This is a genomic window from Enterobacter sp. FW301-JW81, from assembly GCF_058788735.1.
In genome coordinates, this window is sequence record NZ_JBYTBA010000002.1 from 1 (window position 1) to 56,250 (window position 56,250).

General features: G+C 56.1%; 56 protein-coding genes (1 of these 56 only partly in view). 40 read left to right on the forward strand and 16 right to left on the reverse strand.

The window, feature by feature from the left end; genetic code table 11:
* Positions 1 to 281 precede the first annotated feature (281 nt).
* On the forward strand, positions 282 to 1,577 hold the full coding sequence (locus tag AC3WOK_RS06985; RefSeq protein WP_492354247.1) for an MFS transporter: 1,296 nt from the start codon (positions 282 to 284) through the stop codon (positions 1,575 to 1,577).
* On the opposite strand, the gene AC3WOK_RS06990 is transcribed toward AC3WOK_RS06985, so the two are convergent.
* The 5 genes from AC3WOK_RS06990 to trxC all read right to left on the reverse strand — a co-directional run bounded on the left by AC3WOK_RS06990 (position 1,574) and on the right by trxC (position 7,295).
* Positions 1,574 to 1,897 carry a YfiM family lipoprotein gene (locus AC3WOK_RS06990; RefSeq protein WP_492354248.1) on the reverse strand — a complete coding sequence of 108 codons (324 nt, stop codon included), beginning with the start codon at positions 1,895 to 1,897 and terminating at the stop codon, positions 1,574 to 1,576. The two genes, AC3WOK_RS06985 and AC3WOK_RS06990, sit on opposite strands and share 4 nt — an antisense overlap.
* Before the next feature lie 45 nt (positions 1,898 to 1,942).
* A complete protein-coding gene (gene pssA / locus AC3WOK_RS06995) occupies positions 1,943 to 3,298 on the reverse strand; it encodes a CDP-diacylglycerol--serine O-phosphatidyltransferase (RefSeq protein WP_063428234.1) in 1,356 nt (451 codons plus the stop codon).
* A 110-nt stretch (positions 3,299 to 3,408) separates the two neighbouring features.
* Entirely contained in the window at positions 3,409 to 6,072 is a 2,664-nt protein-coding gene (locus AC3WOK_RS07000; protein WP_063428236.1) for a bifunctional acetate--CoA ligase family protein/GNAT family N-acetyltransferase, read from the reverse strand.
* Positions 6,073 to 6,107: 35 nt separating this feature from the next.
* Positions 6,108 to 6,806 (reverse strand): tRNA-uridine aminocarboxypropyltransferase, encoded by a 699-nt coding sequence (locus AC3WOK_RS07005; RefSeq protein WP_059312562.1) that lies wholly within the window; start codon positions 6,804 to 6,806, stop codon positions 6,108 to 6,110.
* A 69-nt stretch (positions 6,807 to 6,875) separates the two neighbouring features.
* On the reverse strand, positions 6,876 to 7,295 hold the full coding sequence (gene trxC / locus AC3WOK_RS07010) for a thioredoxin TrxC (RefSeq protein WP_047346793.1): 420 nt from the start codon (positions 7,293 to 7,295) through the stop codon (positions 6,876 to 6,878).
* A gap of 204 nt (positions 7,296 to 7,499) precedes the next feature.
* Between trxC and AC3WOK_RS07015 the strand changes: the two genes are divergently transcribed.
* Positions 7,500 to 8,630: a tRNA/rRNA methyltransferase gene (locus AC3WOK_RS07015; protein ID WP_063428240.1), complete on the forward strand. Its 1,131-nt coding sequence runs from the start codon at positions 7,500 to 7,502 to the stop codon at positions 8,628 to 8,630.
* A gap of 48 nt (positions 8,631 to 8,678) precedes the next feature.
* On the opposite strand, the gene ung is transcribed toward AC3WOK_RS07015, so the two are convergent.
* Complete coding sequence (ung, locus tag AC3WOK_RS07020; protein WP_047346791.1) at positions 8,679 to 9,368, reverse strand: uracil-DNA glycosylase; 690 nt, start codon at positions 9,366 to 9,368, stop codon at positions 8,679 to 8,681.
* 314 nt (positions 9,369 to 9,682) lie between these two features.
* On the opposite strand from ung, the gene grcA reads away from it, so the two are divergent.
* Entirely contained in the window at positions 9,683 to 10,066 is a 384-nt protein-coding gene (gene grcA, locus AC3WOK_RS07025; RefSeq protein WP_008502190.1) for an autonomous glycyl radical cofactor GrcA, read from the forward strand.
* A gap of 50 nt (positions 10,067 to 10,116) precedes the next feature.
* Here grcA and srmB read toward each other — a convergent pair whose 3' ends face one another.
* Positions 10,117 to 11,445: an ATP-dependent RNA helicase SrmB gene (gene srmB / locus AC3WOK_RS07030; protein WP_047346790.1), complete on the reverse strand. Its 1,329-nt coding sequence runs from the start codon at positions 11,443 to 11,445 to the stop codon at positions 10,117 to 10,119.
* A gap of 132 nt (positions 11,446 to 11,577) precedes the next feature.
* On the opposite strand from srmB, the gene trmN reads away from it, so the two are divergent.
* Positions 11,578 to 12,315 carry a tRNA(1)(Val) (adenine(37)-N(6))-methyltransferase TrmN gene (gene trmN / locus AC3WOK_RS07035; RefSeq protein ID WP_059312566.1) on the forward strand — a complete coding sequence of 246 codons (738 nt, stop codon included), beginning with the start codon at positions 11,578 to 11,580 and terminating at the stop codon, positions 12,313 to 12,315.
* Here trmN and nadB read toward each other — a convergent pair.
* Positions 12,300 to 13,919 (reverse strand): L-aspartate oxidase, encoded by a 1,620-nt coding sequence (gene nadB / locus AC3WOK_RS07040; protein ID WP_059312567.1) that lies wholly within the window; start codon positions 13,917 to 13,919, stop codon positions 12,300 to 12,302. The two genes, trmN and nadB, sit on opposite strands and share 16 nt — an antisense overlap.
* 363 nt (positions 13,920 to 14,282) lie before the next feature.
* On the opposite strand from nadB, the gene rseD reads away from it, so the two are divergent.
* The 12 genes from rseD (at position 14,283) to acpS (ending at position 23,675) form a co-directional block, all read left to right on the forward strand.
* Positions 14,283 to 14,345 (forward strand): rpoE leader peptide RseD, encoded by a 63-nt coding sequence (rseD, locus tag AC3WOK_RS07045; RefSeq protein WP_229255512.1) that lies wholly within the window; start codon positions 14,283 to 14,285, stop codon positions 14,343 to 14,345.
* Complete coding sequence (gene rpoE, locus AC3WOK_RS07050; protein ID WP_059312568.1) at positions 14,342 to 14,917, forward strand: RNA polymerase sigma factor RpoE; 576 nt, start codon at positions 14,342 to 14,344, stop codon at positions 14,915 to 14,917. The genes rseD and rpoE overlap by 4 nt, the downstream gene beginning before the upstream one ends.
* Positions 14,918 to 14,948: 31 nt before the next feature.
* A complete protein-coding gene (gene rseA, locus AC3WOK_RS07055; protein ID WP_059312569.1) occupies positions 14,949 to 15,599 on the forward strand; it encodes an anti-sigma-E factor RseA in 651 nt (216 codons plus the stop codon).
* Positions 15,599 to 16,552, forward strand: a complete 954-nt coding sequence (rseB, locus tag AC3WOK_RS07060) for a sigma-E factor regulatory protein RseB (protein ID WP_059312570.1) — start codon at positions 15,599 to 15,601, stop codon at positions 16,550 to 16,552. Before rseA ends, rseB begins: the two co-directional genes overlap by 1 nt.
* On the forward strand, positions 16,549 to 17,025 hold the full coding sequence (gene rseC / locus AC3WOK_RS07065; RefSeq protein WP_059312571.1) for a SoxR-reducing system protein RseC: 477 nt from the start codon (positions 16,549 to 16,551) through the stop codon (positions 17,023 to 17,025). The genes rseB and rseC overlap by 4 nt, the downstream gene beginning before the upstream one ends.
* A 185-nt stretch (positions 17,026 to 17,210) precedes the next feature.
* Complete coding sequence (gene lepA / locus AC3WOK_RS07070) at positions 17,211 to 19,010, forward strand: translation elongation factor 4 (protein ID WP_023308849.1); 1,800 nt, start codon at positions 17,211 to 17,213, stop codon at positions 19,008 to 19,010.
* Positions 19,011 to 19,025: 15 nt separating this feature from the next.
* Positions 19,026 to 20,000, forward strand: a complete 975-nt coding sequence (gene lepB / locus AC3WOK_RS07075) for a signal peptidase I (protein WP_047346783.1) — start codon at positions 19,026 to 19,028, stop codon at positions 19,998 to 20,000.
* Between the two features lie 222 nt (positions 20,001 to 20,222).
* On the forward strand, positions 20,223 to 20,903 hold the full coding sequence (gene rnc / locus AC3WOK_RS07080) for a ribonuclease III (protein ID WP_003860711.1): 681 nt from the start codon (positions 20,223 to 20,225) through the stop codon (positions 20,901 to 20,903).
* Complete coding sequence (gene era / locus AC3WOK_RS07085; protein ID WP_006176722.1) at positions 20,900 to 21,805, forward strand: GTPase Era; 906 nt, start codon at positions 20,900 to 20,902, stop codon at positions 21,803 to 21,805. Before rnc ends, era begins: the two co-directional genes overlap by 4 nt.
* 17 nt (positions 21,806 to 21,822) lie before the next feature.
* Entirely contained in the window at positions 21,823 to 22,530 is a 708-nt protein-coding gene (recO, locus tag AC3WOK_RS07090; RefSeq protein ID WP_492354249.1) for a DNA repair protein RecO, read from the forward strand.
* A gap of 33 nt (positions 22,531 to 22,563) precedes the next feature.
* Positions 22,564 to 23,295, forward strand: coding sequence for a pyridoxine 5'-phosphate synthase (gene pdxJ, locus AC3WOK_RS07095; RefSeq protein WP_063957706.1), 732 nt, complete (start codon positions 22,564 to 22,566; stop codon positions 23,293 to 23,295).
* Entirely contained in the window at positions 23,295 to 23,675 is a 381-nt protein-coding gene (acpS, locus tag AC3WOK_RS07100; protein ID WP_047346780.1) for a holo-ACP synthase, read from the forward strand. Before pdxJ ends, acpS begins: the two co-directional genes overlap by 1 nt.
* Here acpS and AC3WOK_RS07105 read toward each other — a convergent pair.
* Both AC3WOK_RS07105 and AC3WOK_RS07110 read right to left on the reverse strand, forming a co-directional pair.
* The gene (locus AC3WOK_RS07105) at positions 23,672 to 23,932 is read right to left on the reverse strand and encodes a YfhL family 4Fe-4S dicluster ferredoxin (protein WP_008502177.1); all 261 of its coding nucleotides are present in this window, start codon (positions 23,930 to 23,932) and stop codon (positions 23,672 to 23,674) included. The two genes, acpS and AC3WOK_RS07105, sit on opposite strands and share 4 nt — an antisense overlap.
* Before the next feature lie 61 nt (positions 23,933 to 23,993).
* Entirely contained in the window at positions 23,994 to 24,842 is an 849-nt protein-coding gene (locus tag AC3WOK_RS07110; protein WP_492354250.1) for a MurR/RpiR family transcriptional regulator, read from the reverse strand.
* 119 nt (positions 24,843 to 24,961) lie between these two features.
* On the opposite strand from AC3WOK_RS07110, the gene murQ reads away from it, so the two are divergent.
* Genes murQ through tadA form a run of 4 tightly spaced genes read left to right on the forward strand, consistent with a single transcriptional unit; the run spans position 24,962 to position 28,431 of the window.
* A complete protein-coding gene (gene murQ, locus AC3WOK_RS07115) occupies positions 24,962 to 25,855 on the forward strand; it encodes an N-acetylmuramic acid 6-phosphate etherase (protein WP_492354251.1) in 894 nt (297 codons plus the stop codon).
* Between the two features lie 11 nt (positions 25,856 to 25,866).
* A complete protein-coding gene (locus AC3WOK_RS07120; RefSeq protein WP_264438332.1) occupies positions 25,867 to 27,228 on the forward strand; it encodes a PTS transporter subunit EIIC in 1,362 nt (453 codons plus the stop codon).
* Positions 27,229 to 27,231: 3 nt separating this feature from the next.
* Positions 27,232 to 27,867, forward strand: a complete 636-nt coding sequence (gene yfhb / locus AC3WOK_RS07125) for a phosphatidylglycerophosphatase C (protein ID WP_047346777.1) — start codon at positions 27,232 to 27,234, stop codon at positions 27,865 to 27,867.
* A 24-nt stretch (positions 27,868 to 27,891) separates the two neighbouring features.
* Entirely contained in the window at positions 27,892 to 28,431 is a 540-nt protein-coding gene (gene tadA, locus AC3WOK_RS07130) for a tRNA adenosine(34) deaminase TadA (RefSeq protein WP_492354252.1), read from the forward strand.
* Here tadA and mltF read toward each other — a convergent pair.
* Entirely contained in the window at positions 28,319 to 29,869 is a 1,551-nt protein-coding gene (mltF, locus tag AC3WOK_RS07135; RefSeq protein WP_492354253.1) for a membrane-bound lytic murein transglycosylase MltF, read from the reverse strand. The two genes, tadA and mltF, sit on opposite strands and share 113 nt — an antisense overlap.
* A gap of 268 nt (positions 29,870 to 30,137) precedes the next feature.
* Here mltF and purL point away from each other — a divergent pair, with 268 nt between their 5' ends.
* The 5 genes from purL to glnB all read left to right on the forward strand — a co-directional run bounded on the left by purL (position 30,138) and on the right by glnB (position 38,468).
* The gene (gene purL, locus AC3WOK_RS07140; protein WP_059312342.1) at positions 30,138 to 34,025 is read left to right on the forward strand and encodes a phosphoribosylformylglycinamidine synthase; all 3,888 of its coding nucleotides are present in this window, start codon (positions 30,138 to 30,140) and stop codon (positions 34,023 to 34,025) included.
* 533 nt (positions 34,026 to 34,558) lie between these two features.
* Positions 34,559 to 35,986 (forward strand): two component system sensor histidine kinase QseE/GlrK, encoded by a 1,428-nt coding sequence (qseE, locus tag AC3WOK_RS07145; RefSeq protein ID WP_123138615.1) that lies wholly within the window; start codon positions 34,559 to 34,561, stop codon positions 35,984 to 35,986.
* Position 35,987: 1 nt separating this feature from the next.
* The gene (gene qseG / locus AC3WOK_RS07150; protein ID WP_059312341.1) at positions 35,988 to 36,725 is read left to right on the forward strand and encodes a two-component system QseEF-associated lipoprotein QseG; all 738 of its coding nucleotides are present in this window, start codon (positions 35,988 to 35,990) and stop codon (positions 36,723 to 36,725) included.
* Positions 36,712 to 38,049, forward strand: a complete 1,338-nt coding sequence (gene glrR / locus AC3WOK_RS07155) for a two-component system response regulator GlrR (protein ID WP_047346771.1) — start codon at positions 36,712 to 36,714, stop codon at positions 38,047 to 38,049. Before qseG ends, glrR begins: the two co-directional genes overlap by 14 nt.
* Before the next feature lie 80 nt (positions 38,050 to 38,129).
* Positions 38,130 to 38,468, forward strand: coding sequence for a nitrogen regulatory protein P-II (glnB, locus tag AC3WOK_RS07160; RefSeq protein ID WP_003860685.1), 339 nt, complete (start codon positions 38,130 to 38,132; stop codon positions 38,466 to 38,468).
* A gap of 81 nt (positions 38,469 to 38,549) precedes the next feature.
* Here the strand turns inward: glnB and hmpA are convergent, their stop codons facing one another.
* Positions 38,550 to 39,740 (reverse strand): NO-inducible flavohemoprotein, encoded by a 1,191-nt coding sequence (hmpA, locus tag AC3WOK_RS07165; protein WP_492354254.1) that lies wholly within the window; start codon positions 39,738 to 39,740, stop codon positions 38,550 to 38,552.
* 304 nt (positions 39,741 to 40,044) lie between these two features.
* Between hmpA and glyA the strand changes: the two genes are divergently transcribed.
* Positions 40,045 to 41,298 (forward strand): serine hydroxymethyltransferase, encoded by a 1,254-nt coding sequence (gene glyA / locus AC3WOK_RS07170; RefSeq protein ID WP_008502165.1) that lies wholly within the window; start codon positions 40,045 to 40,047, stop codon positions 41,296 to 41,298.
* A 54-nt stretch (positions 41,299 to 41,352) separates the two neighbouring features.
* Here the strand turns inward: glyA and AC3WOK_RS07175 are convergent, their stop codons facing one another.
* Positions 41,353 to 41,775 carry a DoxX family protein gene (locus AC3WOK_RS07175; protein ID WP_059312339.1) on the reverse strand — a complete coding sequence of 141 codons (423 nt, stop codon included), beginning with the start codon at positions 41,773 to 41,775 and terminating at the stop codon, positions 41,353 to 41,355.
* Between the two features lie 173 nt (positions 41,776 to 41,948).
* On the opposite strand from AC3WOK_RS07175, the gene AC3WOK_RS07180 reads away from it, so the two are divergent.
* The gene (locus AC3WOK_RS07180) at positions 41,949 to 43,094 is read left to right on the forward strand and encodes a 3-phenylpropionate MFS transporter (RefSeq protein WP_047346769.1); all 1,146 of its coding nucleotides are present in this window, start codon (positions 41,949 to 41,951) and stop codon (positions 43,092 to 43,094) included.
* Here AC3WOK_RS07180 and csiE read toward each other — a convergent pair.
* Positions 43,089 to 44,366, reverse strand: coding sequence for a stationary phase inducible protein CsiE (gene csiE, locus AC3WOK_RS07185; protein WP_492354255.1), 1,278 nt, complete (start codon positions 44,364 to 44,366; stop codon positions 43,089 to 43,091). The genes AC3WOK_RS07180 and csiE overlap by 6 nt on opposite strands.
* A 125-nt stretch (positions 44,367 to 44,491) precedes the next feature.
* On the opposite strand from csiE, the gene AC3WOK_RS07190 reads away from it, so the two are divergent.
* Positions 44,492 to 45,130, forward strand: a complete 639-nt coding sequence (locus AC3WOK_RS07190) for a DUF1007 family protein (protein WP_059312336.1) — start codon at positions 44,492 to 44,494, stop codon at positions 45,128 to 45,130.
* Positions 45,121 to 46,101: a nickel/cobalt transporter gene (locus AC3WOK_RS07195; RefSeq protein ID WP_063957716.1), complete on the forward strand. Its 981-nt coding sequence runs from the start codon at positions 45,121 to 45,123 to the stop codon at positions 46,099 to 46,101. The genes AC3WOK_RS07190 and AC3WOK_RS07195 overlap by 10 nt, the downstream gene beginning before the upstream one ends.
* 59 nt (positions 46,102 to 46,160) lie before the next feature.
* Here the strand turns inward: AC3WOK_RS07195 and suhB are convergent, their stop codons facing one another.
* The gene (suhB, locus tag AC3WOK_RS07200; protein ID WP_003860668.1) at positions 46,161 to 46,964 is read right to left on the reverse strand and encodes an inositol-1-monophosphatase; all 804 of its coding nucleotides are present in this window, start codon (positions 46,962 to 46,964) and stop codon (positions 46,161 to 46,163) included.
* Between the two features lie 131 nt (positions 46,965 to 47,095).
* On the opposite strand from suhB, the gene trmJ reads away from it, so the two are divergent.
* From trmJ to sseB, 11 genes are all read left to right on the forward strand, one after another.
* A complete protein-coding gene (gene trmJ, locus AC3WOK_RS07205) occupies positions 47,096 to 47,821 on the forward strand; it encodes a tRNA (cytosine(32)/uridine(32)-2'-O)-methyltransferase TrmJ (protein WP_008502159.1) in 726 nt (241 codons plus the stop codon).
* Positions 47,822 to 48,051: 230 nt separating this feature from the next.
* Positions 48,052 to 48,543, forward strand: coding sequence for a Fe-S cluster assembly transcriptional regulator IscR (gene iscR, locus AC3WOK_RS07210; protein WP_024908641.1), 492 nt, complete (start codon positions 48,052 to 48,054; stop codon positions 48,541 to 48,543).
* Between the two features lie 119 nt (positions 48,544 to 48,662).
* On the forward strand, positions 48,663 to 49,877 hold the full coding sequence (gene iscS / locus AC3WOK_RS07215) for a cysteine desulfurase (RefSeq protein ID WP_008502157.1): 1,215 nt from the start codon (positions 48,663 to 48,665) through the stop codon (positions 49,875 to 49,877).
* 24 nt (positions 49,878 to 49,901) lie between these two features.
* Positions 49,902 to 50,288 carry a Fe-S cluster assembly scaffold IscU gene (gene iscU, locus AC3WOK_RS07220; RefSeq protein ID WP_003860661.1) on the forward strand — a complete coding sequence of 129 codons (387 nt, stop codon included), beginning with the start codon at positions 49,902 to 49,904 and terminating at the stop codon, positions 50,286 to 50,288.
* Between the two features lie 13 nt (positions 50,289 to 50,301).
* Positions 50,302 to 50,625 (forward strand): iron-sulfur cluster assembly protein IscA, encoded by a 324-nt coding sequence (iscA, locus tag AC3WOK_RS07225; RefSeq protein WP_003860659.1) that lies wholly within the window; start codon positions 50,302 to 50,304, stop codon positions 50,623 to 50,625.
* 76 nt (positions 50,626 to 50,701) lie between these two features.
* A complete protein-coding gene (gene hscB, locus AC3WOK_RS07230; RefSeq protein WP_063427833.1) occupies positions 50,702 to 51,217 on the forward strand; it encodes a co-chaperone HscB in 516 nt (171 codons plus the stop codon).
* Positions 51,218 to 51,231: 14 nt separating this feature from the next.
* Positions 51,232 to 53,082 carry a Fe-S protein assembly chaperone HscA gene (gene hscA / locus AC3WOK_RS07235; protein WP_492354256.1) on the forward strand — a complete coding sequence of 617 codons (1,851 nt, stop codon included), beginning with the start codon at positions 51,232 to 51,234 and terminating at the stop codon, positions 53,080 to 53,082.
* 1 nt (position 53,083) lies between these two features.
* Complete coding sequence (gene fdx / locus AC3WOK_RS07240; RefSeq protein ID WP_003860652.1) at positions 53,084 to 53,419, forward strand: ISC system 2Fe-2S type ferredoxin; 336 nt, start codon at positions 53,084 to 53,086, stop codon at positions 53,417 to 53,419.
* Between the two features lies 1 nt (position 53,420).
* A complete protein-coding gene (gene iscX, locus AC3WOK_RS07245; protein WP_003860650.1) occupies positions 53,421 to 53,621 on the forward strand; it encodes a Fe-S cluster assembly protein IscX in 201 nt (66 codons plus the stop codon).
* A gap of 60 nt (positions 53,622 to 53,681) precedes the next feature.
* Positions 53,682 to 54,968 (forward strand): aminopeptidase PepB, encoded by a 1,287-nt coding sequence (gene pepB / locus AC3WOK_RS07250; protein WP_047346762.1) that lies wholly within the window; start codon positions 53,682 to 53,684, stop codon positions 54,966 to 54,968.
* Positions 54,969 to 55,063: 95 nt separating this feature from the next.
* Complete coding sequence (gene sseB, locus AC3WOK_RS07255) at positions 55,064 to 55,840, forward strand: enhanced serine sensitivity protein SseB (RefSeq protein WP_059312121.1); 777 nt, start codon at positions 55,064 to 55,066, stop codon at positions 55,838 to 55,840.
* Positions 55,841 to 55,857: 17 nt separating this feature from the next.
* Here the strand turns inward: sseB and AC3WOK_RS07260 are convergent, their stop codons facing one another.
* Positions 55,858 to 56,250, reverse strand: the 3' portion of a protein-coding gene (locus AC3WOK_RS07260) for a MurR/RpiR family transcriptional regulator (protein WP_063427837.1). Its footprint extends 378 nt past the window's final position; the window shows 393 of its 771 coding nt (coding positions 379–771); its start codon lies off the right edge, out of view; it ends in the stop codon at positions 55,858 to 55,860.

Sequence of the window (56,250 nt, forward strand, 5' to 3'; positions counted from 1 at the left end):
CTCAGAAGTGAAACGCCGTAGCGCCGATGGTAGTGTGGGGTCTCCCCATGTGAGAGTAGGGAACTGCCAGGCATCAATTAGAAGAACCCCGTACCGTAAGGTGCGGGGTTTTTTGCTTTGTGTTCCCCCAATCTGGCCTTTCTCTTAATCCCTTATCCTGCTAATGGAATATGTGATCTTTGTCTCAATGTTGTTTATAACAAAATTATAACATTTCATTTACGAGGTAATTGAGTCTACTGGCTCAATACGCCGCAGTTTATGGCAGGAGCATAATCACAATGACAGAAAGCATTACATCAAACGGGACGCTGCCTAACAGTGATACCCGAAGAAGGGTATGGGCAATCGTCAGCGCCTCTTCAGGGAATCTGGTTGAATGGTTCGACTTTTACGTCTACTCATTCTGTTCACTCTACTTCGCACATATCTTCTTCCCCTCAGGCAATACCACGACACAACTTCTTCAAACGGCAGGCGTATTTGCCGCAGGATTCTTGATGAGACCCATCGGCGGATGGTTATTCGGCCGCATTGCGGATCGTCGCGGGCGTAAGGCCTCTATGCTGATCTCGGTTTGTATGATGTGCTTTGGCTCTCTGGTGATCGCCTGCTTGCCGGGATATGAATCGATTGGCACCTGGGCACCCGCGTTACTGCTACTGGCCCGCTTATTCCAGGGATTATCGGTAGGTGGCGAATACGGTACCAGCGCGACTTACATGAGTGAGATTGCGCTGGAAGGGCGTAAAGGCTTTTACGCCTCGTTCCAGTACGTCACGCTTATTGGTGGTCAGTTGCTGGCCATTCTTGTGGTGGTGATCCTGCAGCAGATCCTGACGGATGAACAACTTCATGCCTGGGGGTGGCGGATCCCTTTCGCGATGGGGGCCGTGCTGGCGATCGTCGCGCTTTGGCTACGCCGTCAGCTGGATGAAACCTCTCAGAAAGAGGTCCGGACGTTGAAGGAAGCCGGAACATTCAAAGGGTTATGGCGTAACCGCAAAGCTTTCCTGATGGTGCTGGGCTTCACTGCGGGCGGCTCTCTCAGTTTCTATACTTTCACCACCTATATGCAAAAGTACCTGGTGAACACCACCGGAATGCACGCCAACGTCGCCAGCGTTGTCATGACCGTGGCGCTATTTGTCTTTATGCTCATACAGCCGATCGTCGGTGCGCTCTCGGACAAAATTGGCCGACGTACCTCGATGCTTATTTTTGGCGGATTGTCGGCGCTCTGTACCGTGCCTATTTTGACTGCGCTTCAGCATGTCTCCTCACCGTATGCAGCATTTGCGCTGGTCATGCTGGCGATGGTGATTGTCAGTTTCTATACCTCTATCAGCGGGATATTGAAGGCCGAAATGTTCCCGGCGCAGGTACGTGCTTTAGGCGTCGGGCTCTCTTATGCGGTAGCCAACGCGTTGTTTGGCGGATCGGCGGAGTACGTTGCGTTGTCTCTTAAATCGTGGGGAAGTGAAACGACATTCTTCTGGTACGTGACGGTAATGGGAGCCCTTGCTTTCATTGTCTCTCTGATGCTGCATCGCAAGGGTAAAGGTATTCGTCTTTAGTAATGCGCCATCTGCCACACGGCATAGCCGGTCGTAGCGCCAGCGACATCCCAGGCAAAATCTTTCCAGCTCCAGCCGCTCCCTGCGGGGCGGCTATCCCACATCTCTTTTGATGCCCCAAGACCGACTGAGAACATCAACCCTATAGCCGCGCTACGGTCCCGGCTATACCCCTGATGCTGCGCATATTCATTACCGGCTGCAGACAACATCGCGGAGGCGAGGAAATGTTGTGCTTTATCCTGTCCGGACCAGCTGTCGTTGGCCATATGGCTACAGCCGCTCAGAAAGAGGACGCTCAGTAGTAAAGGAATGCGCATCAACGGGCTCCATAAAAAAGCCCTGCGGTTGGCAGGGCCTGGATACTACAGAATACGGCTGATAAGTCGGTCGATACGGATGCGACGCAAGCGGCGAATGAGCTTGCGGACTTTTACCGGATAATCGGCGATGCTCTGCAATTCGCGGTAATGATTCACCACGGTAGTATGCGTGCGAATCAGCTCAAGCTCCCGCTCGCGCTGTGCGGCTAACTCATGCTGCGGGTCGTGGATCAGGATAGCGTTTTCCAGATCCAGTCGCCACGCGCGTGGGTTGAGGTTGTTACCGGTCAATAACATCCACTCATCGTCGACCCACATGCCTTTCAGATGGTAGGTGTTGTCTTCATCTTTCCAGAGACGCACAACCAACTGGTCAGTGTTTACGTAATACTGTAAACGGCTCAGGAAACGACGCAGGTTAATCTCATAAAGATAAGGCAGCGCCCCGATGATTTTGAACGGCTGATCTTCAGGAATGTAGAAGTCGTTTGCCGTTTTATCACCGACGATGATTTCCACTTTTTTACCGTCGCGCAGTAGCTGAATGATATTACGCACCAGCACGGCCGGAAGGTTGAAGTACGGCGTACAGATGGTGAGCTTCTGCTCCGCGCACGGCATCAGATGGAAGATCGTTTTGTTCAGCTGGCTTGATTTGCCGAGCCCTACCAGCGGGGTAACGGATAACTCTTCGTTGTTCGCATCGCCCTGGAAATGATAGACCGCATCGCGGAGCTCCTGGCGGAAGGCGCGAACATCGTTTTTGATCTCCGGGCTTTTCGGACGCTCGGGATCGTCAAGGCGATTGACGCCACGACCATGTACCAGATTTTTATCAACCCAGTTAAACATGATATCGGCCATCTGTGGATTACGAATCAGATGGTAACGGTCGTAGCGATATTTATCGAGCTGATGCAGGTAAACATCATTCAGACTGGCGCCGCTGTAAAGCACACTGTCATCAATGATAAAGCCCTTGAAATGAAGGACGCCGAGCGCTTCACGGGTATTAACAGGTACGCCATAAACAGGCACATCAACGCCAGGATTTTCCTGCGCCGTGCGGCAATACCAGTCAGCATTGGTGTTTGAAGCGGCTGCGCCGATACGGCCACGCTGAGCGCGATGCCAGTCTACCAGCACGCGAACATCCAGTTCCGGACGCTGACGTTTAGCTTCATAGAGTGCGTTCAGGATCGCGCGCCCGCCTTCATCTTGTTCAAGATACAGAGCCACAATGCAAATGCGTCGCGTGGCGCTGGCAATCTTTTCCAGAAGCGTCTCCCGAAAATGAGCGGGAGCGTAAAAGAACTCTACATCATCAACTGACTGAGAAATCTTCGGTAGTTGAGCAAGGTGTTGTTGATGTTTATTACGCTTAAATTTTGACAACATCACAGTGCGTTTCTTCTCTGTTCATTGAAGGGTTGTCTGTACCATGCAAACAACATAAGCGGACAATGATACCACCAGTCCCGTCCAAAGTGGGTAACATTTCCAGTAGCTTACTTGTGTTTGTCTGCCGATGTCAGACTAAGGGACAAGGCAACAATACCTTCGTCCAGCTGAATATCAACCTCAAATCCAAGTTTTCGCGCCAGGGTCACCATACCGCGATTGTTAGGCATAGTAATGCCATTGAGGCGTAACAATCCGTGATCTCGCGTATAACTGATGAGTTTTTCCAGCAGCCGTCTTCCCAGACCCAGACCTTTAAGATCGGAGCGGACCAGTACGGCAAATTCCGCATCGACGTTATCCGGGTCAGAAATAGCACGCGTGACGCCGAGGATCTCATCCCCCTTATCGGAGCGACGAACGGCAACAAACGCCATTTCTCGATCGTAGTCGATCTGGGTCATATTAGCTAAATCATCGTGGGTAAATTCGTTGATTTCGCTAAAATAGCGATAATAGAGATCTTCTTTCGTAACCTGAGAGATAAAGGCTCGCAGCTGGGGTTCATCCTCCGGCAGAATAGGGCGGAACAAGGCGCGTTGCCCATTTTTCATCTCAACCCATTCCTCCAGCTGCAGAGGATATGGCCGGATCGCCAGACGGCTCTCTCTGTCACCTTCGAATGGCGCGATATCCAGCGTCACGTCCAGCGCCGTAAACTCGCTGCCGGAGGCGAGAAGCGGATGAATATCCAGCCGCTGGATCTCTGCACAATCCACAATCAGGTTAGACACCTGCACCAGAAACTGACTTAACCCGGCAATATCGAGCGGACGCAGCGCACTTCGGCCTCGGATCTTTTTGCTTTTAATCGCCTGAATGATCAGATAACGCGCCAGATTCATGTTCAGCGGCGGTAATGCCACCACGGCTTGTTCTTCAGGCCGCCATTCTACACCGCCTTCTCCCAGCATGATGAGGGGGCCAAACACCGGATCGTGTTCGACCACAACCCGTAACTCCTGAGCCCCTGCGCGGTTAGCCATGCTTTGCACCAGCAGTCCGTGGATCCTTGCCTGCGGCCAGGCCATTTTGACACGGTCGAAGATGGCATCTGCGGCCTGCTGTACTTCCGTTGCCGTGCGCAGGTATAACATGACCCCCTGAACATCAGACTTATGCGGAATATCCGGGGAACGCAGCTTAAGGGCAACCGGGTAGCCAATTTGCTCAGCTATATGAACGGCCTCAGCGCTGTCGCTGGCGATCCAGGTCGGCAGGGTTTGCATTCCGTAGCTACCCAGAATGGGTTGAACTTCATGCGTATCAAGCGACGTCGCCCCCTCTTCGATAGCCTGCTGCAACAGCCGGTGAACGTCGACGGTGTTCGCCGTGAGATTACCGGGCAACGCCGGCGTTTCACGTAGCTGTTTCTGGTTGCGGCGATATTCCACCATATGCATAAACGCGGTGATGGTGCCTTCCGGCGTGCGGTAGGTTGGCAGCCCGGCTTCGCTGAACAAGCGTCGCGCTTCCTGAGAGGAAAACTCACCGCACCAGTTGGTCAGCAGGGTGACGTATTTGCCTCGCGGATGATTGCGCACGGCATCAATAAGCGCACGCGCGCTTTCACTCCCGGGTGCTACCGCGCTGGGGGAGTGGATAATCATCAGCGCATCGAAATCCTGGCTATCCAGCAAAATGGAGATAGCACGGATATAGCGCTCGCTGCTGGCATCATCACGCAAATCAAGCGGATTGCCGGGCGTAACGCTTGCCGGAAGCGCTTCTTTCAGACGCTGCAGCGTCTCTTCACTCAGCGTTGCCAGCTTGCCGAAGCGCCGCCACAGCTCGTCCAGCGCAAGTGCAGCAGGGGCGGCACCATTGCTGACAATCATTAACTTCTCGCCGCGCAGCGGGCGCATATGGCTTAACGTCTCAACGGCGGAAAAAAGCTCGTGCGTATCCTGTACGCGCAGCAGCCCCGCGCGCTGAATGGCAGCATCCCAGGCCGGATCCATACCGGAATGCGAATGCAACAGACGCTGTGCTGCAGGGCTGCGTCCGCTTTTGATCACCAGGATCGGCTTATTACGCGAAGCGCTTCGCGAAGCCGATACAAAACGGCGGGCGTCGCTGAGGTGCTCAAGATAAAGCAGGATCGCACTGGTTTTGCCGTCGCGCGCCAGAAAATCCAGCAGTTCATCCACGTCGATATCGAGGCTGTCGCCGAGGGCAATGAAGTAGGAGAATCCCATTTCACGCTGCTGCGCCCAGTCGAGGATGGTGTTTGATACCGCGGCCGACTGCGAAATAAAAGCGAGCTTGCCTTTGCGGATTGGAACCGGTGAGAAACTGGCATTCAGCCCCTGCCAGGGGGCGAGCAGCCCCAGACTGTTTGGCCCAAGAATGCGCATTTGATAGCGATTGGCGCATGCCAGCAGCTCGGCTTTCTGCTCGGGCGGAGAGGAGAGGATAATGCAGGTTTTACACCCTTTCTTGCCGAGTGACTCCAGCAGTTCCGGATTACGCTTCGCGTTAGTACAAAGTACGGCAAGATCCGGCACGAAAGGCAGGCTTTGTACATCAGGCCATGCAAGCACTCCCTGAACGGCCTTATAAGCTGGCGTGACGGGCATGACGGGGCCATTAAATCCCCCGGCCAGCAGGTTACGCATCATCAGATAGCCAGCGCGATCCGGTTTCATTGATGCGCCGATCACGGCAATGGATTTAGGACGAAGTAGCGCTTCTAACCCTCGCTGGCTCATGCAGGCCTCCTGTGAATGCAAGCGACCTGATGATTTTAAACGCTTTCTGGCTCTGTTGCTGTGACACTGCCCTTATGAACGGTTTTTCCTGCCAGATAGCGCTCGCGAAAACATGAGAAATGGTTGCCCAGAGCCGCAGCCGCAGCGGTATCTCCCGCCAGATCCAGAAGCGCAATGGCCACCTCGGCGGTGCAGTACTGCCCGTCAGCATGCGCTTCGCGCAGGCGGTAGGCCGAAACGCGGGAAAGGTCGACAGATATCACCGGCAGGGCGTCGAGGTAAGGGCTTTTGCGAAACATTTTGCGCGCTTCGGTCCAGGTGCCGTCCAGCATAATAAACAGCGGCGGTTTACCGGATGGCGGCGCCGAAAGCACCTGACGATCTGCGCCCGCATAAGAGGCCGGGAAAACGACCATTGGCTGATAGTCCGGGCTTGCCACCAGGTCGAGCAGGGCCTGCGGAGGCTCAGTACGGGACCACTGAAACGCGACGGTGTCCGGCAGAATATCGGCGATAAGACGCCCCGTATTGCTGGGCTTCATCGGTTCGGTATCGAACATGACCAGACAAAAACGGCTCTCTGCCGAACTCGTGGCCAGCGTCTCGCACAGGCAAACCTTCAGCGGTAGCAGGCAGCGCTGACAGCGACGAATACGGTTGCCGCGGGCAAGAAAGGGGCGAGTCGCGCGCACAAGGCGCTCGGCACGTAATTTAAGGACAGCGTTATCAGTCATGGGCGAAATGCAGGAAAAACGCTATTTTCGCAGAGGCGGGAGCGGGGCACAAGATGTGCCCCGGGAATGTTACAGTGATTCGTTTAACCAGCTATCGAACGGAGCTTTCGGAACCGCACCGTTGAGCATGTCAACCATTTCACCGTTTTTGAAGATCATAATGGTCGGAATACTGCGGATCTGAAAACGCGCGCTGAGCTCGCGCTCTGCCTCAGTATTGACCTTCACGAAGCGCATTTTACCGCTGCGCTCTTCGGCCACATCCTCAAAAATGGGCGCGAAGTTTCGGCACGGGCCGCACCATGGCGCCCAGAAATCGATCACGACAGGAAGATCGTCCTTGAGGAGTTTGTCCAGCGTAGCACCCGTCGCGTTAATGACATCGCCATCAAACAATTCATGGCCACAACGCCCGCATTTCGCACCATCTTCAATCCGATCGTCCGGAATGCGATTAAGAGCCTGACAGTTGGCACATACGGTATTCATAACTAACCTCTGATAGAGCCGTGGGACAGCGGCAGTATGCCGATAATGTTTCTAATATGTTACATATTATCAATGAGCCTGTTTGAAACAACAATGCGTTTTATTCAATGAGAACAATAGTCACAGGCTTTTGTACGAAATTATGGCTATGCGCTGGCACATCGGGTAATCTGCGCGCTTCGCGCAGCGCTGGTGGAGAAAAGCATGAACGACGAAATGAAAAACAAAAGCGGCAAGGTCAAAGTGATGTATGTCCGCAGTGATGATGACTCTGATAAACGCACCCAAAATCCGCGTACCGGAAAAGGTGGCGGGCGTCCGGCGTCTTCTCGTGCAGACGGTGGCCGTCGCCCCGCCCGCGATGACAGAAATAACCGCAGTGATGACCGCAAACGTGACGATCGCAAACGCGATGACCGTCCGCGTTCCGACCGCCCACGTAGTGACCGTCCACGCGACGATCGTCCGCGTGATGACTTCTCACGTGATAACGCTTCCCCGTGGCGCACCGTTTCTCGCGCCCCTGGCGATGAGACGCCGGAAAAAGCCGATCACGGCGGTATCAGCGGTAAAAGCTTTATCGACCCGGAAGTGCTGCGCCGTCAGCGCGCGGAAGAGACCCGCGTGTATGGCGAGAACGCCTGCCAGGCGCTGTTCCAGAGCCGTCCTGAGTGTATCGTCCGCGCCTGGTTTATCCAGAGCGTGACCCCACGCTTTAAAGAAGCGCTGCGCTGGATGGCGGCAAACCGTAAAGCCTACCACGTGGTTGATGATGCTGAGCTGACCAAAGCGTCTGGCACCGAGCACCACGGCGGCGTTTGCTTCCTGATCAAAAAACGTAACGGCACGACCGTGCAGCAGTGGGTCAGCCAGGCGGATGCCGATGACTGCGTGCTGGCTCTGGAAGATGTGGGCAATCCGCATAACCTGGGCGCAATGATGCGCAGCTGCGCGCACTTTGGCGTGAAAGGCGTGCTGTTGCAGGATGCCGCGCTGCTGGAATCCGGCGCCGCGATCCGTACTGCGGAAGGTGGAGCCGAGCACGTACAGCCAATCACCGGCGACAGCGTTCTGGATGCCCTGGAGCAGTTCCGTAAAGCGGGCTATTCCATCGTGACCACTTCGAGCCACGCCGGTACGCCGCTGTTTAAAGCGACACTGCCGCGTAAAATGGTTCTGGTGCTGGGTCAGGAGCGCGATGGTCTGTCTGACGCGGCGCTCTCCAGTGCAGATCTGAGCGTCTCTATCGACGGGACGGGCAATGTGGAAAGTCTGAACGTCTCCGTTGCGACCGGCGTGCTGCTGGCCGAATGGTGGCGTCAGAACAAAGCGTAAGCCTTTATGCTTTTTGTATGCCCGGTTCACCGGGCATACAAACTCACACTACTCGCTTTCTGCCGGTAACACAGGCATCCAGTCAATTGGCGTTTCGCCACGTTTTTCCAGCCATTCATTCGCCAGAACAAAATGATTACTGCCAAAGAAACCGCGATGCGCAGACAGCGGTGACGGGTGCGGTGCTTTCAGGACATGGTGACGCTGACGGTCGATGATCGCTCCTTTCTTCTGCGCATGCGATCCCCACAGTAAAAACACGACCCCTTCGCGATGCTCATTGATAAGGCTGATGACTTTATCGGTAAACGTCTCCCAGCCCAGGCTGGCGTGCGAGTGCGCCTGGCCCGCCCGTACGGTGAGCACCGTATTCAATAACAGCACGCCCTGGCGAGCCCAGCTTTCCAGATAGCCGTGAGTGGGGCGGGTAAACCCGGGCACGGTTCCCTCAAGCTCTTTATACATATTGAGCAGGGAAGGCGGGATAGCCACGCCCGGACGCACGGAAAAGGCCAGTCCATGTGCTTGCCCAGGGCCGTGATAGGGATCCTGACCCAGAATGACCACTTTCACATCGCTCAGCTCGGTGTAGCGGAATGCGTTGAACACATCTTTCTGCGGCGGATAAATTGTCTGTCCGGACTGACGTTCAGCGGCAACGGTGCTGAGCGTATTGATAAAATAAGGCTGCTGCTTTTCTTCTGCCAGCACGTCATGCCAGGTTAAAGGTGTCGTCATCTCGCTCTCCTGCGAATCTCAATCTGTGACTAGCTTAACCGTTAAATTCACGGGCGCAAAATTACAGGTGGGAAATGCGCGTAAGTCACTCAATTTATGTTGAAATTATGCAGGTTGAATTGAATTGGTAAGGCTGCGAAATTGATCTGGAGCAATAAATTCAGACCACACTCTTTGTGTGGTTGATGTTTTTATTGATTTAAATCAATAAATCGCGGTGGTGTGAATGATATATATACACACAAGAAACAATGGTTTTACCAATTGGCCGCGAGAGGCCGACATCAGTTAATGTAGCCTAAGGGAGGCAACACATGATTACAGGTATCCAGATTACTAAAGCTGCAAATGACGATCTGCTCAACTCTTTCTGGCTGCTGGACAGCGAGAAAAACGAAGCGCGCTGCGTCGTAGCGAAAGCGGGTTTTGCAGAAGATGAAATCGTGCCGGTAAGCAAACTGGGCGAGATCGAGTACCGTGAAATTCCAATGGAAGTGAAACCGGAAGTGCGCGTGGAAGGTGGTCAGCACCTGAACGTTAACGTACTGCGTCGTGAAACGCTGATGGATGCAGTTGAGCACCCAGAAAAATATCCACAGCTGACCATTCGCGTGTCCGGCTATGCAGTTCGCTTCAACTCTCTCACCCCGGAGCAGCAGCGCGACGTTATTGCGCGTACCTTTACTGAAAGCCTGTAACGGCTTCAGACAGGGGGGAATAAAAAAGCCGGGATTTTCCCGGCTTTTTTTTACTCTTCAGATTTCGTCTCTGGTGCGGCAGAGCTTGGCTTACGGCGCTTACCAATATTTTTGGTGTCGCGGTGGCGCTGCTTCACGCGTGGTTTCTCTTTTTCTTTCTCTTTTCTCTCAGCACGTTTCGCGAGCGCTTTCTTGGACGGTTTGCCCGTCATTTTTTCGCTCGGCGCACGCGTGGTCGGGCGGAGTTCGTCAATAACGCGCGCTTTCAGCGGCTCATCAACATAGCGGCCAATTTTCTGCAGCAGCAGGTAGTCATGCGCTTCGACCAGTGAAATCGCAATACCTTTGCGGCCCGCGCGGCCGGTACGGCCAATACGGTGCAGATAGGTATCTCCGCTGCGCGGCATATCGAAGTTAATGACGTGGCTGACGTCCGGGATGTCGATCCCGCGCGCGGCTACGTCTGTCGCAACCAGTACGTTAACGCGGCCATCGGTCAGGCGCTTAATGCCTTCGGTACGCTTGATCTGCGCCATCTCGCCTTCAAGATAGCAGTTGTTTATTCCGGCGTTACGCAGCATTTCAGCCAGCTCGTGCACGCGCTCGCGCTTACGCACGAACACGATTGTACGCAGAGCATCTTCCTGCTTCAGCAGGTGCTTGAGCAATTCAACCTTGTGCTCAAGGTTGTCCGCGCGGTAATACCACTGGTGAATCTTCTTACGCTCGCGCGTGGACGGCGTGGCAGACACTTCTACCGGATCTTCCAGCAGACGCTCCGCGAAATCTTTAATCGCTTCCCCTTCGAGGGTGGCAGAGAAGAGCATCGTCTGGTTACGCCAGCGCGTTTCACCCGCAATGTGTTCGATATCCTGCGCGAAGCCCATGTCCAGCATGCGGTCGGCTTCGTCAAGAATCAGGGTTTCAACCGCGCGGCAGTCGAAGTTCTCTTCTTTAATGTATTGCAGCAGACGGCCTGTCGTTGCAACGACGATGTCCTGGTTTTCGCTGAACACTTCGGCGTGGTTCATATACGCAACGCCGCCGGTGATGGTGGCGATATCAAGATGAGTATTCGCCGCGAGTTCACGCGCGTGATCGGCAACCTGCATTGCCAGTTCGCGCGTAGGCGTCAGGATTAAAATACGCGGCGGGCCAGATTTTTTGCGTGGGAAGTCGAGCAGATGCTGCAACACAGGCAGCAAATAGGCTGCTGTCTTCCCCGTGCCGGTTGGCGCAGAACCGAGCACATCGCGGCCCTCAAGCGCAGGCGGAATGGCCGCTGCCTGAATGGCGGTCGGGCGTGTAAAGCCTTTGCTCTCAAGTGCATTGAGCAGGCTTTCATCGAGTTCAAGTTCGGAAAAAGTCGTTACAGTCATGTTCTACCTCTGTGTGGGGCGCTGATTATAGACGTTACGGCTGTAATCTTCATCTGTTTGTATGGATATCGCTTTTCGGCCACTTCGCTTTCCCCTATGCTACTCCAGTTTCACTTAGAAGGTTGCCCTGACATGTCTCAACTCAAAGCGCAGCTGCGCCGCGATGGTTTTACGTTTAAACAATTTTTTGTCGCTCACGATCGCTGTGCCATGAAAGTCGGTACCGACGGTATTTTACTGGGAGCATGGGCGCCTGTCGCAGGCGTTAAGCGTATTCTTGATATCGGTACCGGTAGCGGGCTGGTGGCGTTGATGCTGGCACAGCGTACGGAAGAGCATGTCACCATTGATGCCGTTGAACTGGATGCGCAGGCCGCAGAGCAGGCGAGTGAAAATGTGGCCGAATCCCCATGGGCAGCCCGAATGAGAGTCGAATGCGCAGATATACTGGCCTGGGCGCCTGAACAAACCGCGCGTTACGATCTGATCGTCAGCAACCCTCCCTACTACGAACCCGGCGTTGAGTGCGGCTCGCCTGAGCGCGAACAGGCGCGTTATACCAGCTCCCTCGATCATAAAGCGCTGCTCACTAGTGCGGCAGAACTGATCTCCGAAGAGGGGTTTTTCTGCGTGGTTCTGCCGGAGAGTACGGGCAACACGTTCATCGGTATCGCGCAGGAGATCGGCTGGACGTTACGTCTGCGTACCGATATTTCAGATACGGAAGGACGGCTGCCGCACCGCGTGCTGCTGGCGCTCTCGCCAAAAGAGGGTGAATGCTTTAATGACCGAATGGTTATCCGTGGGCCAGACCAGCGTTATTCCGAAGATTACACTGCCCTGACCCAGGCGTTTTATCTGTTTATGTAAACCTGCGGGGCGAGTATCGATGGGCCGGACTCAGCAAGCTGATCCGGGTAGTCGAGAGTATAGTGCAACCCGCGGCTCTCTTTACGCATCATCGCGCAGCGAACAATCAGCTCGGCAACCTGCACCAGATTGCGCAGCTCCAGCAGATTATTAGAGACCCGGAAGTTGGCGTAATATTCATCAATTTCCTGCTGCAGCATGGTGATGCGACGCAATGCGCGTTCAAGACGTTTCGTGGTGCGCACAATCCCTACGTAATCCCACATAAACAGCCGTAGCTCATGCCAGTTGTGCTGGATCACGACCAGCTCGTCCGGGTTATCCACGCGGCTTTCATCCCAGGCCGGCAGGCGCTCTGTCTCACGGGCGTAAGGCATGCGTTTCGCGATGTCTTCCGCCGCAGACCAGCCGTAGACCAGACATTCGAGCAGCGAGTTAGAGGCCATACGGTTCGCGCCGTGAAGCCCGGTATAGCTGACCTCGCCAATAGCATACAGGCCATCGACATCGGTACGCCCATGATCGTCAACCATTACGCCACCGCAGGTATAGTGGGCGGCTGGCACAATGGGCACCGGATCGCGGGTTAAATCAATGCCAAGATTGAGCAGCTTTTCGTAAATCATCGGGAAATGCTGGCGAATGAACGCTGCTGGCTTATGGCTGATATCGAGATACATGCAGTCCACGCCAAGGCGTTTCATTTCATGGTCGATGGCGCGAGCGACAATATCACGAGGGGCCAGTTCGCTCCGGGCGTCAAAGTCCGGCATAAAGCGGGAGCCATCAGGGCGTTTCAGATAGGCGCCTTCACCGCGCAGGGCTTCCGTCAGCAGGAAGTTGCGCGCCTGAGGGTGGAACAAGGCGGTGGGGTGAAACTGATTAAATTCGAGATTCGCCACCCGGCAGCCGGCGCGCCAGGCCATCGCGATACCGTCTCCGGAGGCAATGTCCGGGTTAGTGGTGTACTGATACACCTTGGAGGCGCCGCCCGTAGCCAGCACAACAGCCTTCGCCTGACAGGTTTCCACCTTTTCTCTATTCCTGTTCCAGACCCATGCGCCTACCACGCGACGCGTGCCGGGCAGGCCAATCTTGTCGGAGATAATCAGGTCAACGGCATTACTTCGCTCAAGAACCCGAATATTAGGATGGCTCAGCGCTTTACTGACCAGCGTGGTTTCCACTTCTTTGCCAGTCGCATCCGCTGCGTGGAGGATGCGGCGGTGGCTGTGGCCGCCTTCGCGAGTCAGGTGGTAGCTCTCTTCACCGTTGGGTTGAACCTGCGTATCAAACAGTACGCCCTGGTCGATAAGCCACTGAACGCAATGACGGGCGTTGCTGGCGACAAACTCCGCGGCGTGCGGATCCACGATCCCGGCCCCGGCAATCAGCGTATCTTCAACGTGGGATGCGATACTGTCTGTCTCATCGAACACGGCAGCAATGCCGCCCTGAGCATAAAACGTGGAACCTTCACTTATCGGCCCTTTACTCAGAACGATAACGTTTTGATGCTCGGCCAGGCGCAGCGCCAGAGAGAGACCGGCAGCGCCGCTGCCGATGATCAGTACATCACAATGGAGTTCAGGTGTTGTGTTCATGATTGTTGTTTAATTTACTAAACAGAGTTTGGTCAGAATAGCACCCGGATGCGATTTATCGCACGTTTTTTTTAAAGGTTGTTGCAACGGCTAAACGCGTAAGCGGAGGTAAACGGAGGGTAAATGAGTGAAATTATTTTGCGAAGCAGATCGTTAGCGTCAGATTTTGTGGTGAAATAAAAACGGGGTTGCGTTACTCTTCTGGCGGGAAAAAGATGTTTCTTGTCAGAAAGTGGTGCGTATCGTGAACAGACTTATAATGAGAGAAAATGAACAGTCTGCGGCGCGATGAACAAAAACAAAGGCGTTACGGAACTTATTGAAGATCAGACACTCTAACTCGGTGCTTGCTCAAAGTGCGGTATTTTAGAGTGGCGTTTCGATAACGCGTGGAATTTAGGTTTGGGGAGACATTACCTCGGATGAGCGAGCAGTTAACGGACCAGGTCCTGGTTGAACGGGTCCAGAAGGGAGATCAGAAAGCCTTTAACTTACTGGTGGTGCGCTACCAGCATAAGGTGGCGAGCCTGGTTTCCCGCTATGTACCGTCAGGCGATGTGCCTGATGTAGTGCAAGAGTCTTTTATTAAGGCCTATCGCGCGCTGGATTCTTTCCGGGGAGATAGTGCTTTTTATACCTGGCTGTACCGTATTGCGGTCAATACGGCAAAGAATTATCTGGTCGCTCAGGGCCGTCGTCCGCCGTCAACTGATGTGGACGCAATCGACGCCGAAAACTTCGAAAGTGGCGGCGCATTGAAAGAAATTTCGAACCCTGAGAACTTAATGTTGTCAGAAGAACTGAGACAAATCGTTTTTCGCACGATCGAGTCGCTCCCGGAAGATTTACGCATGGCAATTACGTTACGGGAGCTGGATGGTCTGAGCTATGAAGAGATAGCCGCTATCATGGATTGTCCGGTCGGCACGGTACGTTCACGAATTTTCCGTGCGCGAGAAGCTATTGATAATAAAGTTCAACCGCTTATCAGGCGTTGACGATAGCGGGATACTGGAAAAGGTATTAGGCATGCAGAAAGAAAAACTTTCCGCTTTAATGGATGGTGAAACGCTGGACAGTGAGCTGCTCAACGAGCTGTCTCATTCTCCTGAAATGCAAGAAACGTGGGAGAGTTACCATCTCATCCGCGACACCCTCCGCGGTGATACCAGCGAGTTTCTCCATTTCGATATCTCAGCCCGCGTCATGGCGGCGATTGAGAACGAGCCTGTTCATCAGACCACTCCGCTGATTCCTGAAGCTCAACCCGCGCCTCACCAGTGGCAGAAAATGCCATTCTGGCAAAAGGTGCGTCCGTGGGCCAGCCAGCTTACCCAAATGGGTGTGGCTGCATGCGTATCGCTTGCAGTTATCGTTGGCGTCCAGCACTATAATACTCAGTCTGAAACTAATCAGCAGCCAGAAGCGCCAGTGTTCAACACACTGCCGATGATGGGCAAAGCCAGCCCGGTAAGTCTGGGTGTACCGGCTGATGCTTCCGCCAGTGGCGGTCAGCAACAGCAGGTTCAGGAGCAGCGCCGTCGCATTAATGCGATGTTGCAGGATTACGAGCTGCAGCGTCGTCTGCACTCTGAACAGCTTCAGTTTGAGCAGGCGCAAACACAGCAAGCTGCTGTGCAGGTGCCCGGAAACCAAACTTTAGGAACGCAATCGCAGTAATGAAGCAACTTTGGTTCGCCATGTCTCTGATGGCGGGTAGCCTGTTCTTCTCTGCCAACGCCTCGGCTGATGTTTCATCCGGGGCGTTGTTGCAGCAAATGAATCTGGCCAGCCAGTCACTCAATTACGAGTTGGCATTTATCAGCATCAATAAGCAGGGCGTCGAGTCGTTACGCTATCGTCATGCCCGTCTTGATAATCAGCCGCTTGCCCAGCTTTTACAGATGGATGGCCCGCGTCGGGAAGTTGTCCAGCGTGGTAACGAAATCAGCTATTTCGAGCCAGGCCTGGAGCCTTTCACGCTGAATGGCGACTATATCGTTGATTCTCTGCCGTCACTTATTTACACCGACTTCAAACGGCTTGCCCCTTACTACGATTTTATTTCGGTAGGGCGTACGCGCATTGCGGACAGGCTGTGCGAGGTGGTCCGTGTGGTTGCCCGGGACGGAACGCGCTACAGCTATATTGTCTGGATTGACGCGGAAACCAAACTCCCCATGCGTGTAGACCTGCTTGACCGTGACGGTGAAACGCTGGAACAGTTCCGCGTTATCTCCTTCAGTGTGAATAATCAGGTCGGCAACAGCATGCAGAATCTGGCTAAAGCCAGCCTGCCGCCGCTGCTTTCTGTTCCAGCAGGGGATTCCGTTAATTTCAACTGGGTACCGTCCTGGATCCCGCAAGGGTTTAGCGAAGTGTCTAGCAGCCGTCGTCAGCTGCCAACGATTGAAACGCCGGTGGAATCGCGCCTCTATTCCGACGGGTTATTCAGTTTCTCGGTGAATATCAACCGCGCAACAGCAAACAGCGCCGAACAAATGCTGCGTACCGGACGCCGGACGGTCAGCACCACGGTGCGCGATAACGCAGAGATCACCATTGTGGGTGAGCTCCCTCCGCAAACGGCGAAGCGCATTTCCGACAGCATTAAATTCAAGGCCGCACAATGATCAAAGAGTGGGCTACGGTGGTATCGTGGCAGAACGGCGTTGCGCTGGTGAGCTGCGACGTAAAAGCTTCATGTAATAGCTGCGCCTCCAGAGCGGGCTGCGGCAGTCGCGTGCTGAACAAGCTCGGACCGCAAACATCGCACACGATTTCTGTGCCAAGTGAACAGCCGCTGGTGGTGGGGCAGAAGGTAGAGCTGGGCATTGCCGAAGGTAGCCTTCTCAGTTCCGCCATGCTGGTTTATCTCTCTCCGCTGGTCGGGCTGTTTATCATGGGCGGCATATTCCAGATGCTGTTTGGCACTGATGTGGCCGCTATGTGCGGTGCCGCATTAGGTGGCGTGGGTGGGTTCTGGCTTGCTAAAGGTCTTTCTCCGACGCTCGCTGCGCGCGAGGAGTGGCAGCCTGTCATTCTTAGCGTTGGTCTGGCGCCAGACCAGCTTCGCGTTGAGACGCTCTCTTCTGAGGCCCGGTGATCCATCGGGCTTTATCATTTTTTACACCCTAAAACAGAAAACGTCCTTTCTTCACGCTATACCTGTCTCTAAGTGCATTTCCAGGTTGCGAGGATGTAGTGTAGAATGCTGCGTTTTCGCACTGAAAAACGTCAGGCTAAGAACAGCGGCCTCCAGGAATTCGTAAGGCATAATTATTTAACTATATGAAGAACATACGTAACTTTTCGATCATTGCTCACATTGACCACGGTAAGTCGACGCTGTCTGACCGTATTATCCAGATTTGCGGTGGCCTGTCTGATCGTGAAATGGAAGCCCAGGTTCTGGACTCCATGGACCTGGAACGCGAACGCGGTATTACCATTAAAGCGCAGAGCGTCACGCTTGATTACAAAGCGGCTGATGGCGAAACCTATCAGCTGAACTTTATCGACACCCCAGGCCACGTTGACTTCTCCTATGAGGTTTCACGCTCGCTGGCGGCCTGTGAAGGCGCGCTGCTGGTGGTGGATGCCGGGCAGGGCGTTGAAGCCCAGACTCTGGCAAACTGCTACACCGCGATGGAAATGGATCTCGAGGTTGTGCCGGTTCTGAACAAGATCGACCTGCCAGCCGCCGATCCCGAGCGCGTAGCGGAAGAGATTGAAGATATTGTCGGCATTGACGCGACCGATGCCGTGCGCTGCTCCGCGAAAACCGGTGTGGGCGTAACCGACGTGCTGGAACGCCTGGTACGTGATATTCCGGCTCCGGAAGGCGATCCAGATGCGCCACTGCAGGCGCTGATTATCGACTCCTGGTTCGATAACTACCTGGGCGTTGTCTCCCTGGTGCGTATTAAAAACGGCACCATGCGTAAAGGCGACAAAATCAAAGTAATGAGTACCGGACAGGTCTATAACGCCGACCGTCTCGGTATCTTCACGCCAAAACAGGTTGACCGTACCGAGCTGACGTGCGGCGAGGTAGGCTGGCTGGTCTGCGCAATTAAAGACATCCTCGGCGCGCCGGTGGGCGATACCCTGACCGGTGCGCGTAACCCGGCAGATAAAGCGCTGCCAGGCTTTAAAAAGGTCAAACCGCAGGTTTACGCGGGTCTGTTCCCGGTCAGCTCTGACGACTACGAAAACTTCCGTGATGCGCTCGGTAAACTGAGCCTGAACGATGCTTCCCTGTTCTACGAGCCAGAAAGCTCTACGGCGCTGGGCTTCGGCTTCCGCTGCGGCTTCCTCGGTCTGCTGCACATGGAGATCATTCAGGAGCGTCTGGAGCGTGAATACGATCTGGATCTGATCACCACCGCACCGACGGTAGTGTATGAAGTTGAAACCACTTCGAAAGAGGTTATCTACGTCGACAGCCCGTCCAAGCTGCCGCCGCTGAACAACATTCATGAACTGCGCGAGCCTATTGCCGAGTGTCATATGCTGCTGCCGCAGGAGTTCCTGGGTAACGTCATTACGCTGTGTATTGAGAAGCGTGGCGTGCAGACCAACATGGTTTACCACGGTAACCAGGTGGCGCTGACCTATGAAATCCCGATGGCGGAAGTGGTACTCGACTTCTTCGACCGTCTGAAGTCCACCTCCCGTGGCTATGCGTCACTGGATTACAACTTCAAACGCTTCCAGGCCTCCAACATGGTGCGCGTGGACGTGCTGATCAACGGCGAGCGTGTGGATGCGCTGGCGCTGATCACCCACAACGACAATGCGCCATATCGCGGTCGTGAGCTGGTTGAGAAGATGAAAGATTTGATCCCGCGTCAGCAGTTCGATATCGCAATTCAGGCGGCCATCGGCAACCACATTATCGCGCGTTCTACCGTGAAACAGCTGCGTAAAAACGTTCTGGCGAAGTGCTATGGCGGTGACGTCAGCCGTAAGAAAAAGCTGCTGCAGAAGCAGAAAGAAGGTAAGAAGCGTATGAAGCAGGTCGGTAACGTCGAGCTGCCGCAGGAAGCATTCCTTGCCATTCTTCACGTTGGTAAAGACGGCAAATAACCTTAAGGAGTTGGCATGGCGAACATGTTTGCCCTGATCCTGGTCATTGCTACCCTGGTGACAGGTCTGCTGTGGTGTCTGGATAAGTTTATCTTCGCCCCAAAACGTCATGAACGTCAGGCTGCCGCGCAGGCAGCCACGGGCGATGGGATTGACGCGAAAACCCTGAAGAAAGTCGGCCCGAAACCGGGCTGGCTGGAAACGGGTGCCTCGGTATTTCCGGTGCTGGCCATTGTGCTGGTGGTACGTTCGTTTATTTACGAGCCGTTCCAGATCCCATCAGGGTCAATGATGCCAACGCTGCTGATTGGTGATTTTATTCTGGTAGAGAAGTTTGCCTACGGCATTAAAGATCCTATCTACCAGAAAACGCTGATCGAAACCGGTCATCCGAAACGCGGCGACATCGTGGTATTCAAATATCCGGAAGATCCGCGCCTGGACTATATCAAGCGCGCGGTCGGTCTGCCGGGTGATAAAGTGACTTACGATCCGGTTGCGAAAGAAGTCACCGTTCAGCCGGGCTGCAGCTCCGGTACCGCATGTGAAAATGCGCTGCCGATCACCTACTCAAACGTTGAGCCAAGTGATTTTGTGCAGACCTTTGCGCGTCGTAACGGTGGCGAAGCGACCAGCGGGTTCTTCCAGGTACCGAAAGGCGAAACCAAAGAGAACGGTATTCGTCTGGTTGAGCGCAAAGAGACGCTGGGCGATGTGACCCACCGCATCCTGACAGTGCCTATCGCGCAGGATCAGCTCGGTATGTACTACCAGCAGCCGGGTCAGCAGCTTGCCAGCTGGATCGTGCCGCCAGGCCATTACTTCATGATGGGCGATAACCGCGACAACTCTGCCGATAGCCGCTACTGGGGCTTTGTGCCGGAAGCGAATCTGGTGGGTAAAGCGACCGCAATCTGGATGAGTTTTGAGAAGCAGGAAGGCGAATGGCCGACCGGTGTACGACTGAATCGTATTGGCGGAATCCATTAATTCTCAATAAATGAACGCGTAGCCGCTTTAATTAGCGGTTACGCGAATTATTTCCACGATAAATCTCTTCGAACTAACGACATCCCCTGTCGTTGTGTATAGAATATTCCCCCGAAGTTTAAGGTTGGCCCTGCAAGGGTGCCACGGCACACGAAACCGCGTTGGTTATCTCAGGTCGGTTTCGTGTGCTGCATTTTTGACGCATTCATTTATTGGTATCGCATGAACCCCATCGTAATTAATCGGCTTCAACGGAAGCTGGGCTACACTTTTCATCATCAGGAGTTGTTGCAACAGGCATTAACCCACCGCAGTGCCAGCAGCAAACATAATGAGCGACTCGAGTTTTTAGGCGACTCTATTTTAAGTTTCGTGATTGCGAATGCGCTTTATCATCGTTTCCCGCGTGTGGACGAGGGTGATATGAGCCGCATGCGCGCCACGCTGGTTCGGGGTAATACCCTTGCGGAAATCGCGCGCGAATTTGAACTGGGCGAATGTCTGCGTCTTGGGCCGGGTGAACTGAAAAGCGGCGGCTTCCGTCGTGAATCTATTCTTGCCGATACGGTCGAAGCATTAATTGGTGGTGTGTTCCTGGACAGCGATATCCAGACCGTAGAAAAGCTGATCCTCAACTGGTATCAGACCCGTCTGGATGAAATCAGCCCGGGCGATAAACAAAAAGATCCGAAAACGCGTCTGCAGGAATATTTGCAGGGTCGTCATCTGCCGCTGCCATCTTATCTGGTAGTGCAGGTACGTGGCGAAGCGCACGATCAGGAATTTACCATCCATTGCCAGGTCAGTGGCCTGAGTGAACCGGTGGTAGGCACAGGTTCAAGCCGTCGTAAGGCTGAACAGGCTGCCGCCGAACAGGCGTTAAAAATGCTGGAGCTGGAATGAGCGAAGAAAAAACCTATTGCGGATTTATTGCCATCGTCGGACGTCCGAACGTTGGCAAATCCACCCTGTTGAATAATCTGCTTGGGCAGAAGATTTCTATCACCTCTCGTAAGGCGCAGACCACGCGTCACCGCATTGTCGGCATCCATACTGAAGGCGCGTATCAGGCGATCTACGTTGATACCCCGGGCCTGCACATGGAAGAGAAGCGTGCCATTAACCGTCTGATGAACAAGGCGGCGAGCAGCTCAATTGGCGACGTAGAGCTGGTGATTTTCGTTGTTGAAGGCACCCGCTGGACGCCGGACGACGAGATGGTGCTGAACAAGCTGCGTGACGGTAAAACGCCGGTTATCCTCGCGGTCAACAAAGTTGACAACGTGCAGGAAAAGGCCGACCTGCTGCCGCACCTGCAGTGGCTGGGTAGCCAGATGAACTTCCTCGACATCGTTCCGCTGTCTGCTGAGACCGGCCTGAACGTTGATACCATCGCGGGCATCGTGCGTAAGCATCTCCCGGAAGCGATTCATCACTTCCCGGAAGACTACATCACCGATCGTTCTCAGCGCTTTATGGCGTCTGAAATCATCCGTGAAAAGCTGATGCGTTTCCTGGGCGCTGAGCTGCCGTACTCTGTGACGGTGGAGATCGAGCGTTTCCAGACCAACGAGCGCGGTGGCTACGACATCAACGGCCTGATCCTCGTTGAGCGCGAAGGGCAGAAGAAGATGGTGATCGGCAATAAAGGTGCCAAGATCAAAACCATCGGTATTGAAGCCCGTAAAGACATGATGGAAATGTTCGAAGCACCCGTTCACCTGGAACTGTGGGTGAAAGTGAAATCTGGCTGGGCCGATGATGAGCGTGCTCTGCGCAGCCTCGGTTACGGCGAAGACCAGTAAACCAAGACGACGCGCATATGGATGGATGGCAGCGTGCCTTTGTCCTGCATAGTCGTCCCTGGAGCGAAACCAGCCTCATGCTGGACGTCTTCACGGAAGAGTCGGGCCGCGTGCGCCTTGTTGCGAAAGGCGCACGTTCCAAACGTTCTAATCTGAAAGGTGCCTTACAGCCTTTCACACCGCTGCTGGTTCGCTTTGGCGGGCGTGGGGAAGTCAAAACCCTGCGCAGTGCTGAAGCCGTCTCCCTGGCGCTCCCCCTTTCCGGTATCACGCTCTACAGCGGCCTGTACGTCAATGAACTCGTCTCACGGGTTCTTGAACATGAGACTCGCTTCTCTGAACTTTTCTTCGATTATCTGCACTGTATCCAGGCGCTGGCTGGCGCAGCTGGCACGCCCGAACCCGCCCTGCGCCGTTTTGAACTGGCGCTGCTGGGGCATCTTGGCTACGGCGTCGATTTTCTGCATTGTGCGGGAAGTGGAGACGAGGTAGAAGACGGGATGACCTACCGGTATCGGGAAGAAAAAGGTTTTATCGCCAGCGTCGTGATAGATAACAGCACGTTCACCGGGCGCCAGCTCCGGGCGCTGTATGAGCGCGAGTTTCCCGACCAGGACACCCTGCGCGCGGCAAAACGCTTTACCCGGATTGCCCTCAAGCCGTATCTTGGCGGCAAGCCCTTAAAGAGCCGCGAATTATTCAGGCAGTTTGTGCCGAAACGTTAGACCACAGAATCGAAAAGAAAACCGAGGATTGTCATGGCTGAATTACTGTTAGGCGTCAACATCGATCATATCGCCACGCTGCGTAATGCGCGCGGCACGGCGTATCCCGATCCGGTTCAGGCGGCGTTTATCGCCGAGCAGGCTGGCGCCGACGGCATTACCGTTCACCTGCGCGAAGACCGTCGCCATATCACCGACCGTGACGTACGCATTTTGCGTCAGACGCTGGACACCCGTATGAATCTGGAGATGGCGGTTACGGAAGAGATGCTGGCCATTGCCTGCGAGACTCAGCCGCATTTCTGCTGCCTGGTGCCTGAAAAGCGTCAGGAAGTGACGACCGAAGGCGGTCTGGATGTTGCCGGGCAGATCGACAAAATGCGCGATGCCTGCAAACGCCTGGCGGATGCCGGTATTCTGGTTTCCCTGTTTATTGACGCCGATTTCGCCCAGATTAAAGCGGCGGCCGACGTGGGTGCACCGTATATCGAAATCCACACCGGCTGCTATGCCGATGCCAAAAACGATGCCGAACAGGCCAAAGAGCTGGATCGCATTGCCAAAGCGGCCACGTATGCCGCAAGCCTGGGCCTGAAGGTTAACGCCGGACACGGCCTGACCTACCACAACGTTAAAGCCATCGCCGCCCTGCCGGAAATGCACGAGCTGAATATCGGCCACGCCATTATTGGCCGTGCGGTGATGAGCGGTCTGAAAGAGGCGGTCTCAGAGATGAAACGCCTGATGCAGGAAGCGCGTCAGTAATGGCCATTCTGGGCTTAGGCACCGATATCGTTGAAATAGCCCGCATTGAAGCGGTGATCGCCCGTAGCGGCGATCGCCTCGCAAGGCGCGTGCTGAGCGATAACGAATGGGCTATCTGGGAAGCGCATCAGCAGCCGGTACGTTTCCTGGCGAAGCGCTTTGCGGTAAAAGAGGCTGCCGCCAAAGCCTTCGGGACCGGCATTCGTAATGGCCTGGCGTTTAACCAGTTTGAAGTGTTTAACGATGAGCTGGGTAAGCCACGCCTGCGTTTATGGGGCGAGGCGCAAAAGCTGGCGGAAAAGCTGGGCGTGAATCACATGCACGTGACGCTCGCCGATGAACGCCACTACGCCTGCGCGACGGTGATTATTGAAAGCTAGAGTTTGTCGGCGTGATGCATCAGGACAAACTTATCCCACAATTGCTCTTCGCTCTCGACGTGTGCCGGATCCTTCAGGATGGTATTCGGGATCGGGCACACTTTCTGACAGGTCGGCGTTTCATAGTGGCCGATGCATTCGGTGCAGCGGTCGCTGTTAATCTCATAAATGCTGTCGCCCATCGAAATGGCCTGGTTCGGGCATTCGGGTTCGCACATATCGCAATTGATGCATTTTTTGGTGATTAACAGCGCCATCAGGAAATTCTCAGAAACAACACAAACAGGGCGGGCATTATACGCTCATTACGCGCTCATGCTAAACCAGTTTCTTTACCAGCTCCTCGCTGTGACGAATGCGCTCGGGCGCACGCTCCAGATCCTGTTGCACCAGCGCCATGAACAGCAGGTCCGTCAGCATCATTTGCGCACTGGTGGATGAAATAGCCGCGCTGCGCGTAGCCTGCTCTTCGGCAATGGTATATAAACAGCGCGTTGCCCGCTGCTGCAGGGCATTCGGCGTAAAACCGGTGATCGCCAGAATTTTCCCGCCGACGCGCAGGGCTTCGTCGGTGGCCATGTTGATTTCACGGCGCTCGCCGGAGTAGGAGATCGCCAGCAGCAGATCGTCAGGATCCATCGCCTGCACGGTCGCCAGCAGGGCGTGCATATCCTGCTCGACGATGGCGTTAAGCCCAATTTTTGTCAGCTTCCAGCCAAAGTTACGCGCCACCAGACCGGACGCCCCGATGCCGGTCAGAATGATACGCCGCGCGCCGCGCAGCATCGCCACGCTTTCCAGCAACTTCTCTTCCGTATTCACATCGAGCGTCGCATGCATGGCCGCCACGTTCTCTTTGATCAGCTTTTCGCCGACCAGCCGCATCGGGTCATCACCGCGGATCTGATTATGCACCGGCATAGACTGCGGATTGGGGTTGCTCACCAGCGCTTCGCTGATCGCCAGCTTGAGGGCGGGGAACCCCTTAAAGCCAATCTTCTGGGCAAATTTCACCACGCTGGACTGGCTCACGCCGGCTTCGCTCGCCAGCTTCTGCGAGCTGAGATGGCGCGCGCGATCGGGTTGAGAAAGCAAAAAATCCGCCAGCTTTTTGTCGCTTTGAGCAAAGCCTGCATAACGCTGGCGAATGCGAATTAAACAGTTCATACGGTCTCCTGGCGAAAATGTGATTGTCTGCGCAAATACGAATTTTGCTCGCCTGAATGAATTTTATATTCCATTATAGTGTGATTATTATGAATTAAAAATTCTTGAGGTACATAAAGATGAATCTTGGCTCACTTGTTTCAGAAACGCGTAACCCGCAAACCATGGATCTGGACGCACTCTCCACCCTGGAGCTGGTTAACCGCTTTAATCAACAGGATACGCTGGTCGCGCAGGCAGTGAAAGAGACATTGCCCGAGGTGGCGAAAGCGGTCAATGCGGCGGCGCAAGCGCTCAAGGCCGGTGGTCGTATTATCTACATGGGGGCCGGAACCAGCGGGCGTCTTGGGGTTCTGGATGCGTCTGAATGCCCGCCAACCTTTGGGGTGCCGCACGGTCTGGTGGTCGGGTTGATTGCGGGCGGGCCCGGCGCGCTGCTGAAAGCCGTTGAAGGGGCGGAAGATAACAAACAGTTGGGTGAGGATGACCTGAAGGCGCTGAACCTGACGGCGAAGGATCTGGTGGTCGGGCTGGCGGCATCCGGGCGCACGCCGTACGTCATTGGCGGCCTGGAATACGCCAACCAGACCGGCTGCACGACGGTGGCCATCTCCTGTAATCCGGGCTCGCCGATTGCGCAGGTGGCGGCTATCGCTATTTCGCCGGTTGTCGGGCCGGAAGCGCTCACCGGCTCCACGCGCCTCAAATCCGGGACCGCGCAAAAGCTGGTGCTTAATATGATCTCCACCGGCGCGATGGTGAAGTTCGGCAAGGTGTATCAGAACCTGATGGTGGATATGCAGGCCACTAACGTCAAGCTGGTGGACAGAGCCTGCCGCATGGTGATGGAAGTGACAGGCGCAGGCCGCGAAGAGGCGGAAATCGTACTCAAACAAACCGATCACGACGTTAAACCGGCCATTCTGATGATCCTGAGCGGGCTGGATGCGGCTGCCGCGAGAGCCAAACTCGCCGCGCATAATGGCTTCTTACGGGCGGCATTAGAAAACTAACAGAGGCGTGTATGGACAAAACAGCAGCGCTCGCCAGCGATATCCTGCAGGGGATCGGTGGGGAAAAAAATATTCAGCGTCTCGAAAACTGCATGACGCGCGTGCGCGTCGAGGTGCATAACGACGACCAGCTTGACGTGCCGCGTCTGAAGCAGCTTTCCGGCGTCAGCGGCTATGTGAAACAGGGCCAGCAGCACCAGCTGATCGTCGGGCCGGGGAAAGCAGCGCAGGTTGTTGATGCCATGCGCGCGTTGATGGGCGGCGGCGCGAGCGCGTCGATTGACGATGCTGAACGCACCAAAGCGCAGGCGAAGGCCAAATACAAAGCCCCCATGAGCGATGCGCTGCGCCAGCTGGCAAACGTCTTTATCCCGCTGATCCCGGCGTTTATTGCCTCGGGCCTGATCACCGGGATCATCAATATCCTCAAGCGGCCGGATATTGTGGGCGATTTTGCCACTCAGTATCCAAACCTGTTGGGTATCCTGGGGATCTTCGGCAGCGCGGTGTTTGCCATCATGAATATTCTGGTCGGGGTGAATACCGCAAAGGTGTTTGGCGGATCGCTGGCCATGGGCGGGGTAATGGCGGGCATCTTGTCCAGCCCGCAGCTGGCGCAGATAACGCTGTTTGGTGAGGCGCTTCAGCCGGGCCGCGGCGGAGTGATTGCGGTGCTGCTGGTGGTCATTCTGATGTGCTGGATCGAGAAAAGGCTTCGCGCGGTTCTGCCCGGCTCGATTGAGCTTATCCTGAACCCGCTGCTGACCACGCTCATTACCGGTAGCGTGGCGGTTGTGGCACTCCAGCCCTTAGGCGGCTGGATCTCAGAAGCCATCGCCCACGGCGCGTCTCTGGCGATTGACCGCGGCGGCCTGTTAGTGGGGGCGGTGCTGTCGGGAACCTTCCTGCCGCTGGTGCTGACCGGCCTGCATCAGGGGCTGGTGCCGATCCACGTCGAGCTGGTGCAGGCGCACGGTTCTAACGCGCTGCTGCCTATCCTGTCGATGGCGGGGGTGGGGCAGGTCGGCGCGGCGATAGCCGTACTGATGAAAACCCGCAACGCGCGTCTGAAAAAAGTGATTAAAGGCGCGCTCCCGGTCGGGCTGCTCGGCATTGGCGAGCCGCTGATTTTCGGCGTCACGCTACCGCTGGGTAAACCGTTCCTCGCGGCGTGTCTGGGCGGCGCGGTGGGCGGGGCGCTGATCAGCTACTGGAAAGTTGCTACCGTGATTACTTTTGGTCTATCCGGTTTACCGCTGGCATTAACCATCGTGACCGGAAAAGTCATGCTCTATCTGTTAGGCTATTTAGTGGCGGTGATCGCCGGGTTCCTGTTTACCTGGCTATTAGGATTCAACGACCCAGAGGAGTAAGGTTTGGCCAATCACGCGCGTCGCATTGTCTTTTTTGACCTCGATGGAACGCTGCATCAGCAGGATATGTTTGGTACGTTTATGCGCTACCTGCTGCGGCGTCAGCCTTTGAATGCGCTGCTCGTGCTGCCGCTCTTACCGGCTATCGGTATCGCGCTGCTGGTGAAAGGCCGCGCGGCGCGATGGCCGATGAGCCTGCTGCTCTGGGGATGCACGTTTGGACACAGCGAAGCGCGGCTCAAACAGCTTGAACAGGATTTTGCACACTGGTTTCGCGGTCACGTCGCCGCCTTTCCGGTGGTGCAGGCGCGCCTCACTGCCTACCTCGACGCCAACGATGCCGACATTTGGCTCATTACCGGCTCCCCGCAGACGCTGGTGGAGCAGGTCTATTTTGATACCCCCTGGCTTCCGCGCGTGAATCTTATCGCCACGCAAATCGCCCGCGGTTACGGCGGTTGGGTGCTGACCCTGCGCTGCCTTGGGCATGAAAAAGTGGTGCAGCTGGAGAAACGCATCGGTACGCCGCTGCGCCTTTACAGCGGCTACAGCGACAGCAAGCAGGACAACCCGCTGCTCTATTTTTGCCAGCATCGCTGGCGCGTCACTCCTGCGGGCGAACTTCAGCAACTCGAATAGTCTTCTCTAAAACGGGCGTGTATAATGCCGCCCGCTTTTCGACTGGAGTATCAACCGTTGTCCAACCCTGAATTCTCACACGAATACTGGATGCGCCATGCGCTTACGCTCGCTCAGCGCGCCTGGGAAGAGGGCGAAGTGCCCGTGGGCGCAGTGCTGGTTCATAACAACCAGGTGATTGGCGAAGGGTGGAACCGTCCCATTGGCCGCCACGATCCTACCGCGCATGCTGAAATCATGGCGCTTCGCCAGGGCGGTCTGGTGCTGCAAAACTATCGCCTGCTTGAGACCACGCTGTATGTGACGCTGGAGCCGTGCGTGATGTGCTCCGGCGCGATGGTGCACGGCCGGATCGGTACGTTGGTCTTCGGCGCGCGGGATGAAAAAACCGGCGCGGCCGGTTCGCTGATGGACGTACTGGGTCATCCTGGGATGAACCACCAGGTGAAGACTATCGGTGGGGTGCTTGCACCAGAGTGTTCGGGGCTATTAAGCGATTTCTTTCGAATGCGCCGTCAGCAGAAAAAGCAGCAAAAGGCAGAATTGAAGCTGTCGGACGATTAAGTTCGTCCGGCGCCACGACCGGGTAGCTTTGTGCCAGCTGCTTTGCTTCTGTCGCCTCTTTCTCTTTCTCCAGCAGATACCCGACCAGGCTAATCTGATATTTACGGATATTTTCCACGTAGGCGTAGGCTTCATGCCCGCGCGCGTAGCCGTATGTCAGCTTGTTATACCATGGCTTCTGGCTCAGCAGCGGCAGGCGCTGCTTAACGTCTGACCAGCTGTCCGGGTTACCTTTGGTTTTCGCCGTCAACGCTCGCGCATCAAGCATATGCGCGTAGCCCATATTGTAGGCTGCCAGCGCAAACCAGATCCGCTCTTCTTCCGGCACCGTTTCCGGTACTTTGGCCATCATATCCTGCAGATAGCGCGCGCCGCCGCTGATGCTCTGTTCGGCATCGGTACGGTCATTCACGCCCAGGCTCAGCGCGGTATTTTTGGTTAACATCATCAAACCACGTACGCCCGTGGGAGAGGTGGCCTGAGTATCCCAGTGGGATTCCTGATATGAGATAGCCGCCAGCAGTTTCCAGTCAATCTCCTGGGCGTATTTTTCGAACAACGGCTGCAGGTCCGGCAGGACGCTGTCTACCGCGCGCAGGAAGCTGCGGGTGTCAACGTAGTCAAAGTCGTCACCGTGGCCGAGGTACTTCTCCTCCAGACGCGCCAGGGTACCGTCTTCATTGATGGTGTTGAAGAAATCGAGCATCGCGGCAGAGAGAGTTTGATCGTCGTCGAGCTGGGTAAACCAGGTCACGGGCTGCTCGTCGGTGACGTCCAGCGCCACGGCGATTTCAGGATGCACGCGCTGGAAAAGGCTGATCGCGACCGAATCGGCGATGGTGTAGGGCACTTTCTGGTCTTTTACCTGCTCCAGCAGCTCGGTCGTGCCGAGCTTAGGATCCACCGTCCAGCTCAGATCCGGGTATTTCTTCTCCTTGAGCTCGCGCAGATCGTCAATCACCACGTGGCCGGGAGCAATCGTCAGCTGCCGATCGTTAATTGACGCCAGCGAGCGCGGACGCAGGCTCCCGACGCGATAGACCAGCTGCTGCGAAACGGAGTAGTAGGTCGGGCCCGGCTGGTAGTTCTTGCTGCGCTCGCTGTTATACACCAGCCCGGCGGCCAGCATATCGGCATCGTCGTTATCGAGGTCATCAAACAGCTGGTTGATATTCTGGCGGACGGTAATTTTAAGCTTCACGCCAAGATAATCGGCGAACTGTTGCGCCAGTTCATAATCCAGACCAATGATTTTGCCGTTGATGTCGCTGTAAATCAGCGGGGAGTTGAGGGTACTGACGCGCAATTCCCCCCGCTCCTGAATGGCGACGATACGGTTTTCGGCTTTGCCGAACCAGGGGATGGAAGGCCAGAGGGCCACTGCCAGCAGCAACGTTACAATGCCGATGAGCAGATAATTAATCTTTAATTTTTTCAATTAGTTAATTCTCTGCGACGCCGGTTGCCTCAGTCTGCTGTAGCCATGTTAACATTAAGGTTTGCCATTGAATGAGCGGCATTTTGCGTAAACTTGCGCCACTTGGCAACCAATTAGAGAGACAGGTCACATCTATTGTTAAACGTCTGTGCTGATTTTATTTCGACGCAAACGGTTTCGTCGGCGCTCAGGATTCTTTATAATGACGCCCGTTTTCCCCCCCTTGCGCACACTGTAAGCGCCCCGGCGCTTCGAAGACGAGAGACTTATGATGGAAATTCTGCGTGGTTCGCCTGCACTGTCTGCCTTCCGTATTAACAAACTGCTGGCACGTTTTCAGGCGGCCGACCTTCCGGTAAGCAATATTTACGCTGAGTATGTCCATTTTGCTGACCTGAATGCCCCCCTGAATGCAGAGGAGCGCGTACAGCTGGAACGCCTGCTCAAGTATGGCCCAAGCCTGAGCAGCCATACGCCAACCGGCAAACTGATCCTTGCGACGCCTCGTCCGGGCACCATCTCCCCCTGGTCTTCCAAAGCCACCGACATCGCCCACAACTGTGGTCTGAGCCAGATTAACCGTCTGGAACGCGGCGTAGCGTACTACGTGGAAGCGTCGACCCTGAGCGAAGCCCAGTGGCAGGCGGTTGCGGCCGAGCTGCACGATCGCATGATGGAGAGCGTATTTGCCTCTCTCGATGACGCGCAGAAGCTTTTCTCCCACCATCAGCCAGCGCCGGTACAGAGCGTGGACCTGCTGGGGCAGGGCCGTCAGGCGCTGATTGACGCCAACCTGCGTCTTGGATTGGCGCTGGCAGAAGACGAAATCGACTACCTGCAGGACGCGTTTGTTAAGCTCAACCGTAACCCGAACGATATTGAACTCTACATGTTCGCGCAGGCGAACTCTGAGCACTGCCGCCATAAGATTTTCAATGCCGACTGGGTCATCGACGGCGAACAGCAGCCGAAGTCGCTGTTCAAAATGATTAAAAACACCATGGAGAAAACCCCAGACCACGTGCTGTCTGCCTACAAAGACAACGCCGCGGTGATGGAAGGTTCCGAGGTGGGCCGCTTCTTCGCCGATCGCGAAGCAGGGCGCTATGACTTCCATCAGGAGCCCGCGCATATCCTGATGAAGGTCGAAACCCATAACCACCCGACGGCCATCTCCCCGTGGCCGGGTGCGGCGACCGGTTCCGGCGGTGAAATCCGTGACGAAGGTGCGACCGGTCGCGGGGCTAAACCAAAAGCAGGTCTGGTCGGTTTCTCCGTCTCCAACCTGCGTATCCCGGGCTTCGAGCAGCCGTGGGAAGAAGATTTCGGCAAGCCGGAACGCATCGTGACCGCGCTGGATATCATGACCGACGGCCCGCTGGGCGGCGCGGCGTTTAACAACGAATTTGGTCGTCCGGCGCTGAACGGTTACTTCCGTACCTATGAAGAGAAAGTGGAGAGCCACAACGGCGAAGAGCTGCGCGGCTACCACAAACCGATCATGCTGGCGGGCGGGATCGGCAACATTCGCGCCGATCACGTGCAGAAAGGCGAGATCGTCGTTGGCGCGAAGCTGATCGTACTGGGCGGCCCGGCGATGAACATCGGCCTGGGCGGCGGAGCGGCTTCTTCTATGACCTCCGGTCAGTCTGATGCGGACCTCGACTTTGCGTCCGTGCAGCGCGATAACCCGGAAATGGAACGCCGCTGTCAGGAAGTGATCGACCGCTGCTGGCAGCTGGGCGACGCGAACCCGATCCTCTTTATTCATGACGTTGGCGCGGGCGGTCTGTCTAACGCCATGCCGGAGCTGGTCAGCGACGGCGGTCGCGGTGGCCGTTTCAACCTGCGCGATATCCTGAGCGATGAGCCAGGCATGAGCCCGCTGGAAATCTGGTGTAACGAATCTCAGGAACGCTATGTTCTGGCGGTTGCCGCGGATCAGCTGCCGCTGTTTGACGAGCTGTGCCGCCGCGAGCGCGCGCCGTATGCCGTCATTGGTGAAGCGACCGAAGAGAAACACCTGTCCTTAAGCGACACCCATTTCGACAACCAGCCTATCGATCTGCCGCTGGACGTTCTGCTCGGTAAGACGCCGAAGATGACCCGCGACGTGCAGACCCGTAAAGCGGCAGGCAAAGCGCTGGATCGCCAGGGCATCACCGTGGCGGAAGCGGTTAATCGCGTGCTGCACCTGCCGGCTGTTGCTGAGAAAACCTTCCTGGTGACCATCGGCGACCGTACCGTGACCGGTATGGTATCGCGCGATCAGATGGTGGGCCCGTGGCAGATCCCGGTGGCGAACTGCGCCGTGACCACCGCGAGCCTCGACAGCTACTACGGTGAAGCGATGGCGCTGGGTGAACGTACGCCGGTCGCGCTGCTGGACTTCGCCGCGTCTGCTCGTCTGGCCGTGGGTGAAGCCCTGACCAACATCGCCGCGACGCAGATTGGCGATATCAAACGCATCAAACTTTCCGCGAACTGGATGGCCGCAGCCGGTCACCCGGGTGAAGACGCCGGCCTCTACGAAGCCGTAAAAGCGGTGGGTGAGGAGTTGTGTCCTGCGCTGGGGCTGACCATTCCGGTGGGTAAAGACTCCATGTCGATGAAGACCCGCTGGCAGGAAGGCAGCGAGCAGCGCGAGATCACCTCTCCGCTGTCGCTGATCATCTCCGCGTTTGCGCGCGTGGAAGACGTGCGTCATACCGTTACGCCACAGCTCGTGACCGAAGACAACGCCCTGCTGCTGATTGACCTGGGCAAAGGGCATAACGCGCTGGGTGCCACGGCGCTGGCGCAGGTTTACCGTCAACTGGGTGATAAGCCTGCCGACGTGCGCGACGTGGCGCAGTTAAAAGGCTTCTACGATGCGATTCAGGCGCTGGTTGCGCAGCGTAAGCTGCTGGCCTATCACGACCGTTCCGACGGTGGCCTGCTGGTAACCCTGGCAGAGATGGCCTTCACCGGCCACTGTGGTGTGGAAGCGAACATTGCAACGCTTGGCGAAGACCGTCTGGCGGCGCTGTTCAATGAAGAGCTGGGCGCGGTGATTCAGGTACGTGCGGCAGATCGCGATGCGGTTGAAGCCATCCTTGCGAAGCACGGTCTGGCAGACTGCGTGCATTATCTGGGTAAAGCCGTTCAGGGCGACCGCTTCGTCATTGAAGCAGACGGCCATGCGGTATTCAGCGAAAGCCGCACCACGCTGCGTATGTGGTGGGCGGAAACCACCTGGCAGATGCAGCGCCTGCGTGATAACCCGGAATGTGCCGATCAGGAGCATAACGCGAAGGCGAATGACCAGGATCCAGGTCTGAACGTGAAGCTCTCTTTCGACATCAACGAAGATATCGCCGCGCCGTACATTGCGACGGGCGCGCGTCCGAAAGTGGCCGTGCTGCGCGAGCAGGGCGTCAACTCCCACGTTGAGATGGCGGCTGCCTTCCACCGCGCGGGCTTTGACGCTATCGACGTTCATATGAGCGACCTGCTGGCGGGCCGTACCGGTCTGGAAGATTTCCAGGCGCTGGTGGCGTGCGGCGGCTTCTCTTACGGCGACGTGCTGGGCGCGGGTGAAGGCTGGGCGAAGTCCATCCTGTTCAACAGCCGCGTGCGTGACGAGTTCGAAACCTTCTTCCACCGTCCGCAAACGCTGGCGCTGGGCGTGTGTAACGGCTGCCAGATGATGTCTAACCTGCGCGAGCTGATCCCGGGCAGCGAAGCCTGGCCGCGCTTTGTGCGTAACCAGTCTGACCGCTTCGAAGCGCGCTTCAGCCTGGTCGAAGTGACCCAAAGCCCGTCTCTCCTGCTGCAGGGAATGGTTGGTTCGCAGATGCCAATCGCCGTTTCCCACGGCGAAGGTCAGGTAGAAGTGCGTGATGCCGCGCATCTGGCTCAGCTTGAGAGCAAAGGCCTGGTGGCGCTGCGCTTCGTTGATAACTTCGGCAAGGTGACTGAAACCTACCCGGCTAACCCGAACGGTTCCGCCAATGGTATTACGGCGGTGACCAGCGAAAGCGGTCGTGCAACCATCATGATGCCGCACCCGGAGCGCGTGTTCCGCACCGTGAGCAACTCCTGGCATCCGGAAAACTGGGGCGAGGACAGCCCGTGGATGCGTATCTTCCGCAACGCGCGTAAGCAACTGGGTTAAGATGTAAAGCTGGTACCTTGTAGGCCCGGTAAGCGTAGCGCCACCGGGCTTTTTTATGCGTGTCGCAAAATTGCGACAAAGAAGGTAAGTTGCTGTCTCCAAAAGGAGACACTTAACTCATTGATTTTTAAATGGCAATACGGGTTCACGTTAAGGTGTTGCTTAATAGCGACACTTAGCCTGGAAATCATTCAATCGTTAATTAACGGGAAAAATGAGTAAAAGCTATATATATCAAATCGTTAATTTTTTGTTTTGCATTATGGCACGGGTGTTGCATAATATTAACCAGTGGCTCATTCACCTTCTTATGTCAGCCCCTTCGGGACGTGCTACATAAACTTCGAATGACGCACAAAAAGGTGCCTGCCGTCCAACTACTGATCATAGCGATGCTTTATCAGGCCAGGGCGAAACGTCGAGTTAGGCACCGCCTCATTCCATGACAAAGCCGGGTTTTTACCCGGCTTTGTTGTATCTGAAGGGCAGACTCAGTTACGCTCTGCGTAAACCCCCATTAAGAGAGTAATGCGTTGAAACGCTGGCCCGTTTTCCCCCGCTCCCTGCGACAGCTCGTCATGATGGCCTTCCTGCTGATCCTGCTGCCGTTACTGATCCTTGCCTGGCAGGCGTGGCAAAGTTTGAACGCGCTGAGTGCTCAGGCGGCATTGACCAACCGCACGACGCTTATAGATGCCAGACGCAGTGAGGCGATGACCAACGCCGCGCTGGAGATGGAGCGAAGCTATCGCCAGTATTGCGTGCTTGACGATCGGACGCTGGAAAAGGTTTATCAGAGCCAGCGTAAACGCTACAGCGAAATGCTGGACGCTCACGCGGGGGTACTGCCTGACGACAAACTGTATCAGGCGTTACGTCAGGATTTAAACGATCTTGCGCAGCTGCAGTGCCACAATAGCGGGCCGGATGCCGCTGCCGCCGCGCGCCTTGAGGCCTTTGCCAGCGCCAACACCGAGATGGTGCAGTCAACGCGCACGGTGATTTTCTCTCGCGGCCAGCAGCTTCAGCAGGAGATTGCCGAGCGCGGCCAGTTCTTCGGCTGGCAGGCGCTGGTGCTGTTCCTGGTGAGCCTTGGGCTTGTCGTGCTCTTTACCCGCATGATCATCGGCCCGGTGAAGGGTATTCAGCGGATGATCAACCGCCTGGGGGAAGGGAAATCACTCGGCGATACGGTCGCTTTTAAAGGACCGCGCGAGCTGCGCTCCGTCGGCCAGCGCATTATCTGGCTGTCCGAGCGCCTGGCGTGGCTCGAATCTCAGCGCCATCAGTTCCTGCGCCATATCTCTCATGAGCTTAAAACGCCGCTGGCGAGCATGCGTGAAGGGACGGAGCTGCTGGCGGACGAAGTGGCAGGCCCGCTTACGTCAGAACAGAAAGAAATCGTCGAGATCCTGGATAACAGCAGCCGCAATCTGCAAAAGCTGATTGAGCAACTGCTGGATTACAACCGCAAGCTGGCTGACGGGGCGGTTGTACTGGAGGACGTCGAGATTGAACCGCTGGTGGATATGGTGATCTCCGCCCATAGCTTGCCGGCAAGAGCTAAAATGATGCATACCGGTGTTGAACTGAATGCGCCAGCGTGCCTGGCAGAACCCATGCTGCTGATGAGCGTTCTGGATAATCTTTACTCCAATGCGGTGCACTATGGTACTGAATCCGGTAACATTTATATCCGAAGCTATACGAATGGTTCACGGGTGTTTATTGACGTCGCAAACACCGGCACCCCGATCCCCGATGACGAAAAAGCGATGATCTTCGAACCCTTTTTTCAGGGCAGTCATCAGCGGAAAGGTGCGGTTAAAGGAAGCGGTCTTGGCTTAAGCATCGCCCGGGACTGTATTCGACGCATGCAGGGCGAGCTAAATATTGCCACGGACGAACGTTCAGACGTTTGCTTCCGTATCGAACTGCCCCTGAGCCGGAAAAACCAATAAAATGAATCTATATCTGGTGAGTATGTCACACGTCTTTTTCCGCGCCGTACGCGCGGTGTTTTCCCGCAACACGTTTCGCCTGGGTCTGCCGTGTTTATTTCTGGCAGGCTGTGTTTCCCACGTGCCGCAAAGTGCGATCAGTGGTAAACAAGAAGATAAATGGCCCGATAATCAGCTGGCAGATTTCCTCTCAACCCGCTGTGACGATATCTGGAACCTGTCAGGACATGACGTCGAAAGCAACCCGCTGTTCTGGCTGCGTGGAATAGACTGCGCCCAGCGTCTTGCGCCAGTAGACGCCCGCTCGAAAGCGGCGATGCTGGATGACGACACCTGGCAGGACGCTTTCAAGCGCGGCATTTTACTGGCAGATGCAAAAATTACCCCCGTTGAACGCCGCGCCAGCGTGACCCGACTGGACACGTTTGTGGTCAATCTTCCGGTACAGGTTCGCCCGGTATACCAGCTCTGGCGTGATGGGCAGACATTACAGCTACAGCTGTCCGAAGAGCGCTCTCGCTACAGCAAGCTGCAACAGTCCACCGACAGCGAGCTTGATACGCTGCGTCAGCAGCAACAGCATTTGCGTACGCAGCTGGATACCACGACGCGTAAGCTGGAAAACCTGACCGATATCGAAAGACAGCTCTCGTCGCGTAAATATCAGTCGGGGAGCTCATCCGCAGCACCGGACAGCGATACGCCGAAACAAGAGGATGTAAAGCATGACGAGCCGTAAACCTGCCCATCTCTTACTGGTGGATGACGATCCCGGGCTGTTAAAGCTGCTGGGGATGCGTCTGGTGAGTGAAGGCTACAGCGTCGTAACCGCTGAAAGCGGGCTGGAAGGGCTGAAGATCCTCAGCCGCGAGAAAATCGATCTGGTGATAAGCGACCTGCGGATGGACGAAATGGATGGCCTGCAGCTGTTCGCGGAGATCCAGAAGCAGCAGCCGGGTATGCCCGTGATTATCCTCACGGCGCACGGCTCAATTCCGGATGCGGTTGCGGCGACCCAGCAGGGGGTATTCAGCTTCCTGACCAAGCCGGTGGACAAAGACGCGCTTTATAAGGCAATCGACAGCGCGCTGGAACATGCCGCCCCGGCGGGGGATGAAGCGTGGCGGGAGTCTATCGTCACCCGCAGCCCCATTATGCTGCGTTTGCTCGAACAGGCCCGGATGGTGGCACAGTCTGACGTCAGCGTGCTCATCAACGGCCAGAGCGGAACCGGGAAAGAGATCCTGGCGCAGGCTATTCACAACGCTAGCCCGCGCAGCAAAAACGCCTTTATTGCCATCAACTGCGGCGCGCTGCCGGAACAGCTGCTCGAATCTGAACTGTTTGGACATGCCCGCGGCGCCTTCACCGGCGCGGTAAGCAGCCGGGAAGGGCTGTTCCAGGCCGCGGAAGGGGGCACGCTGTTCCTCGACGAGATTGGTGACATGCCTGCGCCGCTGCAGGTTAAACTGCTGCGCGTGTTGCAGGAGCGAAAAGTCCGCCCGCTGGGTAGCAATCGCGACATCGATATTAACGTGCGTATTATTTCGGCAACGCACCGCGACCTGCCGAAAGTGATGGCCCGCAACGAGTTTCGCGAAGATCTCTACTACCGCCTGAACGTCGTGAACCTGAAGATCCCGGCGCTGGCCGAGCGTGCGGAAGACATTCCGCTGCTGGCGAACCATCTTTTGCGCCAGGCGGCCGATCGTCATAAACCGTTCGTGCGCGCGTTTTCCACTGATGCGATGAAACGACTGATGACGGCAAGCTGGCCGGGTAACGTGCGTCAGCTGGTCAACGTGATTGAGCAGTGCGTGGCGCTGACGTCCTCACCGGTGATCAGCGACGCGCTGGTGGAGCAGGCGCTGGAAGGGGAAAACACGGCGCTGCCGACGTTTGCCGAAGCGCGGAATCAGTTCGAGCTTAACTATCTGCGCAAGCTATTGCAGATAACCAAAGGCAACGTGACCCACGCGGCGCGCATGGCCGGACGTAACCGCACTGAGTTCTACAAGCTGCTGTCGCGTCATGAGCTTGAAGCCAACGATTTTAAAGAGTAGTACCGCAAAATTCGATTGAATATGATACTGTGAGCAATCGATTACGAGGCAGCTTACAGGCAAGAGTTTAAGGACCCACCATGAAAAAAATTGATGCGATTATTAAACCTTTCAAACTGGATGACGTACGTGAAGCGCTGGCGGAAGTCGGCATCACCGGGATGACCGTGACGGAAGTGAAAGGTTTTGGTCGTCAGAAAGGCCACACCGAGCTTTACCGTGGCGCAGAGTACATGGTGGACTTTCTGCCGAAAGTAAAAATTGAAATCGTGGTGAGCGACGATATCGTGGACACCTGTGTGGATACCATTATCCGCACGGCGCAGACGGGCAAAATCGGCGACGGTAAAATCTTCGTCTTTGACGTGGCGCGCGTGATCCGTATCCGTACCGGCGAAGAAGACGACGCCGCGATTTAACATTGCCAACGGTTTTGTAGGCCGGGTAAGGCGCAGCCGCCACCCGGCAAAAAAAAGCCCCTCGAACGAGGGGCTTTTTCATTACAGCACCTTATGCGGCCCAAAACATTCGTAATGAATGTTGTCTTTATTCACGCCCAGCTCGACCAGCTGCTTCGCGGCATACTGCATAAACGCCACCGGCCCACAGACGTAGAACTGCATATCCGGCGCGCTAAACGCGGCTTCATGCTGGCTTAAATTCATCAGCCCTTCGCTGTCAAAGCGAGCGGCTGCGCGGTCCGCCTCCGTCGGCAGGCGATACCAGGTGTGCGCAGTGAAACGCGGTAGGGACGCCCCGAGCGTTTTCACTTCATCAGCGAAGGCATGGACATCACCGTTCTCGGCGGCGTGGAACCAGTTTACCTGGGCGTCGTGCTTTGCTTTTGCCAGCGTATCGAGCATCGCCAGCATTGGCGTTTGACCGACACCCGCAGAGATCAGCGTCACTGGCGTATTGCCGTCAACGGTCATAAAGAAATCGCCCGCAGGCGCGGCCAGATGAACCACATCGCCTACGCTAGCTTCGTTGTGCAGCCAGGTGGATACCTGACCGCCGTCCTCGCGCTTCACCGCAATGCGATAGCCTTTGCCGTTTGGCTTGCGGGTGAGGGAATACTGGCGGATCTCCTGGTGCGGGAAACCTTCAGGCTTAAGCCATACGCCCAGATACTGCCCTGGCTGATAATCGGCCACCGGCTGACCGTCCACCGGTTCAAATTCGAAGCTGGTGATTAAAGCGCTGCGCGGCGTTTTCTCAACGATGCGGAACGCGCGGGTTCCTGCCCAGCCACCTTTCTTGCCGGCGTTTTCGCTGTAGATCTGTGCTTCACGGTTGATAAATACGTTTGCCAGCACGCCGTAGGCTTTGCCCCACGCGTCCAGAACCTCCTGACCCGGGCTAAACATTTCGTCCAGCGTTGCCAGCAGGTGAGCGCCCACTATGTTGTACTGCTCGGGTTTGATCTGGAAGCTGGTATGTTTCTGCGCAATTTTCTCCACCGCAGGCAGCAGCGCTGCCAGGTTCTCAATATTGCTGGCGTAGGCCGCGATAGCATTGAACAGGGCTTCGCGCTGATCGCCGTTACGCTGGTTGCTCATGTTGAAAATCTCTTTGAGCTCCGGGTTGTGCGTGAACATGCGATCGTAGAAATGGGCGGTGAGTTTAGGACCGGTTTCCACCAGCAGGGGAATAGTGGCTTTAACGGTAGCGATGGTTTGAGCGTCGAGCATAGCAGCTTCCTTACGATGTGATCTTAATGATGTATTTTATATGCATCTTATAAAAAATAACCCTGCTTTGTAAATGGATCTTTGCAAGATGAAAAATATGCATCACAAACCTGAAAAGAAATCCGCTGAAAAGGGCGAGAGCTTTATTCCTCAAACCCTTGCGTGGCGCGAAGGAAAACGTTTGCGTAAAATCGTTTGTCAAGACCTGTTATCACAGAACTAATCAGTTATACTGTTGCCCGTCGTCCAATAGGACTGCCTTTTCAGGCCAAAATTTACTTGTTAGCTGAGTCAGGAGATGCGGATGTTAAAGCGTGAAATGAACATTGCCGATTATGATGCCGAACTGTGGCAGGCTATGGAGCAGGAAAAAGTACGTCAGGAAGAGCACATCGAACTGATCGCCTCCGAAAACTACACCAGCCCGCGAGTTATGCAGGCGCAGGGTTCTCAGCTGACTAACAAATATGCTGAAGGTTACCCGGGCAAGCGCTATTACGGCGGTTGCGAGTACGTTGATATCGTTGAGCAGCTGGCTATCGACCGTGCGAAAGAACTCTTTGGCGCTGACTACGCGAACGTCCAGCCGCACTCTGGCTCTCAGGCTAACTTCGCGGTCTACACCGCGCTGCTGCAGCCGGGCGATACCGTTCTGGGTATGAACCTGGCGCAGGGCGGCCACCTGACTCACGGCTCCCCGGTTAACTTCTCCGGCAAACTGTACAACATCATCCCTTACGGTATTGATGAGTCCGGCAAAATTGACTACGAAGACATGGCTAAGCAGGCCAAAGAGCACAAGCCGAAGATGATCATCGGTGGTTTCTCTGCTTACTCCGGTATCGTTGACTGGGCAAAAATGCGTGAAATCGCAGACAGCATCGGCGCTTATCTGTTCGTCGACATGGCGCACGTTGCCGGTCTGATTGCCGCAGGCGTTTACCCGAACCCGGTTCCACACGCTCACGTTGTGACCACTACCACCCACAAAACCCTGGCGGGTCCACGCGGTGGCCTGATCCTGGCGAAAGGCGGTGATGAAGAGCTGTACAAAAAACTGAACTCCGCCGTGTTCCCAAGCGCGCAGGGCGGCCCGCTGATGCACGTTATCGCGGCAAAAGCGGTAGCACTGAAAGAAGCGATGGAGCCAGAGTTCAAAGTTTACCAGCAGCAGGTTGCCAAAAACGCCAAAGCGATGGTGGAAGTGTTCCTGAACCGCGGCTACAAAGTGGTGTCTGGCGGGACTGAAAACCACCTGTTCCTGCTGGATCTGGTTGATAAGAACCTGACCGGTAAAGAAGCTGACGCTGCCCTGGGCCGTGCCAACATCACCGTGAACAAAAACAGCGTGCCAAACGATCCGAAGAGCCCGTTTGTAACGTCCGGCATCCGTATCGGTTCTCCGGCCGTGACTCGCCGCGGCTTTAAAGAAGCGGAAGTGAAAGAGCTGGCTGGCTGGATGTGTGACGTTCTGGACAACATCAATGACGAAGCGGTTATCGAGCGCGTTAAAGGTAAAGTTCTGGATATCTGCGCACGCTTCCCGGTATACGCATAATTCCTCTGCTGTACAGAAATAAAAAAGGCCGCGCTTGCGGCCTTTTTTTATGGCTTAACGCCGGTCCAGGGAAATGGCGCCGGGGCCCACGATTGCCAGTAAAATAAAGGCACCCGCAATACTGATATTCTTGTAGAAGTTGATCATATTCGGTACGACCGCGTCGCCGGTCATATCCCAGTAGTGATGACCAATTACCGCCGTGCCCAGCGTGTAGAACACAAACAGTACCGCGATAGGGCGGGTGAAAAAGCCCAGCACGATCAGAATGGCGGCAGGCACTTCCATCACCACCGCGATAATGGCCGCCAGCATGGGCATCGGCGTGCCCAGCGACGTCATATATTGTACGGTGCCGCTAAACCCCGTCAGTTTTGGATAACCAAAGATAATAAACAGCACGACAAGCGCGATGCGACCAATCAACAGCAGCAGGTGACGCGACTGACCAAAATCGAGATAACGAAGTGAGTTCATGGCAGAAATACCTCTGCAAGTGGAGTAATTTAAACGTAATACACATTTGCATTCCCTGCCATAAGCCAGACGACTGCACAATATGTTAATTTTTCGTTAATTTATAGCAGGCTATCGACTTGCTTAATTTTTATATTCTCGCCAGACTATGGCCTCGATTTCGGGAGGGATTCATGGTCTTGCATTCCACGCGCTGGCTGGCGCTCAGTTATTTCACCTATTTCTTTAGCTACGGTATTTTTCTGCCTTTCTGGAGCGTCTGGCTCAAGGGTATCGGCCTGACTCCTGAGACCATTGGTGTCCTGCTGGGGGCCGGGCTGGTGGCGCGTTTCCTCGGCAGCCTGCTGATTGCCCCGCGCGTCAGCGATCCCTCCTTACTGATCAAGGCCGTGCGCATTCTTGCCCTGCTGACGCTGGTCTTTGTGGCCTGCTTCTGGGTCAGCCACCAGTTTGCCTGGCTGATGGTGGTGATGGTTGGCTTTAACCTGTTCTTCTCACCGCTGGTGCCGCTGACGGATGCCCTGGCGAACACCTGGCAAAAGCAGATCACCATGGACTACGGTCGCGTGCGCCTGTGGGGCTCTATTGCGTTTGTGATTGGCTCTGCGCTGGTGGGTAAACTGGTCAGCCTTTACGATTACCGCGCCATTCTTGCCCTGTTAAGCATCGGTATTGCCTCTATGCTTCTGGGCATGCTGCTGCGGCCGTCGATAATGCCGCAAGGGGAAAGCCGCCATCAGGAGAGTGCAGGCTGGCCCGCCTGGCGGAGCCTGGTTGCACAAAGCTGGCGTTTTCTGGCGTGTGTTTGTCTGCTTCAGGGGGCACACGCGGCGTACTATGGGTTCAGCGCCATCTACTGGCAGGGGGCGGGATATTCTGCTTCTGCCGTTGGCTATCTGTGGTCGCTGGGGGTAGTGGCCGAAGTCGTTATATTCGCTCTGAGCAAAAAGCTGTTTCGTCGCTTTGGCGCGCGTGACCTGCTGCTGCTCTCCGCCGTGTGCGGCGTGGCGCGCTGGGGCATTATGGGCTGGACGACCGATCTGCCGTGGCTGATTTTGGCGCAAATTCTTCACTGCGGCACGTTTACCGTGTGTCATCTGGCGGCGATGCGCTATATCGCTGCGCGCGAAGGCGGGGACGTTATACGTCTGCAGGCGGTGTATTCGGCGGTCGCAATGGGAGGCAGTATTGCGATCATGACGGTCTTTGCGGGGTTCCTCTATCAGCACCTGGGGCACGGCGTCTTCTGGGTGATGGCGCTGGTCGCTTTACCCGCAATCGTTGTGCGCCCTAAAGTGGCCGCTCGCGCATCGCTATGATTCCAGCATGGCGCGAATATGTTCTTGCTGCTGCGCGTTCAGTGTCTCAACGGCATGAATCAACGGCGGCGAGAACAGCGGCAGGGCAGTAGGGTAGGGGGTGATAACCAGCGCGGCTTCGCGCGGTGCCCCCTCTTTCTGGAAAGCCTGCAGCGTCAGGTAGCGAATGTTGAGCGGCAGCAGCGTCAGCTCGCGAAGCTGCTGTTCAATCAGATCCTCACTGGCTTTATCGTCCCCCGTCAGCAGAATCACCTGCTTTTCGTGCAGATCGGTCTCCTGCATCAGCCAGGCACCGAAAATTACCGCGACAAGGCTCATCTCCTCATCGGAAAAGCGCAGCCCAAATTCCGCTTCCAGCTCAAACAGCGCTTCCTTCGTGGTGCGTAACAGCCGGGGATAGAGACGATGGATCTCCTCCGGCAGGCTATTGTCGATGCCGATCTCAAACAGCGAGCGGTCCAGCGCCTGAGCAAGATGGATATAGAGCTGATCGGTCAGCCCTTGCTCATCGCTGAAGTTCATCCCGGTCTGCGAGCGAAAACGCGCCACCATGCGCACGATGGCCCGGCGCAAGCGTTGGTCCTGCTGGTGTTTATCGAGCACCGGATCGGGCGTGCGGAGCATCATAAACAGCAGCGCCAGAAAAAGCTGTTCATCCCCGTGAGCACCCTGCGGGATGCGCCGTTTCCAGTGGCGCACGATCTCCTGCGCCGTAAAATACTCCCCTCTCGACTGGGTCCAGCTGCGCTGAGTATGGGAAAACTGCGGGGTATTCCCCATCTGGTGTTGAATAAGACAGTATTGCAGATAGAGCTGTAAAAACTGGACGTCGCGGCATTCAAACTGGCGCTGGAGCTTACGCGAGCAGAAGCCGATCAGCGCCCGCAGGTTCGCATCGTCGTAAAGCGGCCGCGCGATACCGTGCTGTTTAAGCGCGGTTTTTAATGCGGGAGTAAACTGGAGTGAGACAAACTGCGGACAAAGCCGCAGCGCCCGGCGCAGCCAGTGCAGCAGGCATAAACGCTGATTCAGGGCGGTGCCTTCAATCCGGTAGCAGCCGTCGTGGTGCGTGACGATATCCAGCCGGTGATAGCGCTGGATTTCATCGCGCGTCTCGGCTATATCTTGCCGTGCCATCGCGTCGTCCACGCCGTTGGCAGCGATTATGCTCTGTGCGGTGACGGCAGCATCGGGCAGGTAAAGCATTAAAAGCACCTGGCAGCGGCGCTGCGAACTGGAAAGCACAGATGGAATTTCAAGCGTCGTCATCATCTGTCGGGTATCCAGTGTGAATGTTTGATAAGAATAGCTAAAGGATGGGCGCTGAAAAGCGCGCCGGCAGGCCTTTCCTTCAGGATTGCTGGGGAACATCACAGAATTTTTGACGTGAGGAATTGATGCAAATAGTTAAACAAAGTGCGATGGCGTTATTTTTGGCGGCGATCGGCTTCACTGCCAGCGCACACCCTCACAGCTTTATTGACCTCAAAACCGAGCTGGTCACCGACGGCACGCAGCTGAGCGGCCTGAAAATGCGCTGGACGATGGATGAAATCACCTCGGCTGACCTGCTCTATGATGCGGGAAATGCGAAGCCCGGCGATGAAATCTGGAAAAAGCTGGCGGCGGAAGTGATGGCTAACGTGCTCGGGCAGCACTACTTCACGGAATTCTGGCATAACGGGCAAAAGGTCAAATTTCTGAACCGTCCCACGGAATACGGCATGACGCGTGACGGGCATCAGGCGGTGCTGACGTTTGTCCTTCCGCTGGCGCATCCCCAGCCGCTGGCAGGCCAGAAGTACACCTTTTCCACGTTTGATCCCACCTACTACGTTGATATGCGTTACGCAAAGGAGAGTGACGTGACGCTGCCGACCGCCCTGCAAAAAAGCTGCAAGCTCGCGGTGCATACGCCGAAGCCCAGCGAAGAGACGCTGAACTTTGCGGTCTCTCTCGACAAGGAAGATGCACCGCCTGAGGACATGGAGTTGGGTAAACAGTTCGCGCAGGAGGTAACGCTACAATGTCAGTGATCGCTTCGCCAGTTCGAAAACCGCGCCGCTGGCTGCACCTCTGGCCGCTGGCGCTCTTTTTGCTGTTCGCGGTTTGCGGCGCGCTGTGGCTGTGGCAGGCCTGGCCGCAGGTGATGATGAAAAGCATTATCTGGCAGCGTGAGGTTAACCAGCAGATGAGCGGGTTACTGAAAGCGGTGGCTGATAACCCGACGAAAGCGGGCGGTTCCCTGCTGGCGTTCAGTTTTATCTATGGCGTTCTGCACGCGCTGGGGCCGGGGCACGGCAAAATCGTCATCACGACCTGGCTCGCCACTCACCCGTCAAAGCTGAAATCGAGTATCGGCCTGACGCTGGCCTCTTCGCTGCTTCAGGGGGGCGTGGCGATTGCGCTGGTCGTTGTTGTGCTGTCACTTTTGCAGCTTCCGGCTCGCCAGCTGCACGTGAGCAGCTTCTGGCTGGAGAAGGGAAGTTACGCGCTGGTAGGCGTGCTGGGGCTGATCCTCTGCTGGCGGGCGCTTAAAAAGCTGCGCGTGCTGCTGCAAAAACCGACATTCAAAACCTTCACGCCGCACCACGTTCATGATGAAAACTGCGGCTGCGGGCATCAGCATCTGCCAACGCAGGCGCAATTACAGAGTGGCGACGACTGGCGCGCGCGGATGATGATCGTTCTCTCAATGGGGATGCGCCCGTGTTCGGGGGCAATCATGGTGCTGCTGTTTAGTAAAGTGATCGGCGTGTTCGGCTGGGGAATGCTGTCTGCGTTGGCCATGGCGGCGGGAACGTCATTGACGATTTCGTCTCTGGCTCTGCTGGTTCATAGTTTCCGTCAGCTGGCGGTCAAACTCAGCGGCAATAAAACGCCGGTGCTGTGGCGGCAGGTTGGCTGGACAACGCTCGCGCTGGCGGGCGGTGTGATTCTGCTGGTAGCGGCGGTGACAATGTGGATGAGTGCGGTGCCGGTGGGAAGGGGATTGCGGCCTTTCTAGCGTACTGAGGGATTTTGTAGGCCCGGTAAGCGTAGCGCCACCGGGCTTAACAAACTGGATTAACGCTTCAGCGCATCGCTCAGTTCATCACGCATGTTTGCCAGCATGGCTTTAACAACGCGTGGGTTACCCGCAACGATGTTGCCGGTAGACATGTAGTTATGGCCGCCGGTGAAATCACATACGATCGCACCTGCTTCACGCGCGATCAGCTCGCCCGCTGCAAAATCCCATGGCTTCAGTGACAGTTCGAAGTAACCGTCAACGCGGCCGGTTGCCACATAGGCCAGATCCAGCGCAGCAGAACCGGTGCGGCGGAAGTCGGCGCATTCGGTAAACAGTTTGCCCAGGATATTCATATACGTGGTCGCGTGCTGTTTCGCCTTGAACGGGAAACCGGTCGCCAGGATGGTGCCGTCCAGATCGCGTGCATTGCTGCAGCGCAGACGGTAGCCGTTCAGCTGTGCGCCCTGACCGCGGGTAGCGGTGAACAGTTCGTTACGCATTGGATCGTAAACAACGGCGACTTCAGTACGGCCTTTGATGCGTACTGCGATAGACACAGAGAAGTGTGGCAGGCGTTTGACGAAGTTGGTGGTGCCATCCAGTGGATCGATAACCCATTGAACATCCTGATCGGTACCTTCATGTTCACCGCTTTCTTCGGTGATGATGGTGTGCTGCGGGTAAGATTTGCGGATCGTTTCGATAATAATCGCTTCTGCGGCTTTATCGACGTTAGTCACGAAATCATTGCTGCCTTTCTGGCTGGTTTCTACGGAGTCTGGGGTTTCGTAGTGTTTGGCAATTACATTACCCGCCTTGCGCGCTGCGCGCACGGCGATGGTCAGCATCGGATGCATCGGTCTCTCTCACTGGATGTTAAAGAACAGGAAAATCGGCGCAGAGTATAGCAGCGGGATCGGATTATGTCTCCCGTTTATGATAATATGCCGGAATATTCTTCAGACACTGAATTCAGACATTAAAAATTATGCTGCAAAACATTCGAATCGTGCTGGTCGAAACATCGCACACCGGCAACATGGGCTCCGTTGCCCGCGCTATGAAAACCATGGGCTTAACGAATCTCTGGCTGGTCAACCCGCTGGTAAAACCTGACTCGCAGGCTATTGCTCTGGCGGCCGGTGCCAGCGACGTGATCGGCAATGCGCAGATCGTCGACACCCTTGACGAAGCTCTGGCCGGTTGTAGCCTGGTGGTGGGGACCAGCGCGCGTTCGCGTACGCTGCCGTGGCCAATGCTCGATCCGCGTGAATGCGGCCTGAAAAGTGTCTCTGAGGCTGAACAGGCACCGGTTGCGCTGGTGTTTGGGCGCGAGCGCGTTGGCTTGACCAACGACGAGCTGCAGAAATGCCATTATCACGTGGCGATTGCGGCGAACCCGGAATACAGCTCGCTGAACCTGGCGATGGCGGTGCAGGTGATCGCCTATGAAGTGCGTATGGCTTGGCTGGCGACGCAGGAGAAAGAGGTAGAACCTAAAGAAGAGACGGCCTACCCGCTGGTAGACGATCTGGAGCGCTTTTATGGCCATCTGGAGCAGACGCTGCTCTCAACCGGTTTTATCCGTGAAGGCCATCCAGGCCAGGTGATGAACAAGCTGCGCCGTCTGTTTACCCGTGCGCGCCCGGAAAGCCAGGAGCTGAACATTCTGCGCGGGATTCTGGCGTCGATTGAGCAAAAGAATAAAGAATAGAGTCGTCTGTTCGACGGGTGGCGCTGCGCTTACCCGGCCTACAAAACCGTAGGTCGGGTAAGCGCAGCGCCACCCGACAAAAACGGCACAGAAGGTTAAATACCTGACTAAAACAGTCAAGTAAATAGTTGACCATTTTAGTCAGGAATGTCAGACTTGGCCCTGCTATGCAATACCCCATTTTACTATAAAAAACCCCGGGCAGGGGCGAGTTTGAGGTTAAGTAAGACATGAGACTGACATCTAAAGGGCGTTATGCCGTGACCGCGATGCTGGACGTTGCGCTCAACTCCGAAGCGGGCCCGGTTCCGTTGGCTGATATTTCTGAACGACAAGGGATCTCCCTCTCTTATCTGGAACAGCTGTTCTCCAGACTGCGTAAAAATGGACTGGTTTCCAGCGTTCGTGGCCCAGGCGGCGGCTATCTGCTGGGTAAAGACGCGGGCAGTATTGCAGTTGGCGAAGTGATTAGCGCAGTTGACGAATCCGTTGACGCGACCCGTTGCCAGGGTAAAGGCGGCTGTCAGGGCGGCGATAAATGCCTGACCCACGCGCTGTGGCGCGATCTGAGCGACCGTCTGACCGGCTTCCTGAACAACATCACCCTCGGTGAGCTGGTGAATAACCAGGAAGTTCTGGACGTATCAGGCCGTCAGCACAGCCAGGATTCCCAACGCAGCACCCGCGCGCAGGACGCTATCGACGTCAAACTGCGCGCGTAATAAAAAGATAAGTATTTCAGAATCAGGCCGGGGCGAGAACTCGCCCCGCGTACTCGGTCGTACATCCAGCCGGTTGCCTGATTCCTTGCATTGAAGCGATGTACGGAGTTTATAGAGCAATGAAATTACCGATTTATCTCGATTACTCCGCAACCACGCCGGTGGACCCGCGTGTTGCCGAGAAAATGATGCAGTGTCTGACCCTGGACGGAAACTTTGGTAACCCAGCTTCCCGTTCACACCGTTTTGGCTGGCATGCTGAAGAGGCGGTCGATATCGCCCGTAATCAGATTGCTGACCTGGTGGGTGCCGACCCGCGTGAGATTGTTTTCACCTCCGGTGCGACCGAATCCGACAACCTGGCGATCAAAGGTGCAGCCAACTTTTATCAGAAAAAAGGCAAGCACATCATCACCAGCAAAACCGAACACAAAGCCGTGCTGGACACCTGCCGTCAGCTGGAGCGCGAAGGGTACGAAGTGACCTATCTCGCGCCACAGAGCAACGGTATTATTGACCTCAAAGAGCTCGAAGCGGCCATGCGTGATGACACCATTCTGGTTTCCATCATGCACGTCAACAACGAAATCGGCGTGGTACAGGACATCGCGACCATCGGCGAAATGTGCCGCGCGCGCGGCATCATCTACCACGTGGATGCGACCCAGAGCGTGGGCAAACTGCCTATCGACCTGAGCCAGCTGAAAGTGGATCTGATGTCCTTCTCCGGCCACAAAATCTATGGACCGAAAGGCATCGGCGCGCTGTACGTTCGTCGTAAACCGCGTATCCGCATCGAAGCACAGATGCACGGTGGCGGTCACGAGCGCGGCATGCGTTCCGGTACGCTGCCTGTTCACCAGATCGTGGGCATGGGCGAAGCTTACCGCATTGCTAAAGAAGAGATGGAAACCGAGATGGCACGCCTGCGCACGCTGCGTAACCGTCTGTGGGACGGCGTGAAAGATATGGAAGAAGTGTATCTGAACGGCGATCTCGAGCAGGGCGCGCCGAACATCCTCAACGTCAGCTTCAACTATGTTGAAGGCGAATCGCTGATCATGGCGCTGAAAGACCTGGCCGTTTCTTCCGGTTCTGCCTGTACGTCTGCAAGCCTCGAGCCATCCTACGTGCTGCGCGCGCTGGGCATGACTGACGAGCTGGCACACAGCTCTATCCGTTTCTCTTTAGGTCGTTTCACTACCGAAGAAGAGATTGACTACACCATCAAGCTGGTTCGCAACTCCATCGGCCGTCTGCGCGACCTTTCTCCACTGTGGGAAATGTTCAAGCAGGGCGTGGATCTGAACAGCATTGAATGGTCACATCACTAATCGGTACATAAGGAGAATTCAATCATGGCATACAGCGAAAAAGTCATCGATCATTACGAAAACCCGCGCAACGTTGGCTCTTTTGACAACAGCGACGAATCTGTCGGTAGCGGCATGGTCGGTGCACCGGCGTGTGGCGACGTGATGAAGTTGCAGATTAAAGTCAACAATGAAGGTATCATTGAAGACGCGCGCTTCAAGACCTACGGCTGCGGTTCTGCTATTGCGTCCAGCTCCCTGGTGACCGAATGGGTGAAGGGCAAGTCTCTGGACGAAGCACAGGCAATCAAGAACACGGATATTGCTGAAGAACTCGAACTGCCACCGGTGAAAATTCACTGTTCCATTCTGGCAGAAGACGCGATCAAAGCCGCCATTGCGGATTACAAAAGCAAACGTGAAGCAAAATAATTGAGGTTTGAGTATGTCGATTACCCTTAGCGACAGCGCTGCCGCGCGAGTAAGCTCTTTTCTGGCGAACCGTGGTAAAGGCTTTGGCCTGCGACTGGGCGTACGTACCTCCGGCTGTTCTGGTATGGCTTACGTACTGGAGTTTGTTGATGAGCCGGCGTCTGACGACACCGTGTTTGAAGACAAAGGCGTGAAGGTGGTGGTCGATGGCAAAAGCCTGCAATTCCTCAACGGCACTCAGCTGGACTTCGTGAAAGAAGGCCTGAACGAAGGGTTCAAATTCACGAACCCGAACGTCAAAGACGAGTGTGGTTGCGGCGAAAGCTTCCACGTTTAACCGCGCGTCATCCGAAACCCCACCGTGGCTTTGTCACGCGTGGGGTTTGTTCTAACAGGCTACCCCTGAGATTGTTATGGATTACTTCACTCTCTTCGGACTACCCGCTCAATACCCGATTGATCTGCAGGCGCTGACGATCCGTTTTCAGGATCTGCAGCGTCAGTATCATCCGGATAAATTCGCCAGTGGCACGCAGTCAGAGCAACTGGCTGCGGTCTCGCACTCTGCGACCATCAACCAGGCCTGGCAGACGCTGCGCCATCCGCTGGCGCGTGCAGAATATCTGCTTTCGCTCCACGGCTTTGATCTCGCGAGCGAGCAGCACACCGTGCGCGACACGGCATTTCTGATGGAACAGCTGGAGCTTCGCGAAGAGCTCGATGAGATTGAACAGGCCAGAGACGAAGCGCGTCTGGAAAGCTTTATCACGCGCGTGAAGGGCATGTTCGATACCCGCCATCAGCAGATGGTGGAGCAACTGAACAACGAGACCTGGGACGTGGCGGCAGATACTGTGCGCAAACTCCGTTTTCTCGATAAACTGCGAAGCAGTGCTGAACAACTCGAAGAAAAGCTGCTCGATTTTTAATTTCGGAAGCAATTATGGCCTTATTACAAATTAGTGAGCCTGGCTTAAGTGCCGCACCGCACCAGCGTCGTCTGGCGGTGGGTATCGATCTGGGCACCACCAATTCCCTCGTGGCGACCGTGCGTAGCGGCCAGGCGGAAACGCTGGCTGACGAGCAGGGCCGCCATCTGCTGCCTTCCGTGGTCCACTACCAGCAGCAGGGTCACGCGGTCGGCTATGACGCACGCGCCAACGCCGCGCGCGATCCGGCCAACACCATCAGCTCCGTGAAGCGCATGATGGGCCGCTCGCTGGCCGATATCCAGACCCGCTACCCGCATCTGCCGTATCAGCTGCAGGCCAGTGAAAACGGCCTGCCGATGATCGCGACGGCGGCTGGCCTGCTGAACCCGATCCGCGTGTCCGCTGACATCCTCAAAGCGCTGGCGGCGCGCGCGACGGCGACGCTTGGCGGCGATCTGGACGGCGTGGTCATTACCGTTCCGGCCTACTTTGACGACGCACAGCGCCAGGGCACCAAAGACGCCGCGCGTCTGGCGGGGCTGCACGTGCTGCGCCTGCTGAACGAACCGACGGCGGCGGCGATTGCCTACGGCCTCGACTCCGGTCAGGAAGGGGTGATTGCGGTTTACGACCTCGGCGGCGGCACCTTTGATATCTCGATCCTGCGCTTAAGCCGCGGGGTGTTTGAAGTGCTTGCGACCGGCGGGGATTCCGCGCTGGGCGGCGATGACTTCGACCATCTGCTGGCGGATTACATCCGCCAGCAGGCGGGCATCAGCGATCGCAGCGATGCCCGCGTTCAGCGTGAACTGCTGGATGCGGCCATCGACGCCAAAATTGCGCTGAGCGATGCGCAGACCGTTACCGTAAATGTTGCGGGCTGGCAGGGTGACATCACCCGCGACCAGTTCAACGATCTGATTGCCCCGCTGGTTAAGCGTACCCTGCTGGCCTGCCGTCGCGCACTGAAAGATGCCGGCGTTGAGGCCAGCGAGGTGCTGGAAGTGGTCATGGTCGGCGGCTCCACCCGCGTACCGCTGGTGCGCGAACGCGTGGGCGAATTCTTTGGCCGCACGCCGCTCACCTCCATCGACCCGGACAAAGTGGTCGCCGTGGGCGCCGCTATCCAGGCCGATATCCTGGTCGGCAACAAGCCGGACAGCGAAATGCTGCTGCTGGACGTCATCCCGCTGTCGCTGGGGTTAGAAACCATGGGCGGCCTGGTAGAGAAAGTGATCCCGCGTAACACCACCATTCCGGTGGCGCGCGCGCAGGAGTTCACCACCTTTAAAGACGGCCAGACCGCGATGTCCATCCACGTGATGCAGGGCGAACGCGAGCTGGTGCAGGACTGCCGCTCGCTGGCGCGCTTTGCGCTGCGCGGTATTCCGGCGCTGCCTGCGGGCGGGGCGCATATTCGCGTCACCTTCCAGGTGGATGCGGACGGCCTGCTGAGCGTCACGGCGATGGAAAAATCGACCGGCGTAGAATCGTCCATCCAGGTGAAGCCGTCCTACGGCCTGACCGATGGCGAAATCGCCTCCATGATCCAGGACTCAATGAGCTACGCCGAGCAGGATGTGAAGGCGCGCATGCTGGCGGAACAGAAAGTTGAAGCCGCACGCGTGCTGGAAAGCCTGAACGGCGCGCTCGCTGCCGATGCCGCGCTGTTAAGCGCCGCTGAGCGCCAGGTGATTGACGACGCTGCCGCGCGCTTGAGCGCAGTAGCAGAAGGCAATGACGCTGACGCAATAGAAGAAGCCATTAAAAACGTTGATAAACAAACCCAGGACTTTGCTGCTCGCCGCATGGACAAATCTGTCCGCGTCGCGCTGAAAGGCCAGTCCGTGGACGAGGTTTAATATGCCAAAGATTGTAATTTTGCCTCATGCGGACCTCTGTCCGGATGGCGCTGTTCTGGAAGCGAAGACCGGTGAAACCATTCTCGATGTTGCCCTGCGCGCAGGTATCGAAGTGGAACACGCCTGTGAAAAATCCTGTGCCTGCACCACCTGCCACTGCATCGTGCGTGAAGGTTTTGACTCTCTCGCCGAGAGCACCGAAGACGAAGACGACATGCTGGATAAAGCATGGGGTCTGGAGCCAGACAGCCGCCTGAGCTGCCAGGCCGCGGTGACCGATGAAGATCTGGTCGTGGAATTCCCACGCTACACCATCAACCACGCACGCGAGCATTGATATGGGACTGAAGTGGACAGACAGCCGCGAAATCGGCGAAGCGCTCTACGATGCGAACCCGGATCTCGATCCGAAGACCGTACGATTCACCGACATGCACCAGTGGATCTGCGATTTAGAGGATTTCGACGACGATCCAAACGCATCCAATGAAAAAATTCTGGAGGCGATTCTGTTAGTCTGGTTAGATGAAGCAGAATAAATAACATAACGGGCTGCCTTCAGGCGGCCCGTTTGCTAGTTGCTAATAAGGAAAAATAAAATGACCGAAGCGATGAAGATTACGCTCTCGAATCAGCCTGCTGACGCGCGCTGGGGCGAGAAAGCCACCTACAGCATTAACAACGACGGCATTACCCTGCACCTGACGGGCAACGATGATTTGGGCCTGATCCAGCGCGCCGCGCGTAAAATTGACGGGCTGGGCATTAAACACGTCTCTCTGGAAGGCGAAGGCTGGGACACCGACCGCAGCTGGGCGTTCTGGGCAGGCTACAAAGGCCCGAAAGGCACCCGCAAAATCGAGTGGGCTAATCTTGATGAAGCCGGCCAGAAAGAGCTGGAAAGCCGCCTGAACATTATCGACTGGGTGCGCGATACCATCAACGCACCGGCGGAAGAGCTGGGGCCGGAACAGCTGGCGCAGCGCGCCGTTGACCTGCTGTGCGGCGTGGCGGGTGACAAAATGTCCTACCGCATCACCAAAGGTGAAGATCTGCGCGAGCAGAACTATATGGGTATCCACACCGTGGGCCGCGGTTCCGAGCGTCCTCCTGTATTGCTGGCGCTGGATTACAACCCAACCGGCGATAAAGCCGCGCCGGTATTTGCCTGCCTTGTCGGGAAAGGCATTACCTTCGACACCGGCGGCTACAGCCTCAAGCAGAGCGCGTTCATGGACTCCATGAAGTCCGACATGGGCGGCGCGGCGACCATTACCGGCGCGCTGGCGTTCGCTATCACCCGTGGCCTGAACAAGCGCGTGAAGCTCTACCTGTGCTGCGCCGACAACATGGTCAGCGGTAACGCCTTCAAGCTGGGCGACATCATCCGCTACCGCAACGGCAAAAACGTTGAGGTGATGAACACCGACGCGGAAGGCCGTCTGGTGCTGGCCGATGGCCTGATCGACGCCTCTGCGCAGAAGCCAGAGCTGATTATCGACATGGCGACCCTGACCGGCGCGGCGAAAACCGCCCTGGGCAACGACTACCATGCGCTGTTCAGCTTCGACGACAAGCTGGCCGCGCGTCTGCTGGCAAGCGCTGCCGCGGAGAACGAGCCGTTCTGGCGCCTGCCGCTGGCCGAATTCCACCGCAGCCAGCTGCCGTCTAACTTTGCTGAACTGAACAACACCGCGAGCGCGGCGTACCCGGCGGGGGCAAGCACCGCAGCAGGCTTCCTGTCTCACTTCGTTGAGAACTACCACGAAGGCTGGCTGCACATCGACTGCTCCGCAACGTATCGTAAAGCGGCGGTTGAGCAGTGGTCCGCGGGCGCGACCGGTCTGGGCGTGCGTACCGTGGCGAACCTGCTGACGGCTGAGTAATCTTTTTGCCGGGTGGCGCTACGCTTACCCGGCCTACAAAACCCGTAGGCCCGTGCAAGCGTAGCGCCGCCGGGCAAGTGTGAAGTAGCCAAACTATGTCAGAAACCAAAAACGAATTAGAAGCCCTGCTGGAGCAGGCGGCGACCGAACCCGCCCACCGTCCGGCATTTTTCCGCACGCTGTTGGAATCCACCGTCTGGGTGCCGGGCACCGCTGCGGAAGGTGAGCAGGTTGTCGAAGACAGCGCGCTGGATCTACTGCACTGGGAGAAGGACGACGGCACCTCGGTGATCCCGTTCTTTACCTCGCTGGAAGCGCTGCAGAAAGCGGTAGAAGACGAACAGGCGTTCGTGGTGATGCCGGTGCGCACCCTGTTTGAAATGACGCTGGGCCAGACGCTTTTCCTCAATGCGAAGCTGCCGACCGGAAAAGAGTTCACGCCGCGCGAAATCAGCCATCTGATTGGCGAAGAGGGCAACCCGCTCAGCACTCAGGAGGTCCTGGAAGGGGGCGAAACGCTGCTGCTGTCTGAAGTGGCCGAGCCGCCTGCGCAGGTGATCGATTCCCTGACCACGCTTTTCAAAACGCTCAAGCCCGTCAGGCGCGCGTTCCTCTGCTCTATCAAAGAGCGCGCGGACGAACAGCCCGTGCTGCTGATCGGTATTGAAGCCGATGGCGATATCGAGGATATCATTCAGGCGGCGGGAAGCGTGGCCACCGACACGCTGCCGGGCGATGAGCCGATTGACATCTGTCAGGTGAAGAACGGTGAGAAGGGCATCAGCCACTTTATTACCGAGCACATTACCCCGTTTTACGAGCGCCGCTGGGGCGGCTTCCTGCGCGATCTCAAAACTAACCGCATCATCTGATTACGGCGGGGTGAATATCACCCCGTTGCTTCCAGCAGCAGTAAATCCATCAGCAGCACCAGATTCGACTCAAACGACGTCACCCCCGCGGCTTCGGCGGCGAAGTGTACCGCTTCGTCATAGAGGGCAAAGTGCACGTCCGCCATTCCCGCCAGCGTATTGGCCGAGGCGCGGGTAAACGCGACGATCGTCATGCCGACGTTTTTGGCAATCCGCGCTTTATCCAGCACCTGCTCCGTTTCGCCGCTGCGCGAGACGGCAATAAACACTTCATAGCGTGCGGCATTGCTGAGAAAAATGTTCCGGCTGTCGCCCGGCCCGGAGATAAACGCCGTTTTGCCCAGCACCTGCAGTTTCTTGGTCAGATACTCGGCAAAGAGATAGGAAAACCCGGCGCCGTAGAGAAAGAA

Bases quoted from the DNA above. Each gene is read 5' to 3' on its own strand.
- AC3WOK_RS06985 (WP_492354247.1), top strand. From the start codon at position 282: ATGACAGAAAGCATTACATCAAACGGGACGCTGCCTAACAGTGATACC.
- AC3WOK_RS06990 (WP_492354248.1), bottom strand. From the start codon at position 1,897: ATGCGCATTCCTTTACTACTGAGCGTCCTCTTTCTGAGCGGCTGTAGC.
- pssA (WP_063428234.1), bottom strand. From the start codon at position 3,298: ATGTTGTCAAAATTTAAGCGTAATAAACATCAACAACACCTTGCTCAA.
- AC3WOK_RS07000 (WP_063428236.1), bottom strand. From the start codon at position 6,072: ATGAGCCAGCGAGGGTTAGAAGCGCTACTTCGTCCTAAATCCATTGCC.
- AC3WOK_RS07005 (WP_059312562.1), bottom strand. From the start codon at position 6,806: ATGACTGATAACGCTGTCCTTAAATTACGTGCCGAGCGCCTTGTGCGC.
- trxC (WP_047346793.1), bottom strand. From the start codon at position 7,295: ATGAATACCGTATGTGCCAACTGTCAGGCTCTTAATCGCATTCCGGAC.
- AC3WOK_RS07015 (WP_063428240.1), top strand. From the start codon at position 7,500: ATGAACGACGAAATGAAAAACAAAAGCGGCAAGGTCAAAGTGATGTAT.
- ung (WP_047346791.1), bottom strand. From the start codon at position 9,368: ATGACGACACCTTTAACCTGGCATGACGTGCTGGCAGAAGAAAAGCAG.
- grcA (WP_008502190.1), top strand. From the start codon at position 9,683: ATGATTACAGGTATCCAGATTACTAAAGCTGCAAATGACGATCTGCTC.
- srmB (WP_047346790.1), bottom strand. From the start codon at position 11,445: ATGACTGTAACGACTTTTTCCGAACTTGAACTCGATGAAAGCCTGCTC.
- trmN (WP_059312566.1), top strand. From the start codon at position 11,578: ATGTCTCAACTCAAAGCGCAGCTGCGCCGCGATGGTTTTACGTTTAAA.
- nadB (WP_059312567.1), bottom strand. From the start codon at position 13,919: ATGAACACAACACCTGAACTCCATTGTGATGTACTGATCATCGGCAGC.
- rpoE (WP_059312568.1), top strand. From the start codon at position 14,342: ATGAGCGAGCAGTTAACGGACCAGGTCCTGGTTGAACGGGTCCAGAAG.
- rseA (WP_059312569.1), top strand. From the start codon at position 14,949: ATGCAGAAAGAAAAACTTTCCGCTTTAATGGATGGTGAAACGCTGGAC.
- rseB (WP_059312570.1), top strand. From the start codon at position 15,599: ATGAAGCAACTTTGGTTCGCCATGTCTCTGATGGCGGGTAGCCTGTTC.
- rseC (WP_059312571.1), top strand. From the start codon at position 16,549: ATGATCAAAGAGTGGGCTACGGTGGTATCGTGGCAGAACGGCGTTGCG.
- lepA (WP_023308849.1), top strand. From the start codon at position 17,211: ATGAAGAACATACGTAACTTTTCGATCATTGCTCACATTGACCACGGT.
- lepB (WP_047346783.1), top strand. From the start codon at position 19,026: ATGGCGAACATGTTTGCCCTGATCCTGGTCATTGCTACCCTGGTGACA.
- rnc (WP_003860711.1), top strand. From the start codon at position 20,223: ATGAACCCCATCGTAATTAATCGGCTTCAACGGAAGCTGGGCTACACT.
- era (WP_006176722.1), top strand. From the start codon at position 20,900: ATGAGCGAAGAAAAAACCTATTGCGGATTTATTGCCATCGTCGGACGT.
- recO (WP_492354249.1), top strand. From the start codon at position 21,823: ATGGATGGATGGCAGCGTGCCTTTGTCCTGCATAGTCGTCCCTGGAGC.
- pdxJ (WP_063957706.1), top strand. From the start codon at position 22,564: ATGGCTGAATTACTGTTAGGCGTCAACATCGATCATATCGCCACGCTG.
- acpS (WP_047346780.1), top strand. From the start codon at position 23,295: ATGGCCATTCTGGGCTTAGGCACCGATATCGTTGAAATAGCCCGCATT.
- AC3WOK_RS07105 (WP_008502177.1), bottom strand. From the start codon at position 23,932: ATGGCGCTGTTAATCACCAAAAAATGCATCAATTGCGATATGTGCGAA.
- AC3WOK_RS07110 (WP_492354250.1), bottom strand. From the start codon at position 24,842: ATGAACTGTTTAATTCGCATTCGCCAGCGTTATGCAGGCTTTGCTCAA.
- murQ (WP_492354251.1), top strand. From the start codon at position 24,962: ATGAATCTTGGCTCACTTGTTTCAGAAACGCGTAACCCGCAAACCATG.
- AC3WOK_RS07120 (WP_264438332.1), top strand. From the start codon at position 25,867: ATGGACAAAACAGCAGCGCTCGCCAGCGATATCCTGCAGGGGATCGGT.
- tadA (WP_492354252.1), top strand. From the start codon at position 27,892: ATGCCGCCCGCTTTTCGACTGGAGTATCAACCGTTGTCCAACCCTGAA.
- purL (WP_059312342.1), top strand. From the start codon at position 30,138: ATGATGGAAATTCTGCGTGGTTCGCCTGCACTGTCTGCCTTCCGTATT.
- qseG (WP_059312341.1), top strand. From the start codon at position 35,988: ATGAATCTATATCTGGTGAGTATGTCACACGTCTTTTTCCGCGCCGTA.
- glrR (WP_047346771.1), top strand. From the start codon at position 36,712: ATGACGAGCCGTAAACCTGCCCATCTCTTACTGGTGGATGACGATCCC.
- glnB (WP_003860685.1), top strand. From the start codon at position 38,130: ATGAAAAAAATTGATGCGATTATTAAACCTTTCAAACTGGATGACGTA.
- hmpA (WP_492354254.1), bottom strand. From the start codon at position 39,740: ATGCTCGACGCTCAAACCATCGCTACCGTTAAAGCCACTATTCCCCTG.
- glyA (WP_008502165.1), top strand. From the start codon at position 40,045: ATGTTAAAGCGTGAAATGAACATTGCCGATTATGATGCCGAACTGTGG.
- AC3WOK_RS07175 (WP_059312339.1), bottom strand. From the start codon at position 41,775: ATGAACTCACTTCGTTATCTCGATTTTGGTCAGTCGCGTCACCTGCTG.
- AC3WOK_RS07180 (WP_047346769.1), top strand. From the start codon at position 41,949: ATGGTCTTGCATTCCACGCGCTGGCTGGCGCTCAGTTATTTCACCTAT.
- csiE (WP_492354255.1), bottom strand. From the start codon at position 44,366: ATGATGACGACGCTTGAAATTCCATCTGTGCTTTCCAGTTCGCAGCGC.
- AC3WOK_RS07190 (WP_059312336.1), top strand. From the start codon at position 44,492: ATGCAAATAGTTAAACAAAGTGCGATGGCGTTATTTTTGGCGGCGATC.
- AC3WOK_RS07195 (WP_063957716.1), top strand. From the start codon at position 45,121: ATGTCAGTGATCGCTTCGCCAGTTCGAAAACCGCGCCGCTGGCTGCAC.
- suhB (WP_003860668.1), bottom strand. From the start codon at position 46,964: ATGCATCCGATGCTGACCATCGCCGTGCGCGCAGCGCGCAAGGCGGGT.
- trmJ (WP_008502159.1), top strand. From the start codon at position 47,096: ATGCTGCAAAACATTCGAATCGTGCTGGTCGAAACATCGCACACCGGC.
- iscR (WP_024908641.1), top strand. From the start codon at position 48,052: ATGAGACTGACATCTAAAGGGCGTTATGCCGTGACCGCGATGCTGGAC.
- iscS (WP_008502157.1), top strand. From the start codon at position 48,663: ATGAAATTACCGATTTATCTCGATTACTCCGCAACCACGCCGGTGGAC.
- iscU (WP_003860661.1), top strand. From the start codon at position 49,902: ATGGCATACAGCGAAAAAGTCATCGATCATTACGAAAACCCGCGCAAC.
- iscA (WP_003860659.1), top strand. From the start codon at position 50,302: ATGTCGATTACCCTTAGCGACAGCGCTGCCGCGCGAGTAAGCTCTTTT.
- hscB (WP_063427833.1), top strand. From the start codon at position 50,702: ATGGATTACTTCACTCTCTTCGGACTACCCGCTCAATACCCGATTGAT.
- hscA (WP_492354256.1), top strand. From the start codon at position 51,232: ATGGCCTTATTACAAATTAGTGAGCCTGGCTTAAGTGCCGCACCGCAC.
- fdx (WP_003860652.1), top strand. From the start codon at position 53,084: ATGCCAAAGATTGTAATTTTGCCTCATGCGGACCTCTGTCCGGATGGC.
- iscX (WP_003860650.1), top strand. From the start codon at position 53,421: ATGGGACTGAAGTGGACAGACAGCCGCGAAATCGGCGAAGCGCTCTAC.
- pepB (WP_047346762.1), top strand. From the start codon at position 53,682: ATGACCGAAGCGATGAAGATTACGCTCTCGAATCAGCCTGCTGACGCG.
- sseB (WP_059312121.1), top strand. From the start codon at position 55,064: ATGTCAGAAACCAAAAACGAATTAGAAGCCCTGCTGGAGCAGGCGGCG.